The 56,100-nt window shown below is 72.4% G+C and carries 50 protein-coding genes and 1 other RNA gene (2 of these 51 only partly in view); 34 read left to right on the forward strand and 17 right to left on the reverse strand.

Features of this window, described 5'->3' with window-relative positions; all coding sequences use genetic code 11:
• Both E0493_RS04985 and E0493_RS04990 read left to right on the forward strand, forming a co-directional pair.
• On the forward strand, positions 1-276 hold the 3' portion of the coding sequence (locus E0493_RS04985; RefSeq protein ID WP_160935818.1) for a class II fumarate hydratase. 1,137 nt of this gene lie to the left of the window's left edge; only the last 276 of its 1,413 coding nucleotides appear in the window; its start codon lies beyond the left edge, outside the window; its stop codon occupies positions 274-276.
• On the forward strand, positions 273-506 hold the full coding sequence (locus tag E0493_RS04990) for a ribbon-helix-helix domain-containing protein (protein WP_160935819.1): 234 nt from the start codon (positions 273-275) through the stop codon (positions 504-506). Before E0493_RS04985 ends, E0493_RS04990 begins: the two co-directional genes overlap by 4 nt.
• A 141-nt stretch (positions 507-647) precedes the next feature.
• Here the strand turns inward: E0493_RS04990 and E0493_RS04995 are convergent, their stop codons facing one another.
• The 3 genes from E0493_RS04995 to E0493_RS05005 are packed head-to-tail and all read right to left on the reverse strand — an operon-like array spanning position 648 to position 8,578.
• A complete protein-coding gene (locus E0493_RS04995; RefSeq protein ID WP_160935820.1) occupies positions 648-1,964 on the reverse strand; it encodes a PQQ-dependent sugar dehydrogenase in 1,317 nt (438 codons plus the stop codon).
• Positions 1,965-2,015: 51 nt separating this feature from the next.
• Positions 2,016-4,949: an AsmA family protein gene (locus E0493_RS05000; RefSeq protein ID WP_160935821.1), complete on the reverse strand. Its 2,934-nt coding sequence runs from the start codon at positions 4,947-4,949 to the stop codon at positions 2,016-2,018.
• Positions 4,949-8,578: a hydantoinase B/oxoprolinase family protein gene (locus E0493_RS05005; protein ID WP_160935822.1), complete on the reverse strand. Its 3,630-nt coding sequence runs from the start codon at positions 8,576-8,578 to the stop codon at positions 4,949-4,951. The genes E0493_RS05000 and E0493_RS05005 overlap by 1 nt, the downstream gene beginning before the upstream one ends.
• Positions 8,579-8,770: 192 nt before the next feature.
• On the opposite strand from E0493_RS05005, the gene E0493_RS05010 reads away from it, so the two are divergent.
• From E0493_RS05010 to E0493_RS05125, 24 genes are all read left to right on the forward strand, one after another.
• On the forward strand, positions 8,771-9,523 hold the full coding sequence (locus E0493_RS05010; RefSeq protein ID WP_160935823.1) for a TerB family tellurite resistance protein: 753 nt from the start codon (positions 8,771-8,773) through the stop codon (positions 9,521-9,523).
• A complete protein-coding gene (locus E0493_RS05015; protein ID WP_160935824.1) occupies positions 9,523-10,266 on the forward strand; it encodes an N-acetylmuramoyl-L-alanine amidase in 744 nt (247 codons plus the stop codon). The genes E0493_RS05010 and E0493_RS05015 overlap by 1 nt, the downstream gene beginning before the upstream one ends.
• Positions 10,267-10,326: 60 nt before the next feature.
• Positions 10,327-10,740, forward strand: an RNA gene (gene rnpB, locus E0493_RS05020) — RNase P RNA component class A.
• 291 nt (positions 10,741-11,031) lie between these two features.
• Positions 11,032-11,514: a division/cell wall cluster transcriptional repressor MraZ gene (mraZ, locus tag E0493_RS05025; protein WP_160935825.1), complete on the forward strand. Its 483-nt coding sequence runs from the start codon at positions 11,032-11,034 to the stop codon at positions 11,512-11,514.
• On the forward strand, positions 11,511-12,446 hold the full coding sequence (rsmH, locus tag E0493_RS05030; protein WP_160935826.1) for a 16S rRNA (cytosine(1402)-N(4))-methyltransferase RsmH: 936 nt from the start codon (positions 11,511-11,513) through the stop codon (positions 12,444-12,446). Before mraZ ends, rsmH begins: the two co-directional genes overlap by 4 nt.
• Positions 12,446-13,267 (forward strand): cell division protein FtsL, encoded by an 822-nt coding sequence (gene ftsL / locus E0493_RS05035; RefSeq protein ID WP_160935827.1) that lies wholly within the window; start codon positions 12,446-12,448, stop codon positions 13,265-13,267. Before rsmH ends, ftsL begins: the two co-directional genes overlap by 1 nt.
• A gap of 5 nt (positions 13,268-13,272) precedes the next feature.
• Positions 13,273-15,333: a peptidoglycan D,D-transpeptidase FtsI family protein gene (locus E0493_RS05040; protein WP_160935828.1), complete on the forward strand. Its 2,061-nt coding sequence runs from the start codon at positions 13,273-13,275 to the stop codon at positions 15,331-15,333.
• The gene (locus E0493_RS05045; RefSeq protein WP_160935829.1) at positions 15,323-16,804 is read left to right on the forward strand and encodes a UDP-N-acetylmuramoyl-L-alanyl-D-glutamate--2,6-diaminopimelate ligase; all 1,482 of its coding nucleotides are present in this window, start codon (positions 15,323-15,325) and stop codon (positions 16,802-16,804) included. Before E0493_RS05040 ends, E0493_RS05045 begins: the two co-directional genes overlap by 11 nt.
• Positions 16,801-18,222: a UDP-N-acetylmuramoyl-tripeptide--D-alanyl-D-alanine ligase gene (locus E0493_RS05050; protein WP_160935830.1), complete on the forward strand. Its 1,422-nt coding sequence runs from the start codon at positions 16,801-16,803 to the stop codon at positions 18,220-18,222. The genes E0493_RS05045 and E0493_RS05050 overlap by 4 nt, the downstream gene beginning before the upstream one ends.
• Entirely contained in the window at positions 18,219-19,307 is a 1,089-nt protein-coding gene (gene mraY / locus E0493_RS05055; RefSeq protein WP_160935831.1) for a phospho-N-acetylmuramoyl-pentapeptide-transferase, read from the forward strand. Before E0493_RS05050 ends, mraY begins: the two co-directional genes overlap by 4 nt.
• Positions 19,307-20,701 (forward strand): UDP-N-acetylmuramoyl-L-alanine--D-glutamate ligase, encoded by a 1,395-nt coding sequence (murD, locus tag E0493_RS05060; RefSeq protein ID WP_160935832.1) that lies wholly within the window; start codon positions 19,307-19,309, stop codon positions 20,699-20,701. The genes mraY and murD overlap by 1 nt, the downstream gene beginning before the upstream one ends.
• Positions 20,698-21,822 carry an FtsW/RodA/SpoVE family cell cycle protein gene (locus tag E0493_RS05065; protein ID WP_456316341.1) on the forward strand — a complete coding sequence of 375 codons (1,125 nt, stop codon included), beginning with the start codon at positions 20,698-20,700 and terminating at the stop codon, positions 21,820-21,822. Before murD ends, E0493_RS05065 begins: the two co-directional genes overlap by 4 nt.
• Entirely contained in the window at positions 21,819-22,931 is a 1,113-nt protein-coding gene (gene murG / locus E0493_RS05070) for an undecaprenyldiphospho-muramoylpentapeptide beta-N-acetylglucosaminyltransferase (RefSeq protein ID WP_160935834.1), read from the forward strand. Before E0493_RS05065 ends, murG begins: the two co-directional genes overlap by 4 nt.
• Entirely contained in the window at positions 22,931-24,367 is a 1,437-nt protein-coding gene (gene murC, locus E0493_RS05075; protein WP_160935835.1) for a UDP-N-acetylmuramate--L-alanine ligase, read from the forward strand. The genes murG and murC overlap by 1 nt, the downstream gene beginning before the upstream one ends.
• Positions 24,368-24,375: 8 nt before the next feature.
• Positions 24,376-25,278 (forward strand): UDP-N-acetylmuramate dehydrogenase, encoded by a 903-nt coding sequence (gene murB / locus E0493_RS05080; protein ID WP_160935836.1) that lies wholly within the window; start codon positions 24,376-24,378, stop codon positions 25,276-25,278.
• A complete protein-coding gene (locus tag E0493_RS05085) occupies positions 25,275-26,186 on the forward strand; it encodes a D-alanine--D-alanine ligase (RefSeq protein ID WP_160935837.1) in 912 nt (303 codons plus the stop codon). Before murB ends, E0493_RS05085 begins: the two co-directional genes overlap by 4 nt.
• Entirely contained in the window at positions 26,176-27,093 is a 918-nt protein-coding gene (locus E0493_RS05090; protein WP_235913600.1) for a cell division protein FtsQ/DivIB, read from the forward strand. Before E0493_RS05085 ends, E0493_RS05090 begins: the two co-directional genes overlap by 11 nt.
• Positions 27,090-28,385 (forward strand): cell division protein FtsA, encoded by a 1,296-nt coding sequence (ftsA, locus tag E0493_RS05095; protein WP_160935838.1) that lies wholly within the window; start codon positions 27,090-27,092, stop codon positions 28,383-28,385. The genes E0493_RS05090 and ftsA overlap by 4 nt, the downstream gene beginning before the upstream one ends.
• Positions 28,386-28,443: 58 nt before the next feature.
• On the forward strand, positions 28,444-30,030 hold the full coding sequence (gene ftsZ / locus E0493_RS05100) for a cell division protein FtsZ (protein ID WP_160935839.1): 1,587 nt from the start codon (positions 28,444-28,446) through the stop codon (positions 30,028-30,030).
• A gap of 221 nt (positions 30,031-30,251) precedes the next feature.
• Positions 30,252-31,214 (forward strand): UDP-3-O-acyl-N-acetylglucosamine deacetylase, encoded by a 963-nt coding sequence (lpxC, locus tag E0493_RS05105; RefSeq protein ID WP_160935840.1) that lies wholly within the window; start codon positions 30,252-30,254, stop codon positions 31,212-31,214.
• Between the two features lie 81 nt (positions 31,215-31,295).
• Positions 31,296-32,150, forward strand: a complete 855-nt coding sequence (locus tag E0493_RS05110; protein WP_160935841.1) for an outer membrane protein assembly factor BamD — start codon at positions 31,296-31,298, stop codon at positions 32,148-32,150.
• 25 nt (positions 32,151-32,175) lie between these two features.
• On the forward strand, positions 32,176-33,846 hold the full coding sequence (recN, locus tag E0493_RS05115) for a DNA repair protein RecN (RefSeq protein ID WP_160935842.1): 1,671 nt from the start codon (positions 32,176-32,178) through the stop codon (positions 33,844-33,846).
• 324 nt (positions 33,847-34,170) lie between these two features.
• Positions 34,171-35,124 carry a TAXI family TRAP transporter solute-binding subunit gene (locus E0493_RS05120; protein ID WP_160935843.1) on the forward strand — a complete coding sequence of 318 codons (954 nt, stop codon included), beginning with the start codon at positions 34,171-34,173 and terminating at the stop codon, positions 35,122-35,124.
• Positions 35,125-35,170: 46 nt separating this feature from the next.
• A complete protein-coding gene (locus E0493_RS05125) occupies positions 35,171-37,270 on the forward strand; it encodes a TRAP transporter permease (RefSeq protein ID WP_235913601.1) in 2,100 nt (699 codons plus the stop codon).
• Positions 37,271-37,524: 254 nt separating this feature from the next.
• Here the strand turns inward: E0493_RS05125 and E0493_RS05130 are convergent, their stop codons facing one another.
• Genes E0493_RS05130 through E0493_RS05150 form a run of 5 tightly spaced genes read right to left on the reverse strand, consistent with a single transcriptional unit; the run spans position 37,525 to position 42,180 of the window.
• On the reverse strand, positions 37,525-38,181 hold the full coding sequence (locus tag E0493_RS05130; protein ID WP_160935844.1) for an ABC transporter ATP-binding protein: 657 nt from the start codon (positions 38,179-38,181) through the stop codon (positions 37,525-37,527).
• Positions 38,168-38,941, reverse strand: a complete 774-nt coding sequence (locus tag E0493_RS05135; protein WP_160935845.1) for an ABC transporter ATP-binding protein — start codon at positions 38,939-38,941, stop codon at positions 38,168-38,170. The genes E0493_RS05130 and E0493_RS05135 overlap by 14 nt, the downstream gene beginning before the upstream one ends.
• Positions 38,938-39,879: a branched-chain amino acid ABC transporter permease gene (locus E0493_RS05140; RefSeq protein ID WP_160935846.1), complete on the reverse strand. Its 942-nt coding sequence runs from the start codon at positions 39,877-39,879 to the stop codon at positions 38,938-38,940. The genes E0493_RS05135 and E0493_RS05140 overlap by 4 nt, the downstream gene beginning before the upstream one ends.
• On the reverse strand, positions 39,876-40,811 hold the full coding sequence (locus E0493_RS05145; RefSeq protein WP_160935847.1) for a branched-chain amino acid ABC transporter permease: 936 nt from the start codon (positions 40,809-40,811) through the stop codon (positions 39,876-39,878). Before E0493_RS05145 ends, E0493_RS05140 begins: the two co-directional genes overlap by 4 nt.
• Before the next feature lie 4 nt (positions 40,812-40,815).
• Positions 40,816-42,180, reverse strand: coding sequence for an ABC transporter substrate-binding protein (locus E0493_RS05150; protein ID WP_235913602.1), 1,365 nt, complete (start codon positions 42,178-42,180; stop codon positions 40,816-40,818).
• Positions 42,181-42,421: 241 nt separating this feature from the next.
• Here E0493_RS05150 and E0493_RS05155 point away from each other — a divergent pair, with 241 nt between their 5' ends.
• Positions 42,422-43,414 (forward strand): MBL fold metallo-hydrolase, encoded by a 993-nt coding sequence (locus E0493_RS05155; protein ID WP_160935848.1) that lies wholly within the window; start codon positions 42,422-42,424, stop codon positions 43,412-43,414.
• A 51-nt stretch (positions 43,415-43,465) separates the two neighbouring features.
• Here the strand turns inward: E0493_RS05155 and E0493_RS05160 are convergent, their stop codons facing one another.
• On the reverse strand, positions 43,466-44,422 hold the full coding sequence (locus E0493_RS05160) for a tripartite tricarboxylate transporter substrate binding protein (RefSeq protein ID WP_160935849.1): 957 nt from the start codon (positions 44,420-44,422) through the stop codon (positions 43,466-43,468).
• 114 nt (positions 44,423-44,536) lie between these two features.
• Between E0493_RS05160 and E0493_RS05165 the strand changes: the two genes are divergently transcribed.
• From E0493_RS05165 to E0493_RS05185, 5 genes are all read left to right on the forward strand, one after another.
• On the forward strand, positions 44,537-45,379 hold the full coding sequence (locus E0493_RS05165; RefSeq protein ID WP_160935850.1) for an amidohydrolase family protein: 843 nt from the start codon (positions 44,537-44,539) through the stop codon (positions 45,377-45,379).
• Between the two features lie 115 nt (positions 45,380-45,494).
• Positions 45,495-45,881, forward strand: a complete 387-nt coding sequence (locus E0493_RS05170; protein ID WP_160935851.1) for a YidH family protein — start codon at positions 45,495-45,497, stop codon at positions 45,879-45,881.
• A 390-nt stretch (positions 45,882-46,271) separates the two neighbouring features.
• Complete coding sequence (locus E0493_RS05175; RefSeq protein WP_367614458.1) at positions 46,272-46,874, forward strand: LysE family translocator; 603 nt, start codon at positions 46,272-46,274, stop codon at positions 46,872-46,874.
• Between the two features lie 119 nt (positions 46,875-46,993).
• Positions 46,994-47,920, forward strand: coding sequence for an oxygenase MpaB family protein (locus E0493_RS05180; RefSeq protein WP_160935853.1), 927 nt, complete (start codon positions 46,994-46,996; stop codon positions 47,918-47,920).
• A gap of 124 nt (positions 47,921-48,044) precedes the next feature.
• Positions 48,045-48,335, forward strand: coding sequence for a hypothetical protein (locus E0493_RS05185; RefSeq protein ID WP_160935854.1), 291 nt, complete (start codon positions 48,045-48,047; stop codon positions 48,333-48,335).
• A gap of 9 nt (positions 48,336-48,344) precedes the next feature.
• On the opposite strand, the gene E0493_RS05190 is transcribed toward E0493_RS05185, so the two are convergent.
• Positions 48,345-48,680 carry a hypothetical protein gene (locus E0493_RS05190; RefSeq protein WP_160935855.1) on the reverse strand — a complete coding sequence of 112 codons (336 nt, stop codon included), beginning with the start codon at positions 48,678-48,680 and terminating at the stop codon, positions 48,345-48,347.
• Between the two features lie 149 nt (positions 48,681-48,829).
• On the opposite strand from E0493_RS05190, the gene E0493_RS05195 reads away from it, so the two are divergent.
• Both E0493_RS05195 and E0493_RS05200 read left to right on the forward strand, forming a co-directional pair.
• The gene (locus E0493_RS05195; RefSeq protein WP_160935856.1) at positions 48,830-49,156 is read left to right on the forward strand and encodes a multidrug DMT transporter permease; all 327 of its coding nucleotides are present in this window, start codon (positions 48,830-48,832) and stop codon (positions 49,154-49,156) included.
• 27 nt (positions 49,157-49,183) lie between these two features.
• Positions 49,184-50,065, forward strand: a complete 882-nt coding sequence (locus tag E0493_RS05200) for an alpha/beta fold hydrolase (protein WP_160935857.1) — start codon at positions 49,184-49,186, stop codon at positions 50,063-50,065.
• A gap of 45 nt (positions 50,066-50,110) precedes the next feature.
• On the opposite strand, the gene E0493_RS05205 is transcribed toward E0493_RS05200, so the two are convergent.
• The 7 genes from E0493_RS05205 to E0493_RS05240 form a co-directional block, all read right to left on the reverse strand.
• On the reverse strand, positions 50,111-50,698 hold the full coding sequence (locus E0493_RS05205) for a type 1 glutamine amidotransferase domain-containing protein (RefSeq protein WP_160935858.1): 588 nt from the start codon (positions 50,696-50,698) through the stop codon (positions 50,111-50,113).
• An 81-nt stretch (positions 50,699-50,779) separates the two neighbouring features.
• Positions 50,780-51,280 carry a DinB family protein gene (locus tag E0493_RS05210; protein ID WP_160935859.1) on the reverse strand — a complete coding sequence of 167 codons (501 nt, stop codon included), beginning with the start codon at positions 51,278-51,280 and terminating at the stop codon, positions 50,780-50,782.
• 191 nt (positions 51,281-51,471) lie between these two features.
• The gene (locus E0493_RS05215) at positions 51,472-52,467 is read right to left on the reverse strand and encodes a GNAT family N-acetyltransferase (protein ID WP_160935928.1); all 996 of its coding nucleotides are present in this window, start codon (positions 52,465-52,467) and stop codon (positions 51,472-51,474) included.
• Between the two features lie 5 nt (positions 52,468-52,472).
• Positions 52,473-53,672 (reverse strand): pyridoxal phosphate-dependent aminotransferase, encoded by a 1,200-nt coding sequence (locus E0493_RS05220; protein ID WP_160935860.1) that lies wholly within the window; start codon positions 53,670-53,672, stop codon positions 52,473-52,475.
• 481 nt (positions 53,673-54,153) lie between these two features.
• A complete protein-coding gene (locus E0493_RS05230) occupies positions 54,154-54,954 on the reverse strand; it encodes a M48 family metalloprotease (RefSeq protein ID WP_160935861.1) in 801 nt (266 codons plus the stop codon).
• Positions 54,955-55,017: 63 nt separating this feature from the next.
• Entirely contained in the window at positions 55,018-55,488 is a 471-nt protein-coding gene (locus E0493_RS05235; protein WP_202396914.1) for a GNAT family N-acetyltransferase, read from the reverse strand.
• Positions 55,485-56,100: the 3' portion of a pyridoxal phosphate-dependent aminotransferase gene (locus tag E0493_RS05240; protein WP_160935862.1), read on the reverse strand. 587 nt of this gene lie beyond the right edge of the window; 616 of the gene's 1,203 nt are visible here — the last part of the coding sequence; its start codon lies off the right edge, out of view — the gene reads right to left on this strand; the stop codon is at positions 55,485-55,487. The genes E0493_RS05235 and E0493_RS05240 overlap by 4 nt, the downstream gene beginning before the upstream one ends.

Consider the following 56,100-nt stretch of genomic DNA (forward strand, 5'->3'; position numbering starts at 1 on the left):
GCGGAGAGCTTTGCCCACAACATGGTAGACAAGCTGGAGCCCAACCGGGCGCGCATCGCCGAGAACCTGGCCAAGTCGCTGATGCTGGTGACGGTGCTGAACCCGCGCATCGGCTACGACAAGGCCGTGCAGATCGGCAAGAAGGCGCTGGCCGAGAACCTGACGCTGCGCGAGGCGGCCGACCAGCTCGGCTTCGTGAAGCCCGAGGACTTCGACACCTGGGTCAAGCCGGAGGAGATGGTGAGCCCCGGCGCAACGCTGGCAGGCGCGGGATGACCGGGCCCCACCTGCTGAAGCGCTCCTTCACCCTGGCCGGGCACCGCACCAGCGTGGCGCTGGAGACGGAGTTCTGGTCGGCGCTGGAGGAACTGGCGGCGGCGCGGGGCCTCACGCTGTCGGCGCTGGTTCAGCAGGTGGACGCCGCCCGCGCGGAGCCGGACCGGCCGCTCGCCAGCGCATTGCGGGTGCATGCGCTGGTGGCCAGCCGGGACGGGCAGCAGGAGTGAGCGCCCTCGGCGCCTGCCGCCCGGAAAAGGTCCCGATAGGGGAGGGCCCGATCTGGCGGGATCACCTGCCCTGGTGACGATGCTCCTTAAACCAAAGAGCTGGAGCATTTGACGTCAGCCCAGGCGAACGGGAACCGCTCCCTAGCGCCCCGCGCTCACCCGCCAGACATGGCCGCCGACATCGTCGGCCACCAGCAGGCCGCCGCGCCCGTCCAGCGTCACGCCCACGGGCCGGCCCTGCGCGTTTCCTTCCCCATCCAGGAAGCCGGTCAGCACGTCCACCGGCGGCCCGCTCGGCGTCCCGCCCTCGAAGGGCACGTAGATCACCTTGTAGCCGCTGGGCGGCCGGCGGTTCCAGGAACCGTGCTGGCCAATGAAGGCGCCCTGCGCAAAGGGGGGCGGCATCGCCCCCTCGCCCGCGCCGGACCAGGCGAGGCCCAGCGAGGCGGTGTGCGGCCCCAGGGCATAGTCCGGCACGATGGCGCGCGACACCAGGTCGGGACGCTGCGGGTCCGGCCGGGGGTCGAGGTGCTGGCCGTAATAGCTGTAGGGCCAGCCGTAGAAGCCGCCATCCCGCACGCTGGTCATGTAGTCCGGCACCAGGTCGCTGCCGAGCATGTCCCGCTCGTTCACCGCGGTCCAGAGCGCGCCGGTTTCCGGCACCCACATCATGCCGTTCGGGTTGCGCAGGCCGGTGGCGAAGAGGCGCTTGGCGCCGCTCGCCCGGTCGATCTCCCAGATCGCGGCGCGGCCCTCTTCGGCCTCCATGCCGTTCTCGCCGACGTTGCTGTTGGAGCCAACCGTGGCGTAGAGGCGCGCGCCGTCCGGGCTGGCGATCAGGCTCTTGGTCCAGTGGTGGTTGAGGAGGCCGGCCGGCAGGCCGGTGACCTTGCTGCCCTGCCCGGCGATGCGTGCCTGTCCGGCCTGATAGGGGAAGCGCAGCACCGCATCGGTGTCGGCGACGTAGAGGTCGTTCCCCACCAGCGCCATGCCGAAGGGGGAGTTCAGCCCCTCCAGGAAGATGCTGCGCTGGTCCGCCACGCCGTCTCCGTCGGTGTCGCGCAGCAGGGTGATGCGGTTGGCACTCGGTGTCCTGGAACCGGCCTTGCGCATCAGCAGGCCCATGATCCAGCCCCTGACGCCCTTGCCGTCCTCCGGCTTCGGCGGCGCGTCGCTTTCCGCCACCAGCACGTCCCCGTTCGGCAGCACATGCAGCCAGCGCGGGTGTTGCAGGCCGCCGGCGAAGTCCTGAACCCGAAGCCCCTGCGCGGCGATGGGCATGGCGCCCTCGGGCCAGCCCTGGGCGGGAGCCACGTTGACGGTGGGAATCCAGCTCTGCCGCGGCGGGGGCAGCTGCGGGTTCGGGCCGGTGCCGGCGGAAACCGGCAGGCGGGCCTCCTCCCCGCAGGCGACGAGGCCAAGCAGCGCCAGGAGAAGAAACGGGTGGGCGAGGCGCATCCGGCAAGGCCTCCTGCAAGGGTGTGACCTCTGGCTAACGCCCCGGCGGCGCTAGCGTTCCGCCCGCCAGCGCAACCAATCGGCCATTTCAGGGACCAGCCTCGGCCTGGCCGCCGAGCCCGTCATGCGCAGGCCGAATTCCGGCGCCTCGCCATCCCGCAGCACGAGCCGCAGGTCCATGCCGCCACGGGCCAGGTCGAACTCGCCGCCCAGGCGGGCATCGGGCGCCTCGGGCAGGGCCAGCCGGCCTTCCTCCAGCACCACATGGCCGGACTGGAAGCGCAGCCGCGCCTGAAGCGCCCCAAAGGCGGTGGCGCCGCCGAGCAGCGCCTGCCGGAGGCTGCTTTCCGCCTCGCTCAGGGAAGCCTGCTCGGACACCGCCAGGGCGGCGCGCAGGTCCGTGCCCTCCAGGACACCGTTGCGCACCGCCACCTGGGCCTGGCCGCCCAGCGTGGCCATCAGCGCCGCCGGGCTGTGGCCCGCGGCACGCAGGCTCGCCTCCGCCTCCACCTGGCCGCTTTTCAGATCCACCGGCAGGCCCGGCAGCGGCTCCGCAAGGGCGACCCCCGCCAGCCGCCCCTGCGCCTCGAACACCGGCGGCGTGGCGCCAGCCTCCACCCTCAGCCCGGCATCCAGCTGCCCGCCGGCGAACAGCCCTTTCAGGTCGTTCAGCTCCAGCACACCATCCCGCAGCCGCAGCGCCGCGGTCGCAGCCTCCAGCGGCGGCAGGCCGAGCGGCTCGACGCGCTGCGCCCGCACCGGCAGCTCCGCGTCGAAGCGGGAGAGCGGCGCCAGGGGAAAGGGATCGCGCGCGTTCCAGTCGAAGCCGGGCAGCGGCAGCCGCTCGGCGGCGAGGCGGCCGGAAAGGCGGGGGCGCGCACCCTCCAGGTTGAGGTCGAGCAGGCCGCCCAGCCGCAGCCCGGCGGCCACGAGGTCGAAGCTCTCCGCATGCACGGCCTCCGGACTGGCCGTCAGGTTGCCGACCAGCGAAAAGGAACCCTCCCCCAGCCATGGCGGAGCGGCGAGCCCGGCCAGCTCGCCCAGCAGGCGCGGCGCGCCGGGGTGGCGCAGCGTCAGCCCGCCGGCGTAGCGGCGGCCCGGCAGGTCCAGCATGCCGCTGGCCTCGGCGCGAAGGTCGCCCAGCTCAAGGCTGCCGCGCAGCGCCAGCGCGCCCAGCGGACCGCTGCCGGAGAGGCGAAGCGCCAGCGCCGCCTCCCCGATCGGTACCTGGTCGGGCCAGTCGCCCGGCACCAGCGCGAGGAGTTGCGCGGCGCCGGGCGCGTTGACCTCCAGCGCCAGGTCGGAGAGCTGCAGCGCCGGGCCAAGCTGCGCCACGCCGGAAAGCGCCACGTCGCCACCCGCCAGCCGGCCGGAAAGGCGGCGCGCGGTCAGGCGGCCATTCTCCAGCGAGGCGTCGGCGGAAAGGCCCTGGATGCTCAGGTCGTGCCACTGGGCCCGCTCGGCGGAAAGCCGGAGGTTGGCGTCCATGCCGGCCAGCCAGGCCTGCGCGGCCGGCCACTCCAGCCCGGGGCGAAGCCAGCCGTCCAGCGGCAGCCGCTCGAAGGTAAGGCCCACACCCAGCGCCGGGCGGCTGCCGAAGCGCAGCACCCCGGCGCCGGAGACGCGCCCGCCGTCCAGCGTGGCGGTGAACTCGGGAATTGCCGCCTGGGTCTCGTCGAGCACCAGCCGGAAGCGGCCCTCGCCCTCGCGCAGGCGGTCCGGCCGCGTGCCTTCCAGCGGCAGGCCGAGCGCCAGCAGGGTGCCGCGCAGCATGGTGCCCTGGAAGCGCACCCTCGCCTCCAGCCGCTCGCCGCTGCCGGCGGCCGCGCCTTGCCCTGCCGCAGGCGGGCGGCTGGTGGTGGCGCCGGAAAGCTCGATCTCGGTGTCGCCGGGCAAAACGGCGCCGACATCGGTCAGGGTCAGGCGATCGCCCGCCAGAAGGGCGGCGCCGCGCAGGCGGCGCAGCGTCAGGCCACGGAAACCCGCCGCCTCGGCGGAAAGATCAAGGCCGAAGGGCAGCGGCAAGGGCCCGGCGCGCCGCAGCGCGGCGATCCAGGGGTCCAGTTCCACCCGGCTGGTGGCCAGCGCCAGGTCCAGCCGCGGCGCCGGCGCCACGCGCAGCGTCGCGGCGCCACGCGCCGGCGTGCCGGCGACGTCGAGCACAAGGTCCTCGGCCGTGAGCAGCTCGGCGGTGACGCTGAGGCGGCCACGCAGGCGGAAGCTGCCGGAGGGGGCGGGCAGCAGGGCCGCGAGGTCGCTGCCGCCGCCCTGCAGGCTGCCCTCGAAGCCGCCTTCGGGCAGCAGCACGCCGCTTGCCGAAAGCGACGCCTTGCCGCCCGAGAGTGTCAGGGTGAGCGGCGCCGCCCCGTCGCCGCCAGGGCGGCCGAGGGCGATCTCGAAGGCCACTTCGGTCTGCCGCCACCGGAAGCGGCCGGTGATCTGGACGGCGTCGGTCGCGGCGCCGGCGGCAAGGGTGGCGGTGACCCGCTCCAGCCCCAGCTGGCCGATCATCACGCGGGAATCCTGGATGCGGCCCTGCAAGCCGGTCAGCCAGGGTGGCGGACGGAAGGACTGGCCGGGCACCGGCGGCCAGGGCAGGCGGATCTCGGCGCCCACCAGCGTCACCTCGCGCGGCTCCAGCCGCAGCCGCAGCAGCGCCAGCCAGTCCAGCCGCAGCCGCAGCGCGCGCGCCTCCACCGAAATGGAGGAATCGGGGCCGCCGATGGTCACGCCCCCCGCTTCCAGCATCGGCTGCGGCAGCAGCGCCAGCTTGACCGGACCGGTCAGCGTCACCGGCTGGCCGAGCCGGCCGGCGGCCAGGATGGCCAGCCGGTCGCGGTGCTCGTTCCAGTCGGTCAAGCGCGGCACGAACCACAGCGCCACCGCCAGCAGCACCGGCAGCAGCACCAGCCCGGCAATCGTCAGGCGGCGGCCGAGGGGCCGGCCGAGGAGGCGGCCGAAGGAGCGGGAGGCGCGCTGCCGCATCAGCCGGCCGCGCGGCCCCAGCCGCCGCCGCCGGGGGTCTCCAGGCCGAGCACCTCGCCGGCCGCAAGCTCCGCGCGGTCGCGGCCGCCGAGCGGCTGGAGCGCGCCATCGAGCCGCTCCACCCATTGCCGGCCCGGCGCGCCGTCGGCGCCGCCATGCAGCCCGTGCGGCGGCACGTCGCGGCGGGAGGCGACGATGATCGCCGTCATCGGCCGGAGGAAGCGGATGCGGCGCCGCGCGCCGTCGCCGCCGCGCCATTCCCCGGCCCCGCCGGAACCGCGGCGGATGGCGAACTCCTCCAGCCGCACGGGATAGCGCAGCTCCAGGATCTCCGGGTCGGTCATGCGGGTGTTGGTCATGTGGGTCTGCACCGCGGAGGCGCCGTGGAAGCCAGGCCCCGCGCCTATGCCGCCGCAGACCGTCTCGTAGTACTGGTACCGGTCGTCGCCGAAGAGCAGGTTGTTCATCGTCGCCTGGGCGCCGGCGCAGGCGTCGAGCGCCGCCAGCAGGGCGTTGGCGGTGGCCTGCGAGACCTCGGTGTTGCCCGCCACCACCGCCGCCCCCCCGCCCGGCCCACCGGGGCGCGGCGAGAGGAAGGAGCCCTCCGGCACGACGATGTCGAGCGGCACCAGGCAGCCGTCGTTGAGCGGGATGTCCTCCCCCACCAGGCAGCGGAAGCAGTAGAGCACCACGGCGCGCGTCACCGCCGCGGGGGCGTTGAAGTTGCCGGGGCGCTGCGGACCGGTGCCGGTGAAGTCGATGGTGGCGCGGCGGCCGGCGCGGTCCACCCGCACGGCGACGTGCAGCGGCGCGCCGTCATCCATGGTGTAGGCGAAGCTGCCATCCTGCAGGCGGTCGAGCACGCCGCGCACCGCCGCCTCGGCATTGTCCATCACATGGCGCATGTAGGCGCGCACGGTGGGCAGCCCGAACTGGCCGATGGCGCGGCGCAGCTCCTGCACGCCGGTCTCGTTGGCGGCCACCTGCGCCTTGATGTCGGCGAGGTTCACGTCCGGACTTCGCGCCGGGTATTTCGCCCCAGTCAGCAGGGCACGGAACTCCGCCTCGCGGAACTGCCCGCCATCCACCAGCAGGAAGTCGTCGATGACCACGCCCTCCTCCTCCAGGGTGGCGGAATCCGGCGGGGTGGAGCCGGGCGTCAGGCCGCCGACATCCGCATGGTGCCCCCGGCTACCGAGGAAGAACAGGATTTCCGTGCCGGATTCGTCGAACACCGGCGTGATGACGGTGATGTCCGGCAGGTGGGTGCCGCCGTTGTAGGGGTTGTTCAGCGCCACCACGTCGCCCGGCTTCAGCGTCGCGCCGCGGCTGGCGATCACGGTGCGCACGCTCTGCCCCATGGCGCCGAGATGCACGGGCACGTGCGGCGCATTGGCCACGAGCCGCCCCTCGGCGTCGAAGATGGCGCAGGAGAAGTCCAGCCGCTCCTTGATGTTCACGCTGAGCGAGGTGTTCTGCAGCACCGTGCCGGTCTGCTCGGCGATGCTCATGAAGAGGCTGTTGAACAGCTCCAGCAGCACCGGGTCGGGCCGCTCGGAGGCACCCTCCCCCACCCGGGCCGCGGCGCGCGGCGCGGTGCGGTGCAGGATCATGTGGTTGAGCGGGGTCACCTCGGCGGTCCAGCCGGGCTCGACCACGGTGGTCGCGGTGCTCTCGCGAACCAGGGCGGGGCCGGGAATGCGGTCGCCGGCACGCAGCGCCTCCCGGTCGAAGACCGGCGCGGCATGCTCCGCACCCTCGGTGAAGAGCGGCACGGTGGCCAGCGGGGCCAGCGCCTCGCCGGCGGCGCGCGGCGGAAGCCGCGGCTCGTCCACCGCCTCGCCGGGCGCGATGCATTCGACCACGCAGGCCTCCACCAGCACCGGCCGCTCCGGCGTCGCGAAGCCGAAGCGGCGGCGATGCGCCTCGGTGAAGCCGGCCAGCACCGCCTCATAGGCGCCGAAGGGCACGGGCAGGAAGGTGTCCGTGCCGGCATAGCGCAGGTGCAGGCGCGGCTCGGCGCGCAGGCGCTCGGGGTCGGCACCCTGCTGCTCCAGCGCGGCGCGGCCCTCGGTCTCCAGGCCCGCCACGCGGGCGGAGAGGTCGGTCATGCCGTCCGCCGAGAGGGGTGCCTCGACGGCGGTCTCGCGGATCACGCTCTGGTCGGCGAGGCCCATGCCATAGGCCGAGAGCACGCCGGCGAAGGGGTGGATGAAGACGGTGTCCATGCCCAGCGCGTCGGCCACCCGGCAGGCATGCTGGCCGCCGGCGCCGCCGAAGCATTGCAGGGCGTGGCGGGCGGGGTCGTGCCCCTTCTGGATCGAGACCTGCTTGATCGCCTGCGCCATGTTGGCCACCGCGATGCGCAGGAAGCCCTCGGCCACGGCGCGCGGGTCCTGCTCCGGCTGGCCGGTGGCGGCGGCGATCTCGCGCGCCAGGGCGGTGAACCGCTCCCGCACCACGGCGGCGTCCAGCGGCTGGTCGGCATCGGGGCCGAAGATCGGCGGGAAATGCGCGGGCTGGATCTTGCCGACCATGACGTTGGCGTCGGTCACGGTGAGCGGGCCGCCGCGCCGGTAGCAGGCCGGCCCGGGCACCGCGCCGGCGCTTTCCGGGCCGACGCGGAAGCGGGCGCCGTCGAAGGCCAGGATGGAGCCGCCGCCCGCCGCCACGGTGTTGATGGCCATCATCGGCGCGCGCATCCGCACGCCGGCCACCGCGGTCTCGAAGGCGCGCTCGAACTGGCCTGCATAGAGGGCGACGTCGGTGCTGGTGCCGCCCATGTCGAAGCCGATGATGCGGTCGTAACCGGCCATTCCCGCGGTGCGGGCGGCGCCGACGATGCCGCCGGCGGGGCCGGAAAGGATGGCGTCCTTGCCCTGGAACTGTTCCGCCAGCGTCAGCCCTCCGGAGGACTGCATAAAATAGAGTGTCACACCTGGCAGTTGTGTCGCCACCTGCTCCACATAGCGGCGCAGGATCGGGGAGAGGTAGGCGTCCACCACCGTGGTGTCGCCGCGCGGCACGATGCGCGGCAGCGGAGATGCCTCGTGGCTCAGGCTGACCTGGGTGAAGCCGGCCTCGCGGGCCAGGGCGCCGAGCCGCTGCTCGTGCTCCGGCGCCACCCAGGCATGCATCAGCACGATCGCCACCGCGCGGATGCCGGCGTCATAGCCCTCCCGCAGCGCGGCGCGGGCGGCCGCCTCGTCCAGCGGCTCGATCTCGCGCCCGTCGGGCGCCAGCCGGCCGCCGATCTCGGCCACCCGCTCATGCAGCAGCTCGGGCAGGCGGATGTCGAGGTCGAAGAGGCGCGGCCGCGCCTGGTTGCCGATGCGCAGCGCGTCGGCGAAGCCGCGGTTGACCAGCAGCAGCACCCGCTCGCCCTTGCGCTCCAGCAGGGCGTTGGTGGCGACGGTGGTGCCCATCTTCACCGCGGCGATCGTGCCCGGCGGGATCGCCGCCCCGGCCGCCAGGCCCAGGCAGGCGCGGATGCCGGCCACCGCCGCGTCCTGGTAGCGGCCGGGGTTCTCGGAAAGCAGCTTGCGGGTGGAGAGCCGCCCCGCCGGATCGCGCGCCACGATGTCGGTGAAGGTGCCGCCCCGATCGATCCAGAACTGCCAGCCGCCCATGGCGCCATCTCCCAGAATCCGGCCTCCCGTGTGGCGCCCGGGCGCGCGGGGCGCAAGAGGACAGACGCCGCCGGATGCCCCAGGGACGCCCCGGGATGCCCCAGGCATGCCCCAGGGATGCCATGGCAGCGCGCCGCGCGGCGTGGTAGGGGTGGACGGAAGCAGGTGCGCAGCAGCGGAGGCGATCGGAACTTGAGTTTCTGGGGGAAGATCCTCGGCGGCGTCACCGGCTTCGCGATGGGCGGGCCCTTCGGCGCGGTGGTGGGCGCCGCGCTCGGCCACGCCGCCGACGAGGGAACCAACCGCCCGCCGGAGCTGGATAGCCGGCCCGAGGCCCTCGCGCGCATCACCAACCGCGACCAGCTCTTCTCGATCGGCGTCATCGTGCTCTCGGCGAAGCTCGCCAAGACCGACGGCGCGGTGAAGCGGGAGGAGATCAACGCCTTCAAGCGCGCCTTCCGCATCCCCCTCGAGAACCAGCGCGAGGTCGGCCTGCTGTTCGACAAGGCGCGCGAGGACGCCTCCGGCTACGAGGCCTTCGCCAACCGGATGGGCGAGGTCTTCGCCGACAACCGGGCGATGCTGGAGGAGGTGATGACGGCGCTGCACCACATCGCCCGCGCCGACGGCCCGCTGACGCGCAGCGAGGCCACCTTCCTGGCCAGAGTGCGCCGCAGCTTCAAGCTGGACGAGCCCGGCGGGCCGCAGTCCCGCGTGCCGCCACTGAGCATGCCGCGCGAGCCCGACCCCTACACGGTGCTCGGCATCGCCGCCTCGGCGACGGACGAGGAGGTGCGGCTGGCCTGGCGCCGGCTGATCCGCGAACACCATCCGGACGGGCTGGCGGCGCGGGGCGTGCCGCCCGAGCAGCTTCGCCGCGCCTCCGCCCGCATGGCCGAGATCAACGCCGCCTGGGACCGCGTCAAGCGGGAGCGCGACCTCTGATGTGGAGCGGAAGCCGCCTCGCCATCCGCGAGCGGCCGAGCCCGAACCAGGACGACCGCCCCGCGGGCACGCCGATCGACACGCTGGTGCTGCACTACACCGGCATGCCGACGGCCAAGGCCGCGCTTGACCGTCTCTGCGACCCCGCGCCGCCCGCGCCGCTGCCGCGCGTTTCCTGCCACTACCTCGTGGAGGAGGATGGGCTGGTCTGGCGGCTGGTGCCCGAATCGCGCCGCGCCTGGCATGCCGGCGCCTCGTTCTGGCGCGGCAACAGCACGCTCAACGGGCGCAGCATCGGCATCGAGGTGGTGAACCCCGGCCACGAATGGGGCTACCACCCCTTCCCCGCCCTGCAGATGGCGGCGGTGGCGGAGCTTTGCCTGGAGATCCTGGCGCTCCACCCGATTCCTGCGCGCAATGTGGTGGCGCACAGCGACATCGCGCCGGACCGCAAGCAGGACCCTGGCGAACTGTTCGACTGGGAGGGGCTGGCGGCGAACGGAATCGGGCTCTGGCCGGCCGGCGTGCCGGGCGAGGATGCCAGCCTGCCGCCCGACGGCGCGGCGCGGGCCGCCGCGCTGCTGGCGCGGATCGGCTACCCCGTGGACGCGGCGCGGCCGGCGGCGGCGCTCACCGCCTTCCAGCGGCACTGGCGCCAGGAACGCGTGAACGGCCAGGCCGATGCCGGCACGCTCGCGCGTCTGGAGGCTGTGGCCCGCCTGGGCGAATCAACCCCTGACTGAATTATCCTGCCGCGGCACCGATTGACTCCAGCCCTTGCCGGCGACAGTTATGCCCCCGCGTCAGGTGGCCGGGCGGCCGCTGGTCATGGGCAGGCCCCATGGCTGGAGGAAAGTCCGGGCTCCACGGGAATACGGTGCCGGCCAACGGCCGGCGGGGGCGACCCCAGGGAAAGTGCCACAGAAATCAAACCGCCGGGCCGGTTCGCCGCCCCGGCAAGGGTGAAACGGTGCGGTAAGAGCGCACCGCGCCCCCGGCGACGGGGGCGGCATGGTAAACCCCACCGGGAGCAAGGCCGAATAGGGGTGGCCGGCGGGGATTCCGCGAGGAATCCGTCCGCGGGGGGCTTTCCCGCCCCGTCACCCGGGTTGGCCGCGTGAGGCATGCCGCAAGGCATGTCCCAGAGGAATGGTCGCCGCACGCCGCCGGTTCGCCGGAGGCGTGGACAGAACCCGGCTTACAGGCCACCTGACGCCTTTCGGCAACACCGCGTCACAATTCCTACAGTCATACGACGGAAGTGCGACAGCACGCCGTAGAGCCATGTTTTTTCTGTTTTTAACCAGGACTTCGGCTGGGGTTTTGCCCTTGCTGCCCTGACTCTACCCATGGTATCCCATGTTATCCCATGAACGATCCGGAGCTCGGGGGGGCGAGGGATCGAAAATCAGGGGATGGTCGGGTGAGCCGGCGAGGTCGGGGGGCCTCGCCGGCCGCTTTCCGGCCCTCGATTGGACTTCCCGCCGCAGGGGGACAAGGCGGCATCGATGGCCCGGTTCATGGGGACCCATACCAATCGGCTGGACCGCAAGGGGCGGGTTTCCGTCCCTGCGCTGTTTCGTGCCGAGTTGGCCCGGCTGGGATCCGACGAGATCGTGCTCCGTCCCTCGCATCAGCATGCCTGCATCGAGGCTTGGCCGATGCCGGCGTTTGACGCAATGGCCAGCAAGCTGGATCGACTCGACGTGTTCTCCGCCGAACAGGACGACCTGGCCACCGCGATCTTTGCCGATGCCTATCCGATTCGCCCGGACGGCGAAGGCCGCATCATGCTTCCCGAGGACCTGGTCGCGCATGCCGGGCTGACCGAGATGGTCGCCTTTGTCGGGCTGGGCGCGAAGTTCACGCTGTGGGATCCGGCGGCCGCGAAGCGCCGCGCCGAGGAAGCCCGCGGCGGCACCCGCGACCGTGCCCTCACCCTGCCGGGCGGCGCGCCCGCGGGCCGGCCGCCGGCGGGGGAATCGGCATGAGCAGCCATATCCCCGTGATGCTGAAGGAAGTGCTCGGCAACCTCGCCCCGCGCGAGGGCGGCAGCTATCTCGACGGCACCTTCGGCGGCGGCGGCTATGCGCGCGCCATCCTTTCCGCCGCGCGCTGCACCCTCTACGCCATCGACCGCGACCCGGACGCCATTGCCCGCGGCGCCGCCCTGGCGGCCGACTGCCCGGGCCGGCTGGTGCTGGTCGAGGGCCGATTCGGCGACATGCTGGAACTGCTCGCCGAGCGCGGCGTCGAGCAGCTCGACGGCGTGGTGCTGGACCTCGGCGTCTCCTCCTTCCAGCTCGACCAGGCCGAGCGCGGCTTCTCCTTCCGCGCCGACGGGCCGCTCGACATGCGGATGGAGAAGCAGGGCCGCTCCGCCGCCGAGCTGGTGAACCGCCTGCCGGAGGCCGAGCTCGCGACGATCCTTTGGGAGCTGGGCGAGGAGCGGCATTCGCGCCGCATCGCCCGCGCGATCGTCGCCGCCCGCCAGGAAGCGCCGATCGAGACCACCGGGCGCCTGGTGCAGATCATCCATTCCGTGATGCCGCGCGATCCGTCCGGCATCGACAGCGCCACCCGCTCCTTCCAGGCGCTGCGGCTCGCCGTGAACGACGAGCTGGGCGAGGTCGAGCGCGGGCTGGCCGCGGCGGCGAAGCTGCTCGCCCCCGGCGGGCGGCTGGTCGTGGTCGCCTTCCATTCGCTGGAGGACCGCATCGTGAAGCGCTTCATGCAGCAGGCGGCGGGCCGCGCGCCCGGTGCCTCGCGCCATGCGCCGGCGGCCATCCTGGCACCGCGCGCCGCGCCGGAGTTCCGGCTGCTGACCACCAACGCCCTGCGTCCGGGGGAGGCCGAGACGGCCACCAACCCCCGTGCCCGATCGGCCCGCCTGCGGGCGCTTGAGAAACTGGAGACGGCCTGATGTTCCGCCCCCTGACCGTGGTTGCGATCACCGCCTTCAGCCTGGTGGGCTGGCACGTCTACCGCGCCGAGGAGGCCGCCACGCAGCTCGACCGCGAGCTGCGCGACGTCACCCGGCGCATCGAGGCGGCGCGCGAGCGCACCCAGGTGCTGAAGGCCGAGTGGGCCATGCTGAACGAGCCCGAGCGGCTGCGGCAGATGGCGCAGAAGCACCTGCCGCTCGACACCATGACGCCGAGCCAGTTCCTGCGCCTGACGGACCTGGAGCGGCGGCTGCCCGCGCCGCTCACCTTCGCCGGGCCGGTGGACCTGTTCGGCCCCGCGCAGGAAACCGCCCTCGCCGCCGCCGAGCCGGCCGCGTCCGAGCCGTCGGTCGCACCCATGAAGACCGCCGCCGCCGCAGTGCCCGCCCCGGCCGCCCATGCGGCGCCCCCGTTCGTGGCGAAGCACCTGGCCGCGGCCGAGCCGGCGCCCCGCCCCACCCCGCGTCCCCTGGCCGAGCCGGCGCCGCGCCGCGCCGAGCCTGTGGCGGTTGTGGCACGCCGCATCGAGCCTGTGGCCCCGCACCGGCCGCTTCCGGCACCGCGTGAGGCGATCCCCGTTTCCGCGCCTGCCCGCCTGGGCATCGCGGAGGTCCGGCCGGTGGCCCGTCCCGAGCCGAGCCTGCTGCGCGCCTCCGCCCAGCTGCCGATGGGCCGCGCCATGGCCGCGCCGGCGCCGGTCGGCTCGGCGCTCGGCAGCTTCGCCGGTGGTGGCAGCCTGCCGCCGCCGGTGCCGATGGCCGCCCCCGTTCCCGTCGCCCCCGGCACCTGGAGCCGCTGAGCGTCATGATGCACCTCCCCCCGCCCTCCCCCGATTCACCGCCGCTGCGCCACCCTGTCGCGGCGCAGGCGGAGGATGCGGAACTGCCGTCGCCGCCGGCGCCGGGCGTGGTGGTGCGCGTCACCCAGCCGGACCTGCAGCGGCGGCAGCAGCTTGAGCGCAGCCGCGGGCGCCTGGTGCTGGCGGCGCTGGGCTTCGGCGCGCTGTTCATCGCCGTGGCGATGAAGGCCACCTGGTCCACGGTGCTCGCGCCGGCCGAGCCGAAGCGGCTGAACGCCGCCGTGCGCGCCATGCAGCCGCCGAGCGAGCAGGTGGCCACCCGCGCCGCCATCACCGACCGCAACGGCGAGATCCTGGCGATCAACCTGCCGGTCAACGCGCTGGTGGCCAATCCGCGCGTCATCCAGAACCCTGTCGAGGTGGCGGACAAGCTGCGCACGGTGCTGCCGCAGCTCGACCGCGAGAAGCTGATCGAGCGCCTTTCCGGCGACCGCGGCTTCGCCTACATCGTCCGCGCGCTGACCCCGCGCGAGCAGCAAGGCATCATCAACCTCGGCATCGCCGGCCTGGACTTCGAGGAAAGCGAGCGCCGCTACCACCCGCAGGGCCGCGCCGCGGTGCACGTGCTCGGCAACGTGGACGTGGACGGCAAGGGCGTTTCCGGCGTCGAGCGCTTCTTTGACAGCCGCCTGCGCGAGGAGCCCACCAAGCCGGTGAAGCTCTCGCTCGACGTGCGCGTGCAGCTCGCGCTGCGCGACGCCGTCAGCCAGGCAATCAGCGACTTCAACGGCATCGGCGGCGCGGGCATCGTGCTCGACATCAACACCGCGGAAGTGCTGGGCATGGTCAGCCTGCCGGACTACGACGCCAGCGACATCACCGATGCCTCGCCGGACCAGCGCTTCAACCGCGCCACCGTCGGCGTCTACGAGCCGGGCTCGACCTTCAAGCTGCTGACGGCGGCGGCGGCGCTCGAATATGGCACCGCGAACGTCAACAGCTCGATGTTCGACGCCTCGAAGCCGATCCGCTACGGGCGCTTCACGATCAGCGACTACAAGGGCAAGAACCGCTGGATCACCTTCCCCGAGGTGCTGGCCTATTCGTCCAACCTCGGCGCCGCCCACATGGCGGAGACCTTCGGCCCGCAACGGCAGCGCGAGTTCCTGAAGAACGCCGGGATGCTGGCGCGCAAGAAGATCGAGCTGCCCGAGACCGCCGCGCCGCTGGCGCCGCCGGCGGCGCACTGGCGCGACATCAACATGTTCACCGTCGCCTTCGGGCATGGCATCAGCGTCACGCCGCTGCACGTCATCTCCGGCATCTCGGCGGTGGCCAACGGCGGCATCCTGCGCGAGCCGACGCTGGTGGCGCAGCCGCCGGGCGTGCCGCGGCCGGGCAACCGCGTCGTCAGCGAGCAGACCAGCGCCACCATCCGCAAGCTGATGCGCCTGGTCGTCACCGACGGCTCGGGCAAGAACGCCGACGTGCCGGGCTATTTCGTCGGTGGCAAGACCGGCACGGCGCAGAAGACCGGCCCGCATGGCGGCTATCTGATGAACAAGCGCATCGCCGCCTTTGTCGGCGCCTTCCCGATCCAGTCGCCGCGCTACGCCGTCTACGTGATGATCGACGAACCCTCGCCCAACGCCAAGAGCCATGGCTACGCCACCGCCGGCTGGGTGGCGGCGCCCGCGGCCTATACGGTGATCTCGCGCATCGCGCCGGTGCTCGGGCTGGTGCCGGAGGACCCGAACGACCCGGCGATCGTCTCCGCCACCTCGATCCCGCTGCAGCCGGGCCGGGCGGTGCGGCCGAGCCAGGCGACCGCCGCCTCCACGCCGCCTGGCGGGCGCCCCGCCGCGCCGCAGCCGCCGCGCGCGGCGGCCCAGCAGGTGCTGCGGCCGCCGCAGCCGATGGCGCCGCCGGCCGCGCGCGCCGTGCCGATGCCGAACCTGCCTTCGCGCCCGGGCACCCCGCCGCCGCCGGTGCCGCTGCGCATGACCATGGCCGAGCCGCAGGGAAGCGGGCCGCAGGCCCCGCAGGGGATCCGCCTTGCGCCTTGAGGACCTCCTTGGCCGGGTTCCCGGCCTCCGGGCGGCGGGCGAGATCCTGCCTTCGATGGAGGTCACGGGGCTGACGGCGGACAGCCGGGCGGTGCGGCCCGGCTTCCTGTTCGCCGCCCTGCCAGGGGCACGGGTGGACGGCCGCGCCTTCATCGCCCAGGCGGTCGAGCGCGGAGCCATGGCCGTGCTGGCGCCGGAGGGCACCGCCTGGCCCGCCGGCGCGGCGCGCCGCCCGCTGCTGACCGGCGACGACCCGCGACGCGCGCTGGCGCTGCTGGCCGCCGCCTTCCATGCGCCGCAGCCGGACAGCGTGGTCGCCGTCACCGGCACCAATGGCAAGACCAGCACGGTGGACTTCCTGCGCCAGCTCTGGAGCCTCGCCGGGAGGCGCGCCGCCTCGCTCGGCACGCTCGGCCTGCGGGCCGAAGGGTTTCCGCCCACCCCTTCGCTCACCACGCCCGACCCGGTGGCGCTGCATGCGACGCTGGCGGAGCTGGCGGAGAGGAGCATCGGCCATGTGGCGCTGGAGGCTTCCTCGCACGGGCTGGAGCAGCGGCGGCTCGACGGGCTCCGCCTCGCCGCCGCCGGCTTCTCCAACCTGACGCGCGACCACCTGGACTACCACGGCAGCATGGAGGCCTACGCCGCGGCGAAGCTGCGGCTGTTCGACACGCTGCTGGAGCCCGGCGCCGCCGCCGTGGCCAATGCCGACATGGCGCCCGAGGTGCTGGGCGCGTTGCGCGGCATCGCCGCCCGCCGCCGTCTCGAACTGCACACCGTCGGCCTCGGGGGCGAGGCGATCCGGCTGCTGCGCCACACGCCCCGCCCCGATGGCCAGGTGCTGGAGATCGAGGCCTTCGGCCGGCGGGCGGAGATCAACCTCGCGCTGCCCGGCCGCTTCCAGGCCGACAACGTGCTGCTGGCGGCCGGGCTCGCGGTCGCGAGCGGGCTTTCCGTCGGGGCGGTGCTGCAGAACCTGCCGCGCCTGACCGGCGTGCGCGGACGGATGGAGCTCGCGGCGCGCTTGGCGAACGGCGCCGCCGTCTATGTCGATTACGCCCACACGCCTGATGCGCTGGAGCGCCTGCTGACGGCCCTGCGCCCGCACACCACCCATCGCCTGCATGTGGTGTTCGGCGCCGGCGGCGACCGCGATCCCGGCAAGCGGCCGCTGATGGGCGAGGTCGCCGCGCGCCTCGCCGACCACGCCATCCTCACCGATGACAACCCGCGCACCGAGGATCCCGCCGCCATCCGCGCCGCCGTGCGCGCCGGGATGGGAGGCGCCGCCGAAAGCCAGGAGATCGGCGACCGCGCGGCCGCCATCACGGCCGGCCTGGCGGCGCTCGGCGCGGGCGACGTGCTGGTGGTGGCCGGCAAGGGACACGAGGCGGGCCAGACCATCGGCACGGTGACGCACCCCTTCGACGACGCCGACACGGTGCGCCGGCTGGCGGGAGCGGTGGCATGACCGCGCCGGCCGGAACTGCCCCTCTCTGGACCGCCCCCCTCTGGACCGCCGCCGAGCTGCGCGCCGCCACCGGGGGCGACTGCCCTGATGGCGTCACCGTCACCTCCGTCGGCATCGACAGCCGCAACGTCGCGCCGGGCGAGTTGTTCGTCGCGCTGCGCGATGTCCGGGACGGCCACGACTTCGTCGCGGACGCGCTGGCGCGCGGCGCCGCCTGCGCCATGGTGGACCACGACGTGCCGGGCGCGGCGGCCGGGGCGCCGCTGCTGCGCGTCGGCCACACGCTTTCCGGCCTGGCCGCGCTGGGCGCCGCCGGGCGGGCGCGCAGCCATGCGCGGATCTGCGCCATCACCGGCAGCGTCGGCAAGACGACGACCAAGGAGATGCTGCGCCAGGGGCTGGCCGCGCTCGGCCCGACCCATGCCGCCGCGGCCAGCTACAACAACCACTGGGGCCTGCCGCTGACGCTGGCGCGCATGCCGCGCGACATGGCCTATGGCGTGCTCGAGATCGGCATGAACCATCGGGGCGAGATCGCGCCGCTGGCGCGCCTCGCGCGGCCGCATGTCGCCGCCATCACCACGGTGGAGGCGGCGCATATCGGCCATCTCGGCTCGATCGAGGAGATCGCGCAGGAGAAGGCCGACATCATGCTCGGCCTGGAACCGGGCAGCACGGTCGTGCTGCCGCGCGACAACGCCACGTTCCCGCAGCTCGCCGCGCGCGCCGCGGCGGCCGGCATGCGCGTGCTGGGCTTTGGCGCCGAGGCAACAGCCGAGGCTCAACTGCTCGCCTACGACGGCGGTGCCGAGGACGGCCGCGCGGAGATCGCCTTCGAGGGCCGGCGCCATGTGTTGCGCCTCGCCGCGCCAGGCCGGCACCTCGCCATGAACGCCACCGCAGCCCTGGCCATCGCCGCCGCGCTCGGCGCCGACCCGGCGGCCTTCATTGCCGCGCTGGACGGCTTCCGCCCGGGCGCGGGGCGCGGCGGGCGCAGCACCCTCGCGGTGCCGGGCGGCAGCGTGCTGCTGATCGACGACAGCTACAACGGCCAGCCGCCGGCCATGCGCGCGGGCCTCGGAGTGCTGGCGGCGCAGCGGGGAACGCGGCGGATCGCCGTGCTCGGCGACATGCGCGAGCTTGGCGAATACGGTCCCGCTTTGCACGCGGGGCTGCTCCCCGATGTGCTGGCGGCTGCCGACCTCGTCTTTTGCTGCGGTCCGCTGATGCGCGCTCTATACGACGCGCTCCCGGAGAACCGGCGGGGCGCGCATCGGGAAAGCAGTGACGAGCTGGCCCCGCTGGTGCGCGAGGCCGTGCACCCGGGCGACGTCATTTTCATCAAGGGTTCGCTCGGTAGCCGCATGTCCGTTGTGGTCCACGCCCTGAAAGCCGCGCGCGAAGGGGCGCCGTCATGATCTTCAACTTCCTCGCCCCCCTTGCGGACGAGTTCATCCTCTTCAACCTGTTTCGCTACGTCACCTTCCGGGCGGGCGCCGCCTGCATGACGGCGCTGTTCATCAGCCTGTTCCTCGGCCCGGCGGTGATCGGCTGGCTCAGGAGCTTCCAGAATGGCGGGCAGCCCATCCGCACCGATGGGCCGCAGAGCCATCTGCTGACCAAGAAGGGCACGCCCACCATGGGCGGCGTGCTGATCCTGCTGGGCCTGCTCGCCTCCACCCTGCTCTGGGCGGACCTGCGCAACGGCCTGCTCTGGGCGGTGCTGCTGGTGACGGTGGGCTACGGCCTGCTCGGCTTCTGGGACGACTGGCTGAAGGTCACCAAGCGCAACACCAAGGGGGTCTCCGGCAAGGCAAAGCTGGTGGCGCAGGCCGGCTTCGGGCTGGCCGCGGCCGTCTGGATCACCGCGCTGATGCCGGGCGAGATCGCCAACAAGCTGGCCTTCCCCTTCTTCAAGGAGGCGATGCTCAACTTCGGCCTGCTGTTTCCGCTGGTCGGCATGCTGGTGATGATGGGCGCCTCCAACGCGGTGAACCTGACCGACGGGCTGGACGGCCTCGCCACCGTGCCGGTGCTGCTGGCGGCGGCGGTCTTCTCGCTGATCGCCTATCTCGTCGGCAACCGCGTCTTCGCCGACTACCTGCAGCTCAACGGCGTGCCGGGCAGCTCGGAGCTGGCGGTGTTCCTCGCCGCGCTGATCGGGGCCGGGCTGGGGTTCCTCTGGTACAACGCGCCGCCGGCCAAGGTGTTCATGGGCGACACCGGCAGCCTCGCGCTGGGCGGCGCGCTGGGCGCGGTGGCGGTGGCCACCAAGCATGAGATCGTGCTGGCCATCGTCGGCGGCCTCTTCGTGGTCGAGACGGTGAGCGTGATGATCCAGGTCTTCTGGTACAAGCGCACCGGCCGGCGCGTCTTCCTGATGGCGCCGCTGCACCACCACTTCGAGAAGAAGGGCTGGGCCGAGCCGACCATCGTGATCCGCTTCTGGATCATCGCGATGATCCTCGCGCTGGTCGGTCTCTCCACGCTGAAGATCCGCTGATGCAGACCGCCACCGCCCCCTCCGCCGAGACGAGCTTCCTGCCCTTCGCCGGGCAGCGCATCGCCGTGGTCGGGTTGGGGCGGGCGGGGCTGCCGGCGGCGCGGCGGCTGCGCGACTGGGGCGCGGAAATCCTTTGCTGGGACGACCAGGCGGCCAGCCGCGCCGCGGCCGGGGCGGCCGGGTTGCCGGTGGGCGATCCCACCGCCCTGCCCGGCTTCCGCTTCGACGCGCTGCTGCTCTCGCCGGGCATTCCGCACATCCTGCCGCGGGCGCATCCGGCGGCGCTGCGCGCGCGCGAGGCCGGCGTGCCCGTGCTGTGCGACGCCGAACTGCTGTTCCGCGCCGTGCGCGCGGCGGGCAGCCGGGCGCGCTTCGTCGGCATCACCGGCACCAACGGCAAGTCCACCACCACGGCGCTGGTGCACCACCTGCTGCGGGGCGCCGGGCGTGTCGCGGAGGTGGGCGGCAATCTCGGCCCGGCCGCGCTCGGCCTGCCGCTGCTCGCCGACGACGGCACCTACGTGCTGGAGATGTCGAGCTACATGCTGGAGCGCACCGACCGGCTGCATTTCGACGTGGCGGCGGTGCTGAACCTTTCGCCCGACCATCTCGACCGGCATGGCGGCATGGCCGGCTATGCGGCCGCCAAGGCGCGCATCTTCGCGCACCAGGCGGCGACGGATACCGCGGTGATCGGCATGGACGACGCCACCGGAGCGCAGTTCGCCGCCGGGTTGGCCGCGCGCGTGGTGCCGGTTTCGGGCGCCACGCCGCAGCCAGGCGGCATCTGGGCGGAAGGGCGGCGGCTGCGCGACGCGCAGGGCGTCATCGCCGACCTGAACGAGGCTTCCGCCCTGCCCGGCAGCCACAATGCCCAGAACGCCGCCGCCGCGACGGCCATCGGGTTCGCACTCGGCCTGCCGCGCGACGCGGTCGCCGCCGGGCTGCGCAGCTTTCCCGGCCTGCCGCACCGGCAGGAGCGCGTCGGCACGCGCGCCGGCGTCACCTTCGTCAACGACAGCAAGGCGACCAACGCGGACAGCACCGCGCGCGCGCTGGCGAGCTACAACCGGGTGGTGTGGATCGGCGGCGGCGTGCCGAAGGCCGGCGGAATCGACGGCCTCGCGCCGTTTTTCGGCCGCATCGCGCATGCCGTGCTGATCGGACAATGCGCCGGTGATTTTGCGTCAACATTGTCCGCGCATGACGTTGCGAACGAAGTTGCGGTGACGCTGGGCGCCGCAGTCCCCGCCGCCCAGGCCGCCGCACGGCGTCTCGGCGTGCCGGTGGTGCTGCTCTCGCCCGCCTGCGCCAGCTTCGACCAGTTCACCGGCTTCGATGCGCGCGGCGATGCCTTCCGCGCCCTCGTGGCCGAGCTTCCGGAGACCGAGTGATGGCTCTCTCGCGCGCCGATACGTCCGTCCTGGGCCGCTGGTGGTGGACCGTGGACCGCTGGACGCTGGCGGCCCTGCTGGCGCTGATCGGCTTCGGCTATGTCATGCTGCTGGCGGCCAGCCCGGGCGTGGCGGAGCGCATCGGCGCCAGCTCGCGCGACCTTTTCATCCTGAAGCAGGTGTTCTTCCTGGCCATCGCCACCGGCGTGATGGTGGCCATCTCGGTGCTGCCGGTGAAGCAGGTTCGCCGGCTGGCGCTGCTCGGCTTCTTCGTTTCGCTGCTGATGACCGCCGCGACGCTCTCGATGGGCGTGGAGATCAAGGGCGCGCGGCGCTGGCTGCATCTGGCCGGCGTGACCATCCAGCCCTCCGAGTTCATGAAGCCCTGTTTCGCCGTGGTGGCGGCCTGGCTGCTGGCCGAGGCGCGCTCGCTGGGCTGGCGCGCCACCGGCGCGGCGATCTTCCTCTTTGCCCTGGTGGCGGGCGCGCTGGTCAAGCAGCCGGACATGGGCATGCTGATCGTCATGGCCTCGGTGTTCTGCGCGCAGCTCTTCGTGGTCGGCATCAACCTGATGCTGGTGGCCGGCTGCGGCGTGGCGGGCGTGCTGGGCGGCATCGGCGCTTATTTCACGCTGCCGCACTTCCAGTCGCGCATCGACCGCTTCCTCGACCCCTCGGCCGGCGACAACTACCAGGTGACCATCGCCATGGAGGCCTTCGGCCATGGCGGGATGCTCGGCGTCGGGCCTGGCGAGGGGCGGCTGAAGGCGCTGCTCCCCGATGCGCATGCCGACTTCGTCTATGCCGTGGCGGGCGAGGAGTTCGGGCTGGCGCTCTGCCTGCTGATCCTGACGGTGTTCGGCTTCATCGTGCTGCGCGGCCTGCTGCGGCTGCTCGGGGAGAAGGACATGTTCATCATCCTGGCCTCCACCGGGCTGCTGACGCAATTCGGGCTGCAGGCCTTCATCAACATGGCCTCCGCCCTGCACCTGATCCCGACCAAGGGCATGACGCTGCCCTTCATCTCCTATGGCGGTTCCTCCGTGGTCGCGGTGGCGCTCGGCATGGGCATGCTGCTGGCGCTCACCCGGCGCCGGCTGGCCCGGACGGGCGAGGCATGACGGCGCCGATCATCATCGCCGCCGGCGGCACCGGCGGGCATTTCTTCCCGGCCGAGGCCCTGGCCGCGGAACTGGCGCGGCGCGGCGAACGCGTCGCGCTGATGACCGATGCGCGCAGCGCCGATTACAGCAGCCCCGCCTTCGCCCATGCCGAGCGCTTCGTGCTGAAGGGCGCGGGGCTCGCCGGGCGCGGGCTGAGGCGCGCCGCCGCCGGCGCCATGGCGCTGGCCGCCGGCACGCTGCAGGCGCGCAAGCTGCTGCAGCGGCTGCGCCCCAAGGCGGTGGTGGGCTTCGGCGGCTATCCCTCGGTGCCGCCGCTGCTGGCGGCGCGCAGCATGGCGCAGCGCCCGGCGCTGGTGCTGCACGAGCAGAACGCGGTGCTCGGCCGCGCCAACCGGCTGCTGGCGCGCGGCGCCGACGTGCTGGCGCTCTCCTTCGCAGCGACCACGCGCGTGCCCGCGGGCACGGACAGCGCCGTGGTGGGCAATCCCGTGCGGCCGGCGCTGGCGGCGCTGACGGGGCACGGCTTCGTTCCGCCGCAGGGCCCGATGCGGCTGCTGGTGCTGGGCGGAAGCCTCGGTGCGCGAATCTTCTCCGAGGTCGTGCCGGCCGCGGTGGCGCTGCTGCCGACGCCGCTGCGCAGCCGCCTCTCGGTGGTGCAGCAATGCCGCGCCGAGGACCTGCCCCGCGTGCGCGCCGCCTATGAGGAGCTGGGCGTTCCTGCCGAGCTGGCGCCCTTCTTCGGCGACGTGGCCGGGCTCTACGACACCGCGCATCTCGTGGTCTCGCGCGCCGGCGCCTCGACCATCGCCGAGCTGGCCTGCGCCGGGCGAGGCGCCGTGCTGGTGCCCCTGCCGCATGCGATCGATGACCACCAGAGCGCCAATGCCCGCGCGCTCGCCGAAGCTGGCGGCGCGGTGGTGATGCCGCAGCTGCGCTTCACGCCGCAGTCCCTCGCCACCGAGTTGCGGCGGATGCTCGAAGCTCCGGAGGTGCTGGCCAGCGCCGCCGCGGCCGCCGCCGCGCTGGCGGCGCCGGACGCCGCCGCCCGCCTCGCCGACCTCGTCCTTTCCCGCGCCGAAGCGCGCCGACTTCAGGAAGCCTCGTAATGCGCGCCCTGCCGCTGAGCATCGGACCTATCCACTTCGTCGGCATTGGCGGCATCGGCATGTCCGGCATCGCCGAGGTGCTGCACAACCTGGGCTACCAGGTGCAGGGCAGCGACATCGCCGAAGGCTACAATGTCGAGCGCCTGCGCGCCGCCGGCATCGCCGTCACGGTCGGGCACGACGCGGCCAACCTGGGCAGCGCGCAGGTGGTCGTGACCTCGACGGCGGTGCGGCGCGACAACCCCGAGGTGGTCGCGGCCCGCGCGCGGCTGATCCCGGTGGTGCGGCGCGCCGAGATGCTGGCCGAGCTGATGCGGCTGAAATGGGGCATCGCCATCGGCGGCACGCATGGCAAGACCACCACCACCTCGCTGGTCGCAACGGTGCTGGAGGCGGCCAAGCTCGACCCCACCGTGATCAACGGCGGCATCATCAACGCCTATGGCACCAACACCCGCCTTGGCGCGGGCGACTGGATGGTGGTGGAGGCGGACGAGAGCGATGGCTCCTTCCTGCGCCTGCCCGCCGTCGCCGCCATCGTCACCAACATGGACCCGGAGCACCTGGACCACTGGGGCACCGAGGAGGCGATGAAGCAGGGCTATGCCCAGTTCGTCGGCAACATCCCCTTCTACGGCTTCGCGGTGCTCTGCGCCGACCATCCCAACGTGCAGGCGATGATCCCGAACATCGACCGGCGCCTGATCACCTACGGCTTCTCGCCGCAGGCCGACGTGCGCGCCGAGCGGCTGATCACCGACCGCATGGGCGCCACCTTCGAGGTGACGGTGCAGGACCGCCTGACCGGCCGCAGCCGCAGCCTGAAGCCGATGCGCCTGCCGATGCTCGGCCAGCACAACGTGCAGAACGCGCTGGCCGCGATCGCCGTCGGCATCGAGATGGACATCGACGAGGGGACGATCCGCTCGGCGCTGGCCGGATTCAAGGGCGTGAAGCGGCGCTTCACCCGGGTGGGCGAGGCCAACGGCATCCAGGTGATCGACGACTATGGCCATCATCCCGTGGAGATTGCCGCCGTGCTGAAGGCCGCGCGGCAGGCCGGCGCGCGCGACGTCATCGCCGTGGTGCAGCCGCACCGCTACAGCCGCCTGCAGGCGCTGTTCAACGAGTTCTGCCAGTGCATGAACGACGCCGGCACGGTGATCGTGGCCGACGTCTACGCGGCGGGCGAGCAGAAGATCGACGGCTTCGACCGGGACGCGCTGGTGGACGGGCTGCGCTCGCACGGCCACCGCAGCGTGGTGCCGCTGCCCGGCCCGGACAGCCTGCCGGAGATGATCAACGCCATCGCCAAGCCGGGCGACTACGTGGTCTGCCTCGGCGCCGGCAACATCACGACCTGGGCGCATGCGCTGCCGGAGAAGCTGGCGGTGCTGCAGCCGCGCGGGCCGCGCCTGGCCGGGGGGGCACGGTGAGCCGCGCCATGCCGCAGAGCGCCGCCCACACCCTGCCGCCGCTGCGCGGGCGCGTCCAGGCGGAGGCGCCGCTGGCGCCCTTCACCTGGTTCCGCACCGGCGGCCCGGCCGAGTGGCTGGTGCGTCCGGCCGATGCCGGGGACCTGCTGCTGCTGCTGCGCGACAAGCCGCGCGACGTGCCGCTCGCCGTCGTCGGCGCCGCCTCCAACCTGCTGGTGCGGGATGGCGGCGTGCGCGGACTGGTGGTCAAGCTGGCCCGCGGCTTCTCCGGGGTGGCGGTGGAGGCCGATGGGCTGGTCGCCGGCGCGGCCGCGCTGGATGCGACCGTCGCCGAGCATGCCGCGGCGGCGGGGCTGGCGGGGCTGGAGTTCCTGTCCGGCATTCCCGGCGGCATTGGCGGTGCGGTGGCGATGAATGCCGGTGCCTACGGAGCCGAGGTGAAGGACGTGCTTGACTGGGCGGAGATCGCCACGCCCGGCGGGCTGCTGCGGCTGGACGCGGCGGAGCTCGGCTTCGCCTATCGCCGCGCCGCGCTGCCGGCGGGCGGCATCGTCACGCGCGCGCGCTTCCGCGCCGCGCCGGGCGACGCGGCGGCCATCGCGGAGCGGATGCGCGAGATCCGCGCCGCGCGCGAGGCGACGCAGCCCGTGCGCGCCCGCACCGGCGGCTCAACCTTCAAGAACCCGCCGGGCGCGAAGGCCTGGGCGCTGATCGACGCCGCCGGCTGCCGCGGCCTGCGCGTCGGCGATGCGCAGGTGTCGGAGAAGCACTGCAACTTCCTGCTCAACCTCGGCGGCGCCACCGCCGGGGAGCTGGAGGAACTGGGCGAGACGGTGCGCGCCCGCGTCGCGGCGCGGTCGGGCATCACGCTGGAATGGGAAATCCGGCGCATCGGGGAGAAGCGCGCATGACGCATGTGGCAGTCCTGTTCGGTGGCTTCTCGGCGGAGCGCGAGGTTTCGCTCTCGACCGGGCGGCAGGTGACCTCGGCGCTGCGCGAAGCGGGCTTCGCCGTCACGCCGATCGAGGTGACGCAGGACCTGCCCGCGATGATCGCGGCGCTGCAGGCGGCCAGGCCCGACGCGGTGTTCAACGCGCTGCATGGCCGCTTTGGCGAGGACGGCTGCGTGCAGGGCGTGCTGGACTGGCTCGGCCTTCCCTACACGCATTCCGGCGTGCGCGCCTCGGCCGTCGCCATGGACAAGGCGGCGGCCAAGGCGGTCTTCGCCGCGCATGGCCTGCCGCTCGCCGAGCACCGCGTGGTGACGCCGGAGGAGCTGGAGGCGGCCGATCCCCTGCCACGCCCTTATGTCGTGAAGCCGGTGAACGAGGGCTCCTCGGTCGGCGTCGAGATCCTCAAGGCGGGCGACAACCGGCGCGCCGAGATCGCGCGCCGCTGGCGCTTCGGCCCGCAGGTGATGACCGAGGAATACATCGCCGGCCGCGAGCTGACCGTGGCCGTCATGGGCGACCGCCCGCTGGCGGTGACGGAGATCGGCACCGGGCACGTCTTCTATGATTATGACGCCAAGTATGCCGATGGCGGTAGCCAGCACACCATTCCCGCCGCCGTCCCCGACGAGGTGGCGCAGGCGGCGATGGACGCGGCGGTGCGCGCGCACGAGGCGCTCGGCTGCCGCGGCGTCAGCCGCTCCGACTTCCGCTACGACGACACGACCGGCCGGCTCGTGCTGCTTGAGGTGAACACCCAGCCCGGCATGACGCCGACCAGCCTGGTGCCCGAGCAGGCGGCGTATTGCGGCATCCCCTTCCCCGCCCTGTGCGCCTGGATGGTGCAGGAGGCCCGCAATGGCCCGTAGTTCCGCCCGCGTTCGTCCCGAGGACCGGACGCGCCTGGCCAGCGATGGCGGCCGCCCCACGCGCGCGGCGCCGCAGCGGCCGAGCGGCCTGCGCCTTTGGCTGCGCCGCAAGAAGCCATGGCTGCGGCCGATGCTGTTCGGCGCGGCGGGGCTGGCGCTGCTCGGCGGCGGGGCGGTGGCGGTGGCGGCGATCCAGCCTTCCGGCCGCTTCGCCTGGCTGGCGCAGTCGGTGGCGGACACGGCGGCGGATGCCGGCCTGACGGTTGGCGAGATCGTCGTGCGCGGGCAGCAGAACACGCCGAAGGAACTGATCCGCGCGGCGATCGGCGTGGGCCGCGGCGACCCGCTGCTGGCCTTCTCGCCCACCCAGGTGAAGGAACGGCTGGAGAGCATCGCCTGGATCGAGAAGGCGGAGGTGCAGCGCCACCTTTCCGGCAACATCGTCATCGAGCTCCACGAGCGCAAGCCCTTCGCCATCTGGCAGCACCAGGGCGATTTCGCGGTGGTGGACCGCGACGGCCGCGTGGTCTCGGCCGACACGCTGGACGCCTTCGGGCCGCTGCCGCTGCTGGTCGGCGACGGCGCGGACAAGCGCGGCGCGGCGCTCTACGACGTGCTGAAGCAGGAGCCCGAGGTGCAGCAGCGCGTGCAGGCGCTGGTGTTGATCAGCGAGCGGCGCTGGAACCTGCGGCTCTACAACGGCGCCGATGTGCTGCTGCCGGAAGGGCATGAGGCGGCGGCGATCCACCGGCTGGGCGAGCTGCAGCGGACGGCGTCGCTGCTCGACCGCCCCGTGCAGGCGATCGACCTGCGCCTGCCGGACCGGCTGGTGGTGCGGCAGCAGCCGGGCACCGAGCCGCCGGCGCCGGAGCATGGCCGCAAGGCCCGCGGGAGCGGCCGCGGATGAGCCGCATGCCCCGGATCGCACCGCCGATCGAGCCCGCCGCGCCGCCGCCGAAGCGGCGCCACGCGCGGAGCGGCGCCTTCGGCGTGCTGGACATCGGCAGCAGCAAAATCGTCTGCCTGATCGCGCGCATCGAGGGGGACGGGCATGCCCGGATCCTGGGCTGCGGCTGGCAGCGCGCGCGCGGCATCAAGGGCGGCAACATCGTTGACCTGCACGAGGCGGAGCAGTGCATCCGCGCGGCAGTGGCGCAGGCGGAGGAGGCGGCGGAGATCAAGCTCTCCGGCGCGCTGGTCAACCTCTCCTGCGGCCAGCCGGCCTCCCGGCTGATGAACATCCAGTGGCCGATCGGCGGCCGGGCGGTGACGGATGCGGACCTGCGCGCCGTTCTGGGCGAAGGCCGCCGCCGCGCCGCCGAGGAAGGCCGCGAGACCGTGCACGCGACGACGCTCGGCTTCACCATCGACGCCACGCCCGGCGTCGAGGACCCGCGCAACATGATGTGCGAGACGCTGGCCGCGCACCTGCACCTGGTGGACGCGACCTCGGCCTCGCTGCGCAACCTCGGCATCTGCCTGAGCGGCTGCGACCTCGAGGTGGAGGAGCTGGTCTCGGCGCCCTATGCCTCCGCGCTTTCCGTGCTGGTCGAGGACGAACGGCAGCTCGGCGCCACGGTGGTGGACATGGGCGGCGGCACGACCAGCATCGCCGTCTATGGCGAGGGCCACCTGCTGCATACCTCGCAGATCCCGGTCGGCGGATGGCAGGTCACCAACGACCTGGCGCGCGGCCTGGCGACGCCGATCGCGCATGCCGAGCGCATCAAGATCCTGGACGGCAGCGCGCTCGCTGGCGGCGATGATGCCCGCACCATGGTGATGGTGCCGCAGGTCGGCGAGGACGAGGACCATCTCGTCAGCATTCCGCGCGCCACGGTGATCAACATCATCCGTCCGCGAATCGAGGAGACGCTCGAACTGGTGCGCGACCGCCTGGACGCGGCCGCGCTCGGGCGCGACGCCGGGGCGCGCGTCGTGCTCACGGGCGGCGCCAGCCAGCTCGTGGGACTCCGTGAGCTTGCGATGCAGATTCTGGACAGGCCGGTCCGCCTGGGGCGTCCCGGATTCGTGCGCGGTCTCCCGGAAGCCGCACAAGGACCGGATTTCGCGACAACGCTGGGCCTTGTCGCATGGGGGGCGGGCGAAGGCCGGCCGCTGTTCGACATCGATTCCGCTCCCGAACGCGGAAACGGTGTGTTTTCTCGTTTCGTCAACTGGCTTCGCGAGCGAGTCTGATGCAATCTGCGCTCGCATTGCCCCGCACCACGTCCGCACGCCGAGGAGATTCGCTGCAATGACGCTGAACCTGACGATCCCGCGCCAGCAGCACACCGATTTCAGTCCGCGCATCACCGTCGTCGGTGTCGGTGGCGCGGGCTGCAACGCGGTCAACAACATGATCGCGATGGGACTCGACGGCGTCGAATTCCTGGTGGCGAACACCGACGCGCAGGCGCTGGTGAACAGCCGCGCGGAGCGCCGCGTCCAGCTCGGCCCGCACCTGACGCAGGGCCTCGGCGCGGGCGCGAAGCCGGAGATCGGCCGCGCCGCCGCGGAGGAGGCGACCGAGGACCTGGCGCGCCACCTCGAGGGCATGCACATGGTGTTCATCACCGCGGGCATGGGGGGCGGCACCGGCACCGGCGCGGCGCCGGTCATCGCGCGCATGGCGCGCGAGCGGGGCATCCTGACGGTTGGCGTCGTCACCCGTCCCTTCGACTTCGAGGGGCCGAAGCGCAAGCGTGCGGCGGAGGCCGGTCTTGAGGACCTGCAGTCCTATGTGGACACGCTGATCGTCATCCCGAACCAGAACCTCTTCCGCAAGGCGAACGAGCGCACCACCTTCGCCGAAGCCTTCAAGATGGCCGACGACGTGCTCTACATGGGCGTGCGCGGCGTCACCGACCTGATGGTCAACCCTGGCCTGGTGAACCTCGACTTCGCCGACATCCGCACCGTCATGGCCGAGATGGGCAAGGCGATGATGGGCACCGGCGAGGCCGAGGGCGAGGACCGCGCGGTGAAGGCGGCCGAGGCGGCGATCAGCAACCCGCTGCTCGAGGACACCTCGATGCTCGGCGCCAAGGGCGTGCTGATCAACATCACCGGCGGCTACGACATGACGCTGTTCGAGGTCGACGAGGCCGCGAACCGCATCCGCCGCGAGGTGGACGAGGAAGCCAACATCATCTTCGGCTCCTCGATCGACGAGGACATGAACGGCCGCCTGCGCGTCTCCGTCGTGGCCACGGGCATCGACGCGGTGGTGGAGCAGGTTGCCGCCGAGCGCCCCAAGCTGGTCGCGGTGGGCGGAGCGGCGCCGGTGCAGGCGGTCTCCAACACCGCCGTGCCGCCGGCCATGCCGCGCGGCATCCCCGGTGCCCCGATGACGTCCCGCCCGGTGATGCCGCAGCCGGCCGCGCCGGTGCGCGTCGGCGGGCCGAGCGCGGGCGCGCCGCGCCGCCCCGCGGGCATGGCCTCCGCCGCGCCGGTCGCTCCCGCCGCGCCGCCGCCGACCGCCTATGAGGCGGCCCCGGCCGGCCTGGCGCCGGAAGCCCCCTCGCCCGAGGACATGCCGGCCGCGGTGGTGCAGCCGGATGCCGGCCTCCGCGCGCCGGCCGCCGCGCCGCGCCCGATGGCCCCCCCGCCGGTCTCCGCACCGCCCGCAGGCGGCGGTGGCTTCAACCTGTTCCGCAAGGCGACCGGCCTGATGCGCCGCAATCTCGGCACCGAGGCCGAGATGGCGCCGGCCCCCCGCCCGGCCGCGCCGCAGCCGGCGGCGCCGCGCCCGGCGGCTGCCCAGCCGCAGGCGCCCGCCGCCCCGCAGAACGAGGAAATGGGGCTTGACATTCCCACCTTCCTGCGTCGCCAGAACAACTGACCGGCTCGGCAGGGCGGTGACGCACCCGGCCCCGCGCTTCGGCGCGGGGCTTTTTTTTGCGCCGCAATAGGTGCCTGAATTCAAGGGCCTATGGGCTGAAGCTAGAGTGAAATAATCGGAAATAAGCGTTGACTCGCGCTGGCGATGCGGCAGTGCCATCTAGAGCCTCGGCGGAGCAAGCCTAGATCCCTCCGCCTTGCAGTGAACGACCAGGGGCAGTGATGGACGGTTTCCTCGCAGCAGGCACGGAGCGACGCAGGACGCTGAAGGCGCCAATCGGCTGCGTCGGCATCGGCCTCCACTCCGGCCGCCGTGTCAGCCTGACCCTGCGCCCGGCCGTCGCAGGCGCCGGCGTCACCTTCCGGCGCACCGATCTCGGCGTTGATCTTCCCGCCCGCTTCGACCTGGTGTCCGACACCCGGCTCTGCACCGCCCTCGCCCTGCCCGACCAGCCGCATGTGCGGATCGGCACCATCGAGCATGTGATGGCCGCGCTCGCCGCCTGCGGCATCGATGACGCGGTGGTCGAGGTGGACGGGCCCGAGGTGCCGATCCTGGATGGCTCGGCGGCGCCCTTCATCTTCCTGATCGATTGCGCCGGCATCGCCACGACGGCCATGCCGCGTGCCACCATCGAGGTGCTGAAGCCGGTTCGCGTGCAGGATGGCGAAGGGCCGGGCGCGGCCTGGGTCGCGCTCTATCCGACCGAGACGCCCGGCTTCGAGGCCGCGCTGGAGATCGACTTCCCCTCGCCGGTGATCGGCCACCAGAGCCTGTCCCTGCGGGTGACGGAGAGCGCCTTCCGCGCCGGCCTGGCGAGCGCCCGCACCTTCACCATGGCCGAGGACGTGGCGCGGTTGCGCGCCGCTGGCCTGGCGCTGGGCGGCAGCCTGGACAATGCCGTGGTGGTGGACGGGCCGCTGGTGCTGAACCCGGGCGGCCTGCGCTCTGACGACGAGTGCGTGCGGCACAAGCTGCTGGACGTGGTGGGCGACCTCGCCCTGGCCGGCGCGCCGCTTTCCGCCCGCTTCGCCGGCAGCCGCTCGGGCCACGCGCTGAACAACCGGCTGCTGCGCGCGCTTTTCGCCGACGCTTCGGCCTGGCGCTGGCGCGATGCGGGCTTCGCCGCCACCCCGGCCGGCCAGTCGGTCCCGCAGGGCGTGCTGGAACCGGTCGCGGCCTGAAAACACCGTCAAGGGCGGCTTGCGGGCTGCCATCCGCCCCCTCTTCGTCTTGGAGGGGGGGCATGGTATAGAGCGGCAGCCATGCGCATCCCCCGTTTGACCCGGACCTCCCGCCTCTCCCTGCTCCTGGCCCTGCCGCTGCTGGCGGGCGCCTGTAGCCAATGGAACGGCAAAGACAGCTCGCTCCGCCCGGATGCGCAGGTCGCGATGGCCTCGCAGTCGCCGGAGGCGCTCTACGCCGCCGGCCTCGATGCGCTGCGCCAGGAGCGCTATCAGCAGGCCGTCGAGTTCTTCGACGGGGTGGAGCGGGAGCATCCCTACTCCACCTGGGCGACCAGCGCGCGCCTGATGTCGGCCTATTCCGACTACATGCGCAACCGCTACACCGAGGCGATCGGCGCGCTGGACCGCTTCATCCAGCTGCATCCGGCGCATCGCGACATCGCCTACGCCTATTACCTGCGCGCGCTCTGCTATTACGAGCAGATCGTGGACGCGCAGCGCGACCAGCGCGGCACCGAGATCGCCCTCGCCCAGCTGCAGGAAGTGGCGAACCGCTTCCCCGAGAGCGCCTATGCCCGCGACGCGCGGCTGAAGATCGACCTGGCGCGCGACCATCTCGCCGGCCAGGAAATGAACATCGGCCGCTTCTATGAGCGCCGCGGCCTCTACTCCGCCGCCATCGGCCGCTTCAAGCGCGTGGTGGAGGCTTACCAGACCACCAACCACGTTCCCGAGGCGCTGCACCGGCTGACCGAGTGCTACCTCGCGCTGGGCCTGGTAGATGAGGCGCGGAAATCCGCCAGCGTGCTCGGCCACAACTATCCCGGCAGCCCCTGGTACCAGGATTCCTATGCCATGCTGGTGCAGGGCGCCAGGTCGGCCGATGGCAGCGGGCCGGGCCTCCTCAGCCGCGCCTGGAACAGCATCTTCTGAGCCGGAACCTGCCGGCGACCCGAACATGCTGACCTCCCTTGCCATCCGCGACATCGTGCTGATCGAGCGGCTGGACCTGTCGCTTGGCGACGGGCTGACCGTGCTGACCGGCGAGACCGGGGCCGGCAAGTCCATCCTGCTCGACAGCCTCGGCCTGGCCCTCGGGCAGCGGGCGGAGGCCGGCATGGTCCGCACCGGCCAGCCTCAAGGCTCGGTGGCCGCCTGCTTCCACCTGCCCTCCGACCACCCCGCCCAGGCCGTCCTCGCCGAGCAGGGGATCGAAGCGGAGGACGACCTCGTGCTGCGCCGCGTGGTGCAGGCCGATGGCCGCTCGCGCGCCTTCGTCAACGACCAGCCGGTGGGCGTCACGCTGCTGCGCCGCCTGGGCGCGCTGCTGGTCGAGGTGCAGGGCCAGCATGACCAGGTGGGGCTGGCCGATCCGGCGACGCATGGCGCCCTGCTGGATGCCTTCGGCGGGCTGGAGGGGCGGCGCAACGCGGTCGGCGAGGCCTTTCGCGAATGGCGTGGCGCCGAGCGCGCGCTGAAGGCGGCGCAGGAGGCCATCGCCCAGGCGCAGCGGGACGAGGAATGGCTGCGCCACGCCGTCGAGGAGCTTTCCGCCCTTGCCCCGCTTGAAGGCGAGGAGGAGGCGCTCGCCGAGGAAAGGCAGGCCATGCAGCAGGGCGAGCGGCGCGCCGAGGCCGTGGCCGCCGCGCTTTCCGAGTTGCAGCCGCGTGACCGGCGCGGCAGCACCGGCCCCGCCGCCGCCCTGCGCAACGCCTCCCGCGCGCTGGAGCGCCTGCCCGCCCCCAACGAGGAGGCCGCGCCGATCCTCGCCGCACTGGGCCAGGCACAGGATGCGCTGGCCGAGGCCGAAGCCATGCTGGAGCGGCTGAGCGCCGATCTCAGCCCCGATCCGCGCCGGCTGGAGCAGGTGGAGGAGCGGCTCTTCGCGCTGCGCGCCGCCTCCCGCAAGCACGCGGTGGCGGTGGTCGAGTTGCCGGGGCTGCTGCAGTCCCTTGCCGGCCGGCTGGCCGCGCTGGACGCGGGGGCGGAGCGCGCCGCCGCGCTGGAGCAGGCCGCCGGCGCGGCCCGCGCCGCCTATGCGCGCGCCGCCGAGGCATTGACCGCCGCCCGGGCGGAGGCCGCGCGCCGGCTGGAGAAGGCGGTGGCGCAGGAGCTGGCGCCGTTGAAGCTGGAACGCGCCCGGCTGCATATCGAGATCGCCGCGCGCGAGGAGCGCGCCTGGGCCGCCGACGGCCAGGACCGCGTCACCTTTCTGGTGACCACCAATCCCGGCCAGAAGCCGGGCGCGCTGGACAAGATCGCCTCCGGTGGCGAGTTGTCGCGGCTGATGCTGGCGCTCAAGGTGGTGCTGGCGCGCGGCTCGCCGGTGCCGACGCTTGTTTTCGACGAGGTGGACAGCGGCATCGGCGGTGCCACCGCCGCGGCGGTGGGCGACCGGCTGGCGCGCGTCGCCGAGCGGCTCCAGGTGCTGGTCGTCACCCACAGTCCGCAGGTGGCGGCACGCGGCAGCCGGCATTGGCGCGTGGCGAAGGGCGTGCGCGGCGATCGCGCCGAGACGCGGGTGGAGCCGCTCGATGCGCAGGCGCGCCGCGAGGAGTTGGCCCGCATGCTAGCGGGCGAAACCGTCACCGAGGCGGCGCGCGCCGCGGCGGACAGCCTGCTGCGCTGAGGCCCGCCATGGCTCGGGAGGCTGCCACCCTTCAGGGCTCCGGCAGCCGGAGAAGGAGGGGGAGCCGAGCGGGCATCCCATGCCCCGGCGGCAGAGGTTAGCGGCCGTTCGACATTCTCGCCGGAACAAGCTTTCCCGCCCTGTGGGGAGCGGAAGCGGCTTCAGCGGCGGCGCCGGCCTCCGGGCTGGCCCTTAATTGACATCGCCGCCAAACCTCCGAAGGATCGCGCACGGTTCACCGCGAGCGGGCGCCCCGCTGCCTGCGATCATTGCCGGATGCCGATGCGCGGCATAGAGAAGCCGGCACAGGAGGAAAGAAAAGCCATGCTCTCACGTCGAAGCCTGATGCTGGCCACCGCCGGCGCTGGATGGATGCTGCACGGATTGCGCTCTGCCCAGGCGGCCGAGTTCATTAACATTCTGACAGGTGGTACCTCCGGTGTCTACTACCCGCTGGGCGTGGCCATCTCCAAGCTGTTCGCCGAGAAGATCGACGGCGTGCGCCCCTCGGTGCAGGCCACCAAGGGCTCGGTCGAGAACCTGAACCTGCTGCAGCGCGGCCGCGGTGAGCTGGCGCTGAGCCTGGGCGACGCCATGGGCTTCGCCTGGGAGGGCAATGCCGAGGCGGGCTTCCCGCAGAAGCTTGACAAGCTGCGCAGCGTGGGCGCGATCTACGCCAACTACGTGCAGATCGCCGCGTTGCGCGACTCCGGCATCAAGACGCTGGCGGACCTGAAGGGCAAGCGCCTCTCGGTCGGCGCGCCGGCCTCGGGCACGGAGCTGAACGCGCGCGCGATCCTGGCCGCCGCCGGGCTGAGCTACAAGGACCTCGGCAAGGTCGAGTACCTGCCCTTCGGCGAATCCGTCGACCTGATGAAGAACCGCCAGCTCGATGCCACGCTGCAGTCGGCCGGTCTCGGCGTCGCGTCGATCCTCGACCTCTCGACCTCCGTGCCCATCAACATCGTCGAGGTGCCGAAGGATGTGATCGCCAAGGTCGGCGCCCCTTACAAGGCGGCCATCATCCCGGCCAACACCTATACCGGCCAGGATGCGGAAGTGGTCACCGCGGCGGTGCCGAACTACCTTGTCACCCGCGCCGGCCTCGCCGATGACCTCGTCTACAACATGGCGAAGGTCATCTACGAGAACGTCCCGGCCCTGGTGGCGGCGCAAGCCGCGGCCAAGGGCATCGAGGTCGAGAGCGCCGGCGAGAACCCGCCCATCCCCCTGCATCCCGGCGCCGAGCGCTACTTCAAGGAACGCAAGAAGGCATGACCCCACCGAACGGGCACGGCACCACCGCCACGGCGGTGCCGTCGCGATGAGCGCCGAGGTCATCGGACACCCCACCGCCGTCGAGGAATCGGCGGCGGTGGAGCATGGCGGCATGGGCTGGGGCGAGCCCGGTGGCCGGATGCTGCTGAAAGCCATCGCCTTCATCTTCTCCGCCTTCCAGATCTACACGGCGGCCTATGCCTCGCTTCCCAGTTCCATCGTCCGCTCCCTGCATGTGGGCTTCCTGCTGCTGCTGCTGTTCGGCCTGACGGCCAACCGGCGGCGCGGCGACTGGACCGCCATCCTCTGGGCGGCGCTGGCGGTGGTCTCCTTTGTCGCCGGGCTCTACCACTGGGTCTTCTATGCCGACCTGATCCAGCGTGCCGGCCTGCCGACCGACCTGGACCTCGCCGTCGGCATCCTCGTCGTGGCGCTGGTCTTCCTGGCCGGCTTCCGGCTGATGGGGCCGTCGCTGCCGCTGATCTGCCTGGTCTTCCTGCTCTACGGCCTCTACGGCGAGTACCTGCCGCCGCCGCTGGACCACCGGCCCTTCGGCTACGACCAGATCATCGACACGCTCTATCTCGGCACCGAGGGCATCTACGGCACGCCGACCTACGTCTCCTCCACCTACATCTTCCTGTTCATCCTGTTCGGCGCCTTCCTGGAGCGCGCGGGGATGATCTCGCTGTTCACCGACGTGGCGCTCGGCACCGTCGGGCACACGCGCGGCGGGCCGGCGAAGGTGGCGGTGGTGGCCTCGGCCTTCATGGGCACGATCAGCGGCTCCGGCGTGGCGAACGTGGTGGCGGTCGGGCAGTTCACCATCCCGCTGATGAAGCGCTTCGGCTTCCGCGCCGCCTTCGCCGGCGGCGTCGAGGCCACCGCCTCGATGGGCGGGCAGATCATGCCGCCGGTGATGGGCGCGGTCGCCTTCATCATGGCCGAGAGCCTGGGCATCCCCTATCTGCAGGTGGTGGAGGCGGCGATCGTGCCGGCCATCCTCTACTTCATGACCGCCTTCTGGATGGTGCATCTGGAAGCCGGGCGGCTCGGCCTGCTCGGCGTGCCGAAGGAGCAGTGCCCCAACGCCCTCGCCGCGCTGCGCAAGGGCTGGTTCCTGCTGCTGCCGCTGGCCATCCTCGTCTACCTGCTGCTGGCCGGCTACACGCCGCTCTATGCCGGCACCATCGGCCTGGGCCTGACCGCGATGATCGTGCTCGGCGCGCCGATCGCGCTCGGCATGGGGCAGGCGGCGCTGCGGGTGGCCTTCTGGATCGCGCTCGGCCTGATGTCGGCGGCCTTCCTGGCCTATGGCATCGGCGTGGTGATCGCCGTGGTGGCGCTGCTGATCCTGGTGAACGCGGTGCGCAAGGGCGGCCGCGAGACGCTGAAGCTCTGCGGCGAGGCGCTGGCCGACGGCGCGCGCCAGGCGCTGCCGGTGGGCATCGCCTGCGCGCTGGTGGGCGTCATCATCGGCGTGCTGTCGCTGACCGGCTCGGCCACCACCTTCGCCGGCGCCGTGGTGGCGGTGGGGCAGAACAGCCTCTTCGCCTCGCTGCTGCTGACCATGCTGATCTGCCTGATCCTCGGCATGGGCATCCCGACCATCCCGAATTACATCATCACCTCCTCGATCGCCGGGCCGGCGCTGCTGCAGCTCGGCGTGCCGCTGCTCGTCAGCCACATGTTCGTCTTCTACTTCGGCATCATGGCGGACCTGACGCCGCCGGTGGCGCTGGCCGCCTTCGCCGCGGCGCCGATCGCGCGCGAGAGCGGGCTGAAGATCGGGCTGCAGGCGATGCGCGTGGCGATCGCCGGCTTCGCGGTGCCGTTCATGGCGGTCTATGCGCCGGTGCTGATGCTGCAGGACGGCGGGCCATTGGCCGAGAGCGTCGGCTATGTTCCCGCCGTGCTCTACGTGCTGCTGAAGGCGGTGCTGGCGATCGGCCTCTGGGGCGCGACGGCGGTGGGCTTCCTGCTGCGGCCGATCCGGCTTTGGGAGCGGGCCTGGGCCTTCCTCGCGGCGGTGCTGCTGGTGGCGGCGGTGCCGCTGACGGACAGCCTCGGCTTCATCGCGACCGCGGCCTTCATCGCCTGGCACCTCTGGTCCCGCAGGGCCGCCACCGGCGGGCGCACCGCCTGAGCGCCCGGCGCCGCGCCGGGGGGCGGCGCGGGTTTTGAATGGCCGGGCGCGGGGCTGGCCCCCGCGCCCGGCGCGAAGCCTGCCGCCGGCCCGTGCCGATCCGGTGCGGCTCAGCCGCGCGGGCGAAGCTTCCGGGAGGCTCCGCCTCCCAAACCTACCGGAAGGAAGCTGAGGTTTCCGGACCTCCCGCCGGCCTGCGGAGCGCAGGAGCCCCGAAGGCCGCGATGGCGCCCTTCGGGGCGCCGGGCGGGCGGTCAGGCCGGCGCGATCTCGCCCCGCTCGATGACATAGCTGCGGTCCACCAGGGAACGCAGAAGGGCCGGGCTGCTCTCGGTGATCAGGATGGCGACCTCCGGCAGGGCTTCGCGCAAGCGGGCCAGGGCCTCGGCGTAGCGCAGCGCCAGGGCAGGGGCGAGGCCCTGGAAGGGCTCGTCCAGCAGCACGGCGCGGGTGCCGACCATCAGCGCCCGGCCCAGCGCCACCATCTTTCCCTGCCCGCCCGAGAGCCCCGCCGCCCGGCGCGGGGCCACGTCGCGCAGCTCCGGCAGCAGAGTGAGAACCAGGCCGAGCCGGCGCTCCAGCTCGGCGCGCGGCAGGCGCAGCACCTGGGCCGGCAGCAGCAGGTTGTCCCGCACCGTGAAGCCGCCGAACAGCCGGCGCTCCTCCGGGGCGTAGCCGATGCCCATGCGGGCGCGGTGATGCGCCGGGATGCCACCGGCGTCCTGGCCGTCCAGCGCGATCCGGCCCTGCTGGACTGGCAGCAGGCCCATCAGCGCGCGCAGGGTCGTCGTCTTGCCGGCGCCGTTGCGGCCGATCAGCGCCACGCGGCCGCCCGGCGGCACGTGCAGCGCCACCTCGCGCAGCACCGGCGCGCCCTCGATCGCCACCGAGACGCCCTCAAGCCGGAGCACGGCCCGCCTCCTCCTCCGGGATGATGCCGATGACGTCCCGCCGCACCTGCGGGTCGGCGAGGATGGCCTGCGGCGGGCCGAGCGCCATGATCCGCCCCTGCCCCCAGACGGCGACGCGGTCGGCGAAGCGGTCCACCACCTCCATGTCATGCTCCACGAAGACCGCCGTGACGCCGGACTGGCGCAACACCCGCGCGAGGGTTTCCACCACCGCCATCTTCTCGGCGGCGGCGACCCCGCTGGTGGGCTCGTCCATCAGCAGCAGGCGCGGCTTCAAGGCCACCGCCATGGCGATGTCGGCCAGCTTGCGCGCACCCTCGTTCAGCGCGTCCCCCCGCTGGTCCGCCAGGGGCGCCAGGCCGAAGCTGCCGAGCAGGGCCATTGCCTCGTCGCGCCAGGCGGGGCGCAGCAGGGTTTTCAGCGGGGACCACGGGCCCTCGCGCGCGGCGATGGCCAGCGCCATGTTCTCCAGCACCGTGTGCTCGGTGAAAAGCTGCGGCAACTGGAAGGACCGGGCGATGCCGAGGCGGACGATGCGGCGCGGCGGCAGGCCGAGGATGCGGCGGCCGCGAAAGGTGATCTCGCCGGCCTGCGGGCGCAGGTAGCCGGTGGTCATGTTGATGAAGGTGGTCTTGCCGGCGCCGTTGGGGCCGATGATGGCGAGGAACTCGCCCTCCTCCACCGAAAGGTCGATGCCGTCGGCCGCGCGGACGCCGCCGAAGGCCAGGCGCAGGCCGCGCGCCTCCAGAAGGGCGCTCATGCCGAGCGCCGCCGCGCGAGAAGCGTCCGGCCCATGCCCCAGAGGCCGCCCGGAGCGAACAGGATGACCAGCAGCAGCACGGCGCCGAGGATCATCTGCCAGGCATCGGCCACCAGCGCGGCGGCATAGACGCGGGTCAGCTCGTAGGCCAGGGCGCCGAGGAAGGGGCCGAGCACGCTGCCGGCGCCGCCGAGGATGGCGATGAAGACCAGCTCGCCCGAGGCGGTCCAGTAGGCCAGAGCGGGGGTGACGTGGCGCGTGGTCATGGCGATCAGCGCGCCGCCGCAGCCGGCCATGCAGGCCGAGAGCACATAGGCCGAGAGCAGCACCCGCCGGGCCGAGACGCCCATGAACTCCAGCCGCGCCTCGCGCGTCTTGATGCCGGCCAGCGCCTGCCCCATCGGCGAGGCCAGGTACAGCCGCACCAGCGCGCCGAAGCCGAGCGACAGAGCCAGCGCCAGCAGCAGCGCCGACCAGCCCTGCGCGGCGCCCTCCAGCGACATGCCGGCGAAGGTGGTGGGCGCGAGACGGATGCCGTCGGTGCCGTGGGTGACGGCGTAGAACTTCTCCAGCACGGAGTAGAAGACCATGCTGAGCGCCAGGTTCAGCATGCCGAAGAAGATCTCGCGGTAGCGCACCACGAACAGGCCGATGAGCAGGCCCAGCAGCGCCGAGCCGAGTGCCGCGAGAGGAAGCAGCAGCAGCACTTCCGGCACGAGCGGCGCCAGGAAGGCGACCACATAAGCGGCGAAGGCGACGAACAGCGCATGGCCGAAACTCACCTGCCCGGCACGCAGCAGCAGCAGGATGCCGAGCACCGCGAGGCCCTTGGCGAGCGCGATGGTCAGCACGAAGCGCAGCCAGGGCACCGCCCAGGCCAGGGCCAGCACGGCCAACGCGCCGAGCAGGGCCAGGATGAGGTCGGCGTGGCGCCTCATATCCGCCGGGTCTCCACCACGCCGAACAGGCCCTGGGGACGCACCAGCAGCACCACCACCATGATGAGGTAGGGAATGACGACCTCCAGCTCCGGCTCGAAATAGACGGCGAAGGCGCGGCCGAGGCCGATCAGCAGGGCGGCGATCGCGGCGCCCTCGATCTGGCCGAGCCCCGCGGTGGCCACCACGGCGAAGGAGAGCACGATGGTCTGCGCGCCCACCCCCGGCACCAGCGAGACGGTGGGCGAGGCCAGCGCGCCGCCCAGCGCCGCCAGCGCCGCGCCGGCGGTGAAGGTGAGCAGCATGACGCGGCCGGCATCGATGCCCATCGCCCGCGCCGCCTCGGCATCGGCGGTGACGGCGACGATCATGCGGCCGGAGAGGGTGCGCCGCAGGAACCAGGCGAGCGCGATCAGCGTCACCAGCGCCACGCCGGGAAGCACGAAGAGCTGATAGGTGGTGAAGGGGATGACGTCGGCGCCGAAGGGCACGTCCACCGTGCCGAGCAGGCGCAGCGGCGCGTCGTTCACCACCGGCTGCACGCCCCAGACGAGCTTCTGCAAATCCTCCAGGATCATGAACAGGGCAAAGGTGATGAGGAGCTGCAGCACCGGCTCGTACCGGCGGGTGGGGCGCAGCAGCAGCTTCTCGATCGGCGGTCCGAGCACGGCGCCGACCAGCAGCGCCGCGACCAGCAGCAGCGGCAGGGAGAACCATTCCGGCAGGCCGCTGGCGGCGAGCAGCAGGCCCAGCGAGGCCGCCGTGTAGCCGCCGATGGCGTAGAGGCTGCCATGGGCGACGTTCAGCACGCGCAACACGCCGAAGACCAGGTTCAGCCCCACCGCCACCATGAAGATCGCCGCCGCGTTGGACAGTCCGTCCAGCGCGGCGAGGCCGAGCAGCAGCCCGTTCTGGGCGAGCCAGTCCGCCATCGGTTCAGGGCTTGTAGGCGATCGGCTGCGGAACGCTGTCCAGGATGGAGGGCTTCAGCGTCTTCAGCCAGTCGGCGCTCTTCTGGCCGACCGGGGTGGTGATGCTTTCGCCCTTGAACACCACCATGTCGGTGAGCACCGGGAAGGGATAGGCGTCCGCGGCCACCGTGGTGCCGATGATCTGATCCTCCAGCCCCTGCCCGTCCTCGCGGATCTTCACCGTGCTGGTCAGCGAGGGGAATTCCAGGCCGCGGAAAGCCTGGGCCAGCTCGGCATCGGCCGGCCAGCCGCCGCCCTTGGCCTGCAGGGCCTTCTCATAGGCCGCCTTGGTGGCGAAGACGGCCTGCGCCATGTGGTGGCAGGAATAGATCGGGTAGGTGCCGAAGCGCTGGCGGAAGTCGTTGGTGAAGCGGCGCAGCAGCTCGGGGTCGCGCGGGTTGGGGTGCAGGAACCAGTGGTCGCCGCGGGCTCCGACGACGTGGCCGGCGGGCAGCGCCTTACCGACGCGCTCCATCGAGGATTCCGCCAGCGGCAGCACGAAGGTGCTGCGCTCGAAGAGGCGGCGGTCGGCGGATTGCCGGATCAGCGTGTCGAGGTCCCCGCCCCAGGCGGTGGAGAACACCACGTCCGGGCGCAGCGCGAGCAGGCGGGTGATCTCGGTGGAGTAGTCGGTGGCGCCGAAGCGCGGGAACAGCTCGGCCACCACGCGCACGCCCGGCTTGAGCGTGTTCATCGCGGTGCGCCAGATGTCCCAGGAATCGCGGCCCCAGGCATAGTCCTGGTTGACCACCGCGAGGCTGCGGAAATCGGGCTTCACCTTCAGCAGGTAGAGCAGCGCCGCCAGCACTTCCGGCGTCGCGTTGGCCTGGGTGCGGAAGGCGTAGTCGTAGTGCGCCTCCTCGAAGATGCGCTGGGTGCCGCAGTCCCACAGGATGGTCAGGCGCTTCAGCTCATCGGCCAGGGGGGCGCAGGCCAGGCAGTCGGCGGAGGAGATGGCGGAGAAGATGAGGTCCACGTCCTCGCTCTGCGCCAGGCGGCGGAACTCGCCGACGACATGGTCCACGCCCGGCCCCTCGTCCACGAAGATGGGGCGGACCTTCACGCCGCCGATGCCACCTTGCGCGTTGAGCTGGTCGAACAGCATCTCGGCCGCCTGCCGCCCCGGCACGCCGAAGACGCTGGCGGGGCCGGACAGGTAGGTGGCGATGCCGATCTTGATTTCCTGCGGCTTGCTGCGCTGCGCCTGCGCGGTGCGGCCAGCCAGCAGCAGGCTGCCGGCGGCCAGGCCGGCCTGGAGCATGCCGCGCCGGCCAAGCGGCGGCAGCCCCGTGCTGGAGGGAGGCGGGGCGACGGATTTCGGGTGCGGCATGGGACGCGTCCTCCGGTCGGGCCTTGTTGTTCGGCTCTCGTTTCAGTGTGGCATGGGAGGCAAGCCGCTTCCAAGAAGCGAGAGCGACACGGTCACCAAACAGTTATTATTGCGAAATCAGAATGCATTGTTTCCGCACGGCAGAGTTGTGTTCCTCTTCGCCCGCGTGCCACGGCTGCACTGCGGGCCGGCGCGCGCCGAGGCAAGAAGCAACGCCCGGACCGGGCCGAGGGAGGAACTCATGACACAGGTGACCCGTCGTGGCCTGCTGGCGGGAGCCGCCGCGCTCGCCGCGCTGCCGGCCGGCATCAGCCATGCCGCCGCGCCCTTCCGCAACACGCTGCCGCCGGCCTGGCACCGGTTCCACTTCGGGGACTACGAGGCGACAGTGATCTCCGATGGCCGGCTGCCGCTGGGCAAGCCGGAGCCCGCCTTCCCCGCCTCGCCGCCGCAGGAGATCAACGGCCTGCTGCAGGACAATTTCCTGCCGCCCGACGCCGCGACGCTGGAACAGAACGTGCTCGTGCTGAACACGGGGCGGCAGCTCATCCTGTTCGATACCGGCATGGGCGAGAGCATGGGCGCGGACAGCAAGATGTTCGGCCCGACCACGGGCAAGATGCTCGCCAACATGCGCGCCGCCGGCATCGAGCCGGAGCAGATCGACCTCGTGGTGCTGACCCATGCCCATTGCGACCATTGCTGGGCGCTGGTGGACGCGCAGGGCAACCGCACCTTCCCCAACGCGCAGGTGGCGGTCAGCGAGGCCGACCTGAAGTACTGGACCGACGACAACAACAAGCGCGGCCCGGCCTTCATGACCTCCTTCATCGAGGGCGCCAAGAAGAACCTCTCCGCCTACCGCGACCGCATGGTGATGGTGCGGGACGAGCAGGAGGTGACGCCGGGCGTGGTGGCGCTCTCGACCCCCGGCCACACGGTCGGCCATCACTGCTACGCCATCCGCAGCGGCAACCAGATGATGATGAACACCGGCGACCTGGCGCATCACCACGTCCTGCTGCTGCGCAAGCCGCTCTGGGAGTTCTCCTTCGACACCGACCCGAAGCAGTCGGCGCAGTCGCGCAGCCGGATGCTGGACCGGCTGGCCACCGACCGGACGCCGGTGCTGTCCTACCATTTCCCCTGGCCCGGGCTCGGTCATGTCAGCCGCCACAGCGACGGCGGCTATGACTGGGTCGCCGCGCCGATGGACCTCTCGACGCTCGGCTGAGCCGGGCGGGAGGGGAGTGGCCGGGCGGCGGAACCGCCCGGCCGGAGCGGATCAGGTCTGCCGGACGGCGGCGCTGACCTGGTCGAGCAGGCGGTCCATCGCCGCCTGGAAGGCGGGGCCGTTCAGGTAGCCCTCGGTGGCGCCGGTGCGCTCCAGGAAGGTCTGCCAGGCCGGATCCGACATGGCCGCCCGGAAGCGGTCGTGGAGCGAGGTGGCCACCGCGTCCGGCATGCCGGCCGGCCCCATCAGCCCCTTCATGTTCTCGATCTCGACGTTCCAGCCCAGTTCGCGCAGGGTAGGCACGGCGGGGAAGGCGGGCAGGCGCCCGGCCGAGGCCACGGCCAGCGGCCGCACCTCGCCATCGGCCGCGAGGCCGCCCATTTCCTCCGGCGCCAGCACGGCCAGTTCCACCGTGCCCGCCAGCAGCGCCTGCAGCGAGGGCCCGCCGCCGGTATAGGGCACATGCAGGAACTCCACGCCGGCCGCCTTGCCCAGCAGCAGGAAGACGGCGTGGTAGAGCGAGCCGATGCCGGAGGAGGCATGGCTGACGGTGCCGGGCTGGGCGCGGGCGGCTTCCACCGCCGCCTTCAGGTCGGCGAAGCGGCCGCGCTTGCCGGCAACGACGAGCAGCGGCTGCCGCGTCAGGCGGAGAATGGCGCGGAAGGAGCGCTTGGGATCGTAGGGCACCTCGCGGAAGGCGGGCAGCGAGGTGCTTTCGCTGCCGCCACCGACCAGCAGCGCCTGCCCGTCCGGCGGCAGGCCCGCCACCTGCTGCGCCGCCAGCGCACCGCCGGCGCCTGCCTTGTTGATCACCACCAGCGGGACGGGAAAGCGCGAGGCGGCCGCCTGCGCGATGGCACGCGCGGCCAGATCGGCGCCGCCGCCGGGCGCGAAGCCGACAATGATCTCCAGGGGGCCGCGCGGCTGCCAGGCAGCGCCGCCCTGCGCCCGGGCCGGGCTCGCCGCAATGCCGGCGGCGGCGGCCAGCAGGCCGCGTCGCTTGATCATTTCCTGGTCTCCTCCTTAATCTTGCCGGAAAGCTTAGTCGAAGGCCGGCGGCGGTCATCCGGGAATCATGCCTTCCCCGGACCGTTCCGGCACGAAAAGGGAAACGTCCCCGCCATGCCGGAAGCCCCGCCTCCCATCCCGGAGGGCGCCTGCGACTGCCACATGCACATCTACGGCGACCCCGCCCGCTACCCGGTGGCGCCCACCAACCCCGCGCCGGTGCCTTCCGAGGGGACGCTCGCCGCCTATCGGCAGGTGATGGCGCGGCTTGGCCTTTCGCGCGTGATCGTGGTGCAGCCGACCGCCTATGGCGCCGACAACCGCTGCACCCTGGACGCGGTGGCGGCGCTCGGACCGGCGGCGGCCCGCGCCGTGGTGGTGGTGGCGGCCGACACGCAGGAGGCGGAGCTCGCGCGCCTGGCCGCGCAGGGCGCGAGGGGCGCGCGCGCCTTCATGATGCAGGGCGGCCTGGTGCCCTGGTCCGAGTTGCAGCGGCTCTCGGCGCGGGTCGCGCCGTTCGGCTGGCATGTGCAGCTGCAGTTCGACGGCGGCGAGCTGCCGGAGCGCGAGGCGCTGATCCGCAGCCTGGAATGCCCGGTCGTCATTGACCATATCGGCCGCTTCGAGGAGCCGGTCGCGCCCGACCACCCGGCCTTCCGCTGCCTGCTGCGGCTGGTGGAGACGGGGCGGGTCTGGGTGAAGGCCTCCTCGCCCTATGGCGTGTCGCGCAGCGGACCGCCGGATTACGCCGATGTTTCCGCCCTCGCCCGCGCGCTGATCGCGGCGGCGCCGGAGCGCGTGGTCTGGGGCTCCAACTGGCCGCACCCGAAGACGCCGGAGCCGAAGCCGGACGAAAAGGCGCTGCTGGACCTGCTGGCCGAATGGGCGCCGGAGGCCGCCCTGCGGCATCGTATCCTGGTGGAGAATGCCGCCTTGCTTTATGGCTTTCCGCCCTAGCCCCGGCCGGGGGCCGGCGAGCCCGCCTTCCGCTTCCTAGGCGGCCGCCCGTGGCACGGCCGGTCGCCGCGCCCCGCTGATCCGGCGGCGTGCATCCTGACAGGAGGGGCAGCCCTTGGAGCGGACGGGCAGCCAGCCGAAGGACAGTGCCGATCGCCGGACCGAGCTGGCCGCGGACCGAACGGTCCTCGCCGCGGAGCGGACCTACGCCGCCTGGGTGCGTACCGGCTTCGCCGCCCTCGCCTCCGGGGTCGGCGCGAAGAAGGTGATGGGCGGCGTGCTGCCGGAATGGGGCGTGCTGGCCACCGGCTCGGTGCTGGTGCTGTTCAGCGCCTTCTGCTTCATCGCCGCCATCTGGCGCGAGCTCAAGGCCGGCGCCCCGCCGCCGCAGCCGGACGTGCAAAGGCTGCCGCGCTTCCTGCTCTTCGCGGTGAACGGCTTCCTGGTGCTGGTCTGCTTGGCGGCCCTGGCTGGCGTGTGGTTCGGCGAAACGACAGGCTAGAGCATTTTCCGTTCGCTCTGGCTCACGGGAAATGCTCTGGCCGTTTGTTTTGACGAGCCTCTTCACCTGTCCGGATGATGCCATCGGAACGGGATCCGCTCTAGCCGGGCGGCGGCCCGGCGCGGCGAATACGCCTTTACATAGGTCAGCAGCCGTGACGTGATTGGGGCATGCGCCGCATGCGCCACCGCCTCGCCTTACGCGTTATCATCCGCCCTGGCGGGCGGGTGACGGGCCTGCGCTGACTCCAGCGGCATCCCCTCCCCATCCCTGTCGGACCGGCCGGGGTTTCGTTGCGCACCTGGCCAGCCAGGTTGTTTCCCGGAGCCAGGCCATGGACCTCCTCTCCTTCCCCGCCGCAGGATGCCCGTTCCGCAGGAGTGCGCCACGGTGAGCACCGATCTTCTGGCCTTTCTGGGCTTCGCCTTCGCCGCATCGGCCACGCCGGGACCGAACAACATCATGACGCTCGCCACCGCCGCGCGGCACGGGCTGCGCGCCACCCTGCCGCTGATCCTCGGGGTTGCGCTCGGCTTCGGCTTCATGCTGACCGTGATCGGCACCGGCCTCGCCCAGCCGCTGGCCAGCCATGCCGGGCTGCACACGGCGCTGCGCTGGGCCGGCGCCGCCTGGATGCTGCTGCTGGCCTGGCAGATCGCCCGTGCCGGCAGCCCCGCCGCCGCGGAAAGCCCGCGCGTCGGGGCGCCGGTCGGCTTCTGGGGGGCCTGCGCCTTCCAGTGGGTGAACCCGAAGGCCTGGATTCTCGCGGTGGCGACCACGGCCACCTATACCTTGCCCGGCGAGAACCTGACCGCGCAGGTGCTGGTGCTGGCAGGCCTCTTCATGCTGGTCACCCTGCCCAGCCTGGGTGCCTGGGCGCTGCTTGGGGCGGGCAGCAGCCAATGGCTCGCCTCGCCGCGCCGGATGCGCGCCTTCAACATCGCCATGGGGCTGCTGCTGGCCGCTTCGGTGGTTCCCGCGGTGCTGGAGTAGCAAGGGCGGTCAGTTCAGGCGCAGCCTTTCCACCCGCCCGAACGTTGATACTCCCCTGAGGCGGAGTGGGAAGCGGATGCTGCCCCGCCCGCCCTTGAGCCCGGGAGGCAACACGCCGGATGAAGCCCCACAGCGACGAGGAGCGCGCGCCGGCAGGCCGGCAGGCCCGCCCATCACGGCCGGGAACGGGCGCCCTCGCGCCCCTGCGGCCCGGTGACCTGACCCGGCCGGTGAAGCAGGCGATCGTCGCCCGGGTGGTCGCCATGTTCAACGATCGCGCCCGTGGCGAGCAACCGGTCGTGCGGCGCCCGGACGGGCTGTTCGGGCCAGGGGCGGTCGCCTGGCGGGTGCATGGCGACGTGGCCTCGATGATGGTCGGCGGCGTTGCCAGCCTGCTGCTGCAGATGCTCCACCCTGGCGTGCTGGCGGGCGTCTGGGACCATTCCAACTTCCGGACCGACATGGCGGGCCGGCTGCGGCGAACCGCCCGCTTCATCGCGCTCACCACCTATGGAGGGCGCGCGGAGGCGGAGGCTGCCATCGCGCGCGTGCGGAACATCCACAGCCGGGTTCGCGGCGTGCTGCCGGACGGCACGCCCTATGTCGCGGACGACCCGGGGCTGCTGGCATGGGTGCATGTGACCGAGGCCTCCAGCTTTCTCGACGCCTGGATCCGCTATGCCGAGCCGCGCATGCCGATGGCCGATCAGGACCGCTACTTCGCCGAAATGGCGCAGGTCGCCGTCGCGCTTGGCGCCAACCCGGTTCCAACGACGCGCTCCGCCGCGCAGCGGCTGATGATCACGATGCGGCGGCAGCTCGCCTGCGATGCGCGGACGCGCGAGGTGGCGCGCCTCGTGCTGGGGCAGTCCGGCGGAGGAAGGCGGGTGGAGCCGGTTCAGGCCCTGACCATGCAGGCGGCGGTTGACCTGCTGCCGGCCTGGGCGCAGCGCATGCACGGGCTGCACACGCCCCTGCTTGGCCGCCCGCTCATCCGCGCCGGCACCTTCGGCGTCGCGCAGACGGTCCGGTGGGCCTTCGGGTGAGCTGACGGCTCGCCCATGGGGGATTAACGAGATGGTGAGGAGTGGCCGGTATTCTGCTTCCTGCCTGCCGCGCCGTCGCGTCCAGGCAAGGGTGCATTTCCCAGAATGGGGAAGGAGCGCAGCCATGCAGATCCTGAAGGTCGTTCTCGGCTCCACGGCATTTTTCCTGTGCCTGTGGCTAACCGCCGGTGTGCTGGGCGACTCGTTGCTGGGTGCCGGCACTCAGGAATGCGCGCGCGCCGCCGAGGCACGCCGCGGAGGCAGTCCGCTCGGCACCGACGACGTGCTGGAAGCCGTCTGCCTGATGAACGGCGAACACGGCTTCAGCACCGAGCTCCCCGACTTCGTCGGTTTCCGCCGGCCTGCCGGCGGGCCGGCCCCGCGGCTCAGGACCGCCGCGGCGGTGACGGGCTGAAGCCAGCCATCAGCGCAGGCGCCGGCGGGCACGGCGCAACAGCCAGCCCCAGACGCCCGGCGCCTTCTCGATGGCGTCCCGCAGGGCCTTCAGCTCCGCCTCGACCTTTGAGCGCGCCAGCGCGGCCTCCACCGCCAGCCCCCGCGCGACCTGACGCTCCTCCTCCAGCGTCGCCAGGCGGCGGGCGAGCGTCAGGCTGCCCGCCTCCGTGCGGTTGAGCTCCACATTGCGCAGCAGGGCGCGCGCCTCTTCCAGTTCACGGCGGAGCTGCGAGATTTCCTGGCCAGGATCCACCACCTGCCGGCCGGATTTGCGCGCCACGCTCTTCGGTCGGCCACGACCCATTCTGCTCACTCCTGTGCGGCGGAAGCGGCCGGCGCTGCGGGCCGCCGCTCCCAGGTCTCGGTTCGGGGCCGCGACACTACGCGAGGCGCCGCCGAAGTCGAGGCCCCGCAGGATTGGCAAACCGACCCGGCGCGGCTACCGCGGGGAGCATGGACCTTTATTTCCCTGCCCTGATGCTGCTGTCCGGTGCCGCCGCCATCCACAGCCGGGCCGGCATTCCAGAGTTGCGCCCGGCTTCCGACGCGGCCGAGGCCGTCTGGAAGATCGTGTCCAGGCTTGCCTTCCTCGCCTGGCTCGGGCTGCTGGCCTGGGGCTGGCTGCTCCACGCCTGGCAGGAGGCGGCGTTCGGCCTCGCGCTTTCGGCCGTGTTCAGCGGCATCCTCGCCGCCCTCGGGCCGCGGCCGGGCTGGTGGGCCTACTCGCTGTCCATGGCGGCGGTGGGGCTGGTGCTCGGGGCCTTTCTCGTGCTGCGCTGAGGACACAGGCGGAAGGGAGGAAGCGTCATGATCTTCGAAGGGTTCACGCTGGAGGAGAGGATGGTCGAGGGCCAGCGTCTCCGGCTGCGGCGCGCCGGCGAGGGGCCGCCCCTCCTGCTGCTGCACGGCAACCCGCAGACCCATGCGATGTGGCACCGGGTGGCGCCGGCGCTGGCGCGGCGCTTCACCGTCGTCTGCCCCGACCTGCGCGGCTATGGCTTCTCGGGAAAGCCGGGACCCAGCGCGGACCACGCCCCCTATGCGAAGCGCGCCATGGCGGGCGACATGCGCGGCCTGATGCGGCAGCTCGGGCATGAGCGTTTCCGGGTGGTGTCGCATGACCGCGGCGCCCGCGTGGCACACCGGCTGGCGCTGGATGCGCCCGAGGCGGTCGAGCGGCTGGCGGTGCTCGACATCGTGCCGACCATCGAGCATTTCGAGCGCACCGACATGGCCTTCGCCATGGGCTACTACCACTGGTTCTTTCTGGCCCAGCAGCACGACCTGCCGGAGCGGATGATCCTGCGCGACGTGGAGGACTGGTTCGACCAGCACACGAGCCGCGAGCCGAAGGGGCGCGGCTTCTTCCACCCGGAGGCACGGGCCGACTACCTGGCGGCGCTGCGGCAGCCCGGCACCGTCACCGCGATCTGCGAGGACTACCGCGCGGCCGCGTCGATCGACCTGGAGCATGACCGGGCCAGCCGGGCGGCGGGCGAGAAGATCCGCTGCCCCCTGTTGGCGCTGTGGGGCGCCAGGGGGAAGATCGGGCTCTGGTACCGGCCTCTGGAAATCTGGGGCAGCTATGCCAGCGGGCCGGTCAGCGGCGGGCCGGTGGAGAGCGGGCACTACCTCGCGGAAGAGGCTCCGGAAGCGGTGCTGGCCGCCCTGGAGCCATTTCTTGGCTGACAATCCGGCCGCAGGGGAGCGGCGTCGCTCCCCTGTGCCGCCTTCTCAGGCAGCCGCGCGACGGCTGTGGCGGCCTTCACGCACTTCCTCGACGATCTTGGCCACGAAGGCATCAAGGTCCTCGGGCGAGCGGCTGGTGACGATCCCCTGGTCAGTCACCACCTGTTCGTCCAGCCAGGTGGCGCCAGCGTTCTGCACGTCGGTCTTGATGGAGGCGAAGGAGGTCATCTTGCGGCCCTTGGCGAGCCCGGCCTCCACCAGGATCCAGGGCGCGTGGCAGATGGCGGCCACGATCTTGCCCTGCGCAGCGAAATCCTTCACCAGCGCGATGGCCTGCTGGTTGACGCGGAGGTGGTCCGGGTTCATCGCGCCGCCGGGCAGCACGATGGCGTCGTAATCGGCCGCCTTCACCTCGCCGAGCTTGCGGTCCACCTTGACCTTCTCGCCCCAGTTCTCCGGCTGCGCGGCGCCGTTCCAGGCGACGATGACGCCGGGCTCACGCGTCTTGTCGGGGGCCGCGACCTCGACCTTGGCACCTTTGGCGCGGAGTTGCTCCAGCGGCACCAGGAGTTCGGGCTGCTCGAAGCCATCTGTCGCGACGATCAGGATACGGGCCTGGTTGATGTCCGTCATTGCGCGTCTCCCTTGTGGTTCGGCAGTGAAAACGCGGCATGGCGGGAGGAGTTCCGGGCGCGGCCTCCCGCTGCGCGAGGGTCAGGGCAGCACGAGAAACAGGTCGGTGTCGCCGGTGCTGGCGCCTTCGGCGGTGAGCAGGGCGTGGGCCTGGCCGCGATGGTGGGTCTGGTGGTTGAAGAAGTGCACCACCAGCAGCGCCATCGGCCGCCGCACCTCGCGGCCGGCCGCGCCGCTGAACCAGGCGAGGTCGCCCTCCAGACGGGACGGGTCGAGCCCTCCCGCCCAGGCCTCGATGCGGGCGTCGAGCGCCTCCCGCGTGGCCTGGAGGGTGGCGAAGTCGGCGATCATGCGGGAACTGTCGGGCAGCTTCACCGGGGGCGGCGGGCCGCCGTCGAAGCGGCTCATCCACATCGTGTCGCCCCAGACGAGGTGACAGAGCGTGCCGTGCAGCGAGCCGAAGAAGGCGCCGCGCGGGCGGCGGCGCGCCGCGTCGTCCAGCCTGGCGGCGGCGGCGTAGAAGCGCCGGTTCATCTCGGCATTGTAGGCCGCCATGGTGCGGCAATAGGCGGGCGTGATCATGCCGGGATGGTAACAGGGCCAACTCCGGCGCCAAGGTGCTGCAGGGCACCGGGGACAAGGTCGGGGGGCGGAATTCCCCCGAGCCCCCATCTTCCTTTTGTCAGCTTCGGCGCGCGTCGGCCGTGAGCGCGGCAAGACGGGCAGAAAAACGAAAGGGGGGCCGGGGGAGAATTCCTTCTCCCCCGGCCGTCCTACACGCCGCGGTAAAGGATGATCTGGTCCGCCGGCGCGCCCTCGCGGGTCCGGCCAAAGCCGGGAATGCGGCCCGCTTCCGTCCAGCCCAGGCGAAGCAGCAGCGAGGCGGCCGCCTCGCCGGCGCGGCAATCCAGCGTAAGCAGGCTGCGGCCGATGCCGCGCGCGGCCTGTTCGGCACGCTGGACCAGCGCCCGGCCGACGCCGGCCCGGCGGAAGTCCGGATGCACCAGGAGCTGGCGCAGCACGGCCCGGTGCGCCTCGGTTTCGGGGGTGGCGAGGTCGAGCTGCACGGTGCCGGCCATGCGCCCCTCCTGCCAGGCGACGAGCAGCAGGCGCGTGCCCATCGCCACATCGGCCGAGACCTTGCGCCACATGGTGCGCGCCATCTCCGCCGAGAGCGGATCGCGGTAGCCGAGGCTGGCGCCATCGGCCACGCAGGCCGCCAGGATGCTGGCCAGGCTGCGCTCGGCGCTGGCGGCCGCGGCGGCGTCCAGCGCCTCCACGGCCAGGCCGGTGGCCGGCTTGGCGTAGCGGAACTCCAGCGACTTCGAGATGTCGTCGAGGATGCGGATGGAGCCGGCGCGGACGTAGCCGCGCTTCTCGTAGAAGCGGTGCGCGGCCTCGAAGCGCGTGTCGGTCCAGAGCACCATGCGCTCCGCGCCCTGCTGGCGGGCGTGGTCCTCGCCGCGGGAGATCAGCGCGTGGGCGAGGCCGGTGCCGCGCTGCGCCTTCTCCACGTACATCTTGCAGATCTCCCAGGCGCGGTCGGAGCCGAGCGGGCGGGTGGCGACCATGCCGGCGAGGCGGCCATCCGCCTCGCCCACCCAGACGGCGCCGCCCGCCTTGGCGAAGTAGCTCGCCAGGGCGCGCAGCTCGGGCACCTCGCCGTCCACGTCTAGGATGCAGTTCGGGTACTCCGCCCAGGCATCGCCGACCAGGCGGATGTACTGCGCCGCATCCTCGTCGCGGCCCGGGCGGATGATGGCCTGCATGGCGTTCACGACAGCTCCCGGCAGAACTCCTGGATGCGGGCGCAGGCCTCGCGCAGGCTTTCGGTGTCGGTGGCGTAGGAGATGCGGATGTAGGGGCTCATGCCGTAGGCCGTGCCCTGCACCGTGGCCACCAGCTTCTCCTCCAGCAGGGCCAGGGCGAAGTCGGTGTCGGTCTCGATCCGCTTGCCGCCCCTGCTGGTCTTGCCGAGGCAGGCGGCGATGTTGGGATAGACGTAGAAGGCGCCTTCCGGCTTGTGGCAGCTGAGGCCCGGCGCGTCCGCCAGCATGGCGCAGACCAGGTCGCGCCGCTCGCGGTAGATGGCGGCGCGCTCGGCGATCAGATCCTGCGGCCCCTCCAGCGCGGCGGCGGCCGCGGCCTGGCTGACCGTGCTGATGCCGCTGGTGAGCTGGCCCTGCATGTTGGTCATCGCCTTGATCAGCGGCTTCGGGCCGCCGGCGAAGCCGACGCGCCAGCCGGTCATGGCATAGGTCTTGGAGGCGCCGTTGACCGTCAGCACGCGGTCCTTCAGGCGCGGCTCGACCTCGGCGATGGTGCAGAACTCGCCCTCATAGACGAGGTGCTCGTACATGTCGTCCGTCAGGATCCAGACATGCGGGTGCTTCAGCATCACCTCGGCGATCGCCTGCATCTCCGCGCGGGAGCAGGAGGCGCCGGTCGGGTTGTTCGGGAAGTTCAGGAACAGCCACTTGGTCTTCGGCGTGATGGCGGCGTCCAGGTCCTCGGCGCGCAGCTTGAAGCCGTTGTTCTGCGGGCAGTTGACGAAGGTGGGCGTGCCGGTGGCGAGCTTCGCCATGTCGGCGTAGCTGACCCAGTAGGGGGCGGGGATCAGCACCTCGTCGCCCTGGTCGCAGGTGGCGAGCAGCGCGTCCATGATGATCTGCTTGCCGCCATTGGCGACGAGGATCTCATCCAGCGCGTAGTCGAGGTTGTTGTCGCGCCTGAACTTCTTCTGCACGGCCAGCTTGAGGGCGCGGGTGCCGTCGGTCGGGGGGTACTTGGTGTCGCCGGAAAGCGCCGCCTGGTGCGCCGCCTCGATGGCGTGGGCGGGGGTCGCGAAGTCCGGCTCGCCGCTGGCGAGGCTGATCACCTTCTTGCCCTCGGCAGCCAGCTCACGGGCACGGGTGCCCATGACGACCGAAGCGGAAACGGCGATGTTCTTGAGGCGTCCGGCAAGGGCGGGCATGGGTGCGATGGTCTCCGACATGTCAGGCGGGCGAAGGGGCGCAGCCTAGGATTGGTTGGCGCCGCCGCCAAGGTGCCGCGGCCCTGATCCGGCGCAGGGCGGCCCCGCGCGGCGCGCCGTATGGTCAGGCCGGCGCCGGCAAGGATGATGAATGATGGCCCGAATGATGGCCCGAATGATGGGGGCCGCGGTGGCGCGGCGCCTGGGCGGGCCGCTGACGATCGAGGCGGTCCCGGCGCCGGTCTTCGACACGGTGCTGAAGCGGATCATGGGGCGCGGCTCCATCGTCGGTACGCGGAAGGACCTGGAGGAGGCGCTGGCCTTCGCCGGCGAGGAAGGTGGCGCCACACTTCAGCTGGGGCGCGCTGGAGGGGATCAACGACATCCTCGCCCGCATGGAGGAAGGCGCCATCGATGGCCGGGTGGCGCTGCGCCTGGACTGAAAAGGCGGCGGGGAGCGGCGCCCGCTCCCCGCCGGCCGCTATTTCGGGGTCACGCTGCGCCCCACCCCCTGCGGCGAGAGCTGCCAGTTCACCGCGCGCATGTCGGCCACCGCGGCGTCGAAGGAGGCCACACGGTCGGGGCCGGCGGGATGGGTGGAAAGCAGGCTCGTGCGGGTCTGGCCCGAGAGCCGGCCGAGGGCCACCAGCATCTCGCGCGCCTCGCCCACGTCGTAGCCGGCCTCGTGCAGGATGGTGGCGCCGATCGCGTCGGCCTCGCGCTCCTGCGCCTTGCTGTAGGAGATGACGGCGAGCTGCGAGCCGATGCCGGCCGCCCCCTGCACAAGCCCATCCGCCTGCAGCCCGGCATAGGAGCCGATCACCGAGGCGAGCACGCCCCCGAGCGCGGCGCCGAGCTGGGCGCGGGTGTTGGTGCTCCGCACGTGGTTGGCGGCATGGTGCGCCATCTCATGGGCGATGACGAAGGCCATCTGGTCGTCGTTGCGGGCGTATTCCGCGGTGCCGCGCTGCACGATGATGTCGCCTTCGCCGGTGGCGGCGGCGTTCAGCTCCTGGCTGGGATCATAGACGAAGCGCCAGGCGCATTGGCGGCCAAGGTCCTGGCAGACGGCGCTGCCGGCGGGCGCCAGCCGGCGCGCCACCCGGGCGATGGCCTCCTTGGCCTGCTCATCCGTCAGGGGGCGGCGCACCGGCGCCTGCCCCTGCTGGATTTCGGCGCTCGCGGCGGCCTGGGCGGCCGGGCTGACGACTGGCACCTGATAGGCCGCATCGGCGCAGGCACCGAGCGGCAGCAGAACGAGCAGCGGCAAGGCAGAGCGCATGAACTTTCCTCCTGCGGGGTTCTTTCTTGCCCAGGCAACGCCACGGGCGGGGGATGGCTGCACTCAGGCGCGCGGCGGCAGGCGCAGCAGCCAGTCGAAGGCCTGTTCCCGCTCCGGCACGAAGCCGAGACGCGCGTAGAAGCGCAGGGCGGGGCTTTCCTTGAGCACTTCCAGCAGGACCGGAAGACCGGGCCGCTCGGACAGCAGGGCGGCCATCACGGCGCGGCCGAGGCCGCGGCCCTGGCAGTCCGGCTCAAGGTAGAGGTTGGCGATTTCGGTGTGGCCGGGATGATGGCGGAGCGTGACACAGCCGAGCAGCCGGCCGGACGGGCCCTCGATGCGCCGGGTGGCGGCGGGGTCGAAGCTTTCGCGCATCCGGGCGCGGCGGCGGGCGGGATCCCAGCGGCCGAGGCGTTCCAGGTCGGCGCGCAGGGCGCGGATGGAGAGGTCGAGGAGGCGCTCGAAATCCGCCTCCTCCGCGGCGCGGAAGCGGAAGGACGGAGCGGCGCCCCGCCCTTCCTCCCCCTCGCTCACCTCAGGCCGGCGCAGAAGCGCTGGATGCGGGTGCAGGCCTCGATCAGCGAGGCGTCGTCGGTCGCGTAGCTGATGCGGAAATGGCCGGGGAACATGAAGGCCGAGCCGTGCACGGCGGCCACGCCCTCCTCCTCCAGCAGCGCGGTGACGAAGTCCTCGTCCGTCTCGATGCGCTTGCCCGAGGCGGTGATCTTGCCGAGGCAGCCATGGACGGAGGGGAAGACGTAGAAGGCGCCGTCCGGCACGATGCAGTGGATGCCCGGGGCCTTGTTGAGCAGCCCGACCACGAGGTCGCGGCGCTTCTCGTAGACCTTGCGCATCTCCTCGACGGAGCCCTGCGGGCCGTTCAGCGCCTCCACGGCGGCGGCCTGGGAGACCGAGGAGGTGTTGGAGGTGGACTGGCTCTGCAGCTTGTCCATCGCCTTGGCCAGCGCCAGCGGGGCGCCGGCGAAGCCGATGCGCCAGCCGGTCATCGCCCAGGCCTTGGAGCAGCCGTTCATGGTGATGGTGCGGTCGCGCAGCCGCGGCTCCACCTCCACCATGGTCCGGGCCTTGAAGTCGCCGTAGACCAGCTTCTCGTAGATGTCGTCGGTGAAGACCCAGACGTCCGGG

Source organism: Teichococcus coralli, assembly GCF_009829925.1.
In the GTDB taxonomy this organism is placed as follows: domain Bacteria; phylum Pseudomonadota; class Alphaproteobacteria; order Acetobacterales; family Acetobacteraceae; genus Pseudoroseomonas; species Pseudoroseomonas coralli.

What these genes read in the sequence shown, in the direction of transcription:
- E0493_RS05210 (WP_160935859.1), bottom strand. Translation starts at nt 51,280, where the DNA reads ATGATCACGCCCGCCTATTGCCGCACCATGGCGGCCTACAATGCCGAG.
- E0493_RS05150 (WP_235913602.1), bottom strand. Translation starts at nt 42,180, where the DNA reads ATGCCGCACCCGAAATCCGTCGCCCCGCCTCCCTCCAGCACGGGGCTG.
- E0493_RS05005 (WP_160935822.1), bottom strand. Translation starts at nt 8,578, where the DNA reads ATGGGCGGCTGGCAGTTCTGGATCGATCGGGGCGGCACCTTCACCGAC.
- murB (WP_160935836.1), top strand. Translation starts at nt 24,376, where the DNA reads ATGCCGCAGAGCGCCGCCCACACCCTGCCGCCGCTGCGCGGGCGCGTC.
- E0493_RS05135 (WP_160935845.1), bottom strand. Translation starts at nt 38,941, where the DNA reads ATGAGCGCCCTTCTGGAGGCGCGCGGCCTGCGCCTGGCCTTCGGCGGC.
- murG (WP_160935834.1), top strand. Translation starts at nt 21,819, where the DNA reads ATGACGGCGCCGATCATCATCGCCGCCGGCGGCACCGGCGGGCATTTC.
- murC (WP_160935835.1), top strand. Translation starts at nt 22,931, where the DNA reads ATGCGCGCCCTGCCGCTGAGCATCGGACCTATCCACTTCGTCGGCATT.
- E0493_RS05040 (WP_160935828.1), top strand. Translation starts at nt 13,273, where the DNA reads ATGATGCACCTCCCCCCGCCCTCCCCCGATTCACCGCCGCTGCGCCAC.
- E0493_RS05085 (WP_160935837.1), top strand. Translation starts at nt 25,275, where the DNA reads ATGACGCATGTGGCAGTCCTGTTCGGTGGCTTCTCGGCGGAGCGCGAG.
- E0493_RS05110 (WP_160935841.1), top strand. Translation starts at nt 31,296, where the DNA reads ATGCGCATCCCCCGTTTGACCCGGACCTCCCGCCTCTCCCTGCTCCTG.
- E0493_RS05230 (WP_160935861.1), bottom strand. Translation starts at nt 54,954, where the DNA reads ATGCGCTCTGCCTTGCCGCTGCTCGTTCTGCTGCCGCTCGGTGCCTGC.
- E0493_RS04990 (WP_160935819.1), top strand. Translation starts at nt 273, where the DNA reads ATGACCGGGCCCCACCTGCTGAAGCGCTCCTTCACCCTGGCCGGGCAC.
- E0493_RS05180 (WP_160935853.1), top strand. Translation starts at nt 46,994, where the DNA reads ATGAAGCCCCACAGCGACGAGGAGCGCGCGCCGGCAGGCCGGCAGGCC.
- E0493_RS05015 (WP_160935824.1), top strand. Translation starts at nt 9,523, where the DNA reads ATGTGGAGCGGAAGCCGCCTCGCCATCCGCGAGCGGCCGAGCCCGAAC.
- E0493_RS05125 (WP_235913601.1), top strand. Translation starts at nt 35,171, where the DNA reads ATGAGCGCCGAGGTCATCGGACACCCCACCGCCGTCGAGGAATCGGCG.
- ftsL (WP_160935827.1), top strand. Translation starts at nt 12,446, where the DNA reads ATGTTCCGCCCCCTGACCGTGGTTGCGATCACCGCCTTCAGCCTGGTG.
- lpxC (WP_160935840.1), top strand. Translation starts at nt 30,252, where the DNA reads ATGGACGGTTTCCTCGCAGCAGGCACGGAGCGACGCAGGACGCTGAAG.
- rsmH (WP_160935826.1), top strand. Translation starts at nt 11,511, where the DNA reads ATGAGCAGCCATATCCCCGTGATGCTGAAGGAAGTGCTCGGCAACCTC.
- E0493_RS05160 (WP_160935849.1), bottom strand. Translation starts at nt 44,422, where the DNA reads ATGATCAAGCGACGCGGCCTGCTGGCCGCCGCCGCCGGCATTGCGGCG.
- E0493_RS05050 (WP_160935830.1), top strand. Translation starts at nt 16,801, where the DNA reads ATGACCGCGCCGGCCGGAACTGCCCCTCTCTGGACCGCCCCCCTCTGG.
- mraY (WP_160935831.1), top strand. Translation starts at nt 18,219, where the DNA reads ATGATCTTCAACTTCCTCGCCCCCCTTGCGGACGAGTTCATCCTCTTC.
- E0493_RS05155 (WP_160935848.1), top strand. Translation starts at nt 42,422, where the DNA reads ATGACACAGGTGACCCGTCGTGGCCTGCTGGCGGGAGCCGCCGCGCTC.
- E0493_RS05140 (WP_160935846.1), bottom strand. Translation starts at nt 39,879, where the DNA reads ATGAGGCGCCACGCCGACCTCATCCTGGCCCTGCTCGGCGCGTTGGCC.
- E0493_RS05000 (WP_160935821.1), bottom strand. Translation starts at nt 4,949, where the DNA reads ATGCGGCAGCGCGCCTCCCGCTCCTTCGGCCGCCTCCTCGGCCGGCCC.
- E0493_RS05215 (WP_160935928.1), bottom strand. Translation starts at nt 52,467, where the DNA reads ATGCAGGCCATCATCCGCCCGGGCCGCGACGAGGATGCGGCGCAGTAC.
- E0493_RS05165 (WP_160935850.1), top strand. Translation starts at nt 44,537, where the DNA reads ATGCCGGAAGCCCCGCCTCCCATCCCGGAGGGCGCCTGCGACTGCCAC.
- E0493_RS05220 (WP_160935860.1), bottom strand. Translation starts at nt 53,672, where the DNA reads ATGCCCGCCCTTGCCGGACGCCTCAAGAACATCGCCGTTTCCGCTTCG.
- recN (WP_160935842.1), top strand. Translation starts at nt 32,176, where the DNA reads ATGCTGACCTCCCTTGCCATCCGCGACATCGTGCTGATCGAGCGGCTG.
- E0493_RS04995 (WP_160935820.1), bottom strand. Translation starts at nt 1,964, where the DNA reads ATGCGCCTCGCCCACCCGTTTCTTCTCCTGGCGCTGCTTGGCCTCGTC.
- E0493_RS05190 (WP_160935855.1), bottom strand. Translation starts at nt 48,680, where the DNA reads ATGGGTCGTGGCCGACCGAAGAGCGTGGCGCGCAAATCCGGCCGGCAG.
- E0493_RS05205 (WP_160935858.1), bottom strand. Translation starts at nt 50,698, where the DNA reads ATGACGGACATCAACCAGGCCCGTATCCTGATCGTCGCGACAGATGGC.
- E0493_RS05185 (WP_160935854.1), top strand. Translation starts at nt 48,045, where the DNA reads ATGCAGATCCTGAAGGTCGTTCTCGGCTCCACGGCATTTTTCCTGTGC.
- E0493_RS05090 (WP_235913600.1), top strand. Translation starts at nt 26,176, where the DNA reads ATGGCCCGTAGTTCCGCCCGCGTTCGTCCCGAGGACCGGACGCGCCTG.
- ftsA (WP_160935838.1), top strand. Translation starts at nt 27,090, where the DNA reads ATGAGCCGCATGCCCCGGATCGCACCGCCGATCGAGCCCGCCGCGCCG.
- ftsZ (WP_160935839.1), top strand. Translation starts at nt 28,444, where the DNA reads ATGACGCTGAACCTGACGATCCCGCGCCAGCAGCACACCGATTTCAGT.
- mraZ (WP_160935825.1), top strand. Translation starts at nt 11,032, where the DNA reads ATGGCCCGGTTCATGGGGACCCATACCAATCGGCTGGACCGCAAGGGG.
- E0493_RS05145 (WP_160935847.1), bottom strand. Translation starts at nt 40,811, where the DNA reads ATGGCGGACTGGCTCGCCCAGAACGGGCTGCTGCTCGGCCTCGCCGCG.
- E0493_RS05195 (WP_160935856.1), top strand. Translation starts at nt 48,830, where the DNA reads ATGGACCTTTATTTCCCTGCCCTGATGCTGCTGTCCGGTGCCGCCGCC.
- E0493_RS05120 (WP_160935843.1), top strand. Translation starts at nt 34,171, where the DNA reads ATGCTCTCACGTCGAAGCCTGATGCTGGCCACCGCCGGCGCTGGATGG.
- E0493_RS05200 (WP_160935857.1), top strand. Translation starts at nt 49,184, where the DNA reads ATGATCTTCGAAGGGTTCACGCTGGAGGAGAGGATGGTCGAGGGCCAG.
- murD (WP_160935832.1), top strand. Translation starts at nt 19,307, where the DNA reads ATGCAGACCGCCACCGCCCCCTCCGCCGAGACGAGCTTCCTGCCCTTC.